Annotated in this window: 52 protein-coding genes; 37 read left to right on the plus strand and 15 right to left on the minus strand. The window is 45.7% G+C overall.

All coding sequences use genetic code 11. The features are described 5' to 3' along the window. Positions 1-69 precede the first annotated feature (69 nt). Both pepF and UB32_RS10580 read right to left on the minus strand, forming a co-directional pair. Positions 70-1887 carry an oligoendopeptidase F gene (gene pepF / locus UB32_RS10575; protein WP_044393617.1) on the minus strand — a complete coding sequence of 606 codons (1818 nt, stop codon included), beginning with the start codon at positions 1885-1887 and terminating at the stop codon, positions 70-72. A 130-nt stretch (positions 1888-2017) separates the two neighbouring features. Then, the gene (locus UB32_RS10580; RefSeq protein ID WP_044393619.1) at positions 2018-3181 is read right to left on the minus strand and encodes a tetracycline resistance MFS efflux pump; all 1164 of its coding nucleotides are present in this window, start codon (positions 3179-3181) and stop codon (positions 2018-2020) included. Between the two features lie 161 nt (positions 3182-3342). On the opposite strand from UB32_RS10580, the gene UB32_RS10585 reads away from it, so the two are divergent. From UB32_RS10585 to UB32_RS10595, 3 genes are all read left to right on the plus strand, one after another. Beyond that, on the plus strand, positions 3343-4470 hold the full coding sequence (locus UB32_RS10585; protein ID WP_044393621.1) for an NAD(P)/FAD-dependent oxidoreductase: 1128 nt from the start codon (positions 3343-3345) through the stop codon (positions 4468-4470). A gap of 351 nt (positions 4471-4821) precedes the next feature. Continuing rightward, on the plus strand, positions 4822-5169 hold the full coding sequence (locus tag UB32_RS10590) for a DsrE/DsrF/DrsH-like family protein (RefSeq protein WP_044393623.1): 348 nt from the start codon (positions 4822-4824) through the stop codon (positions 5167-5169). A gap of 15 nt (positions 5170-5184) precedes the next feature. Next, the gene (locus tag UB32_RS10595; protein ID WP_044393625.1) at positions 5185-5565 is read left to right on the plus strand and encodes a peroxiredoxin family protein; all 381 of its coding nucleotides are present in this window, start codon (positions 5185-5187) and stop codon (positions 5563-5565) included. 193 nt (positions 5566-5758) lie between these two features. Here the strand turns inward: UB32_RS10595 and UB32_RS10600 are convergent, their stop codons facing one another. After that, positions 5759-7006, minus strand: a complete 1248-nt coding sequence (locus tag UB32_RS10600; RefSeq protein WP_044393626.1) for a GGDEF domain-containing protein — start codon at positions 7004-7006, stop codon at positions 5759-5761. Positions 7007-7232: 226 nt separating this feature from the next. Between UB32_RS10600 and UB32_RS10605 the strand changes: the two genes are divergently transcribed. The 4 genes from UB32_RS10605 to UB32_RS10620 all read left to right on the plus strand — a co-directional run bounded on the left by UB32_RS10605 (position 7233) and on the right by UB32_RS10620 (position 11852). Continuing rightward, entirely contained in the window at positions 7233-8135 is a 903-nt protein-coding gene (locus UB32_RS10605) for an SGNH/GDSL hydrolase family protein (protein ID WP_044393628.1), read from the plus strand. A gap of 23 nt (positions 8136-8158) precedes the next feature. Continuing rightward, positions 8159-8623, plus strand: coding sequence for an HAD family hydrolase (locus UB32_RS10610; protein WP_044393630.1), 465 nt, complete (start codon positions 8159-8161; stop codon positions 8621-8623). A gap of 336 nt (positions 8624-8959) precedes the next feature. Next, the gene (locus UB32_RS10615) at positions 8960-9652 is read left to right on the plus strand and encodes a response regulator transcription factor (protein WP_044393631.1); all 693 of its coding nucleotides are present in this window, start codon (positions 8960-8962) and stop codon (positions 9650-9652) included. After that, positions 9630-11852 (plus strand): sensor histidine kinase, encoded by a 2223-nt coding sequence (locus UB32_RS10620; RefSeq protein WP_128721530.1) that lies wholly within the window; start codon positions 9630-9632, stop codon positions 11850-11852. Before UB32_RS10615 ends, UB32_RS10620 begins: the two co-directional genes overlap by 23 nt. A gap of 33 nt (positions 11853-11885) precedes the next feature. Here UB32_RS10620 and UB32_RS10625 read toward each other — a convergent pair whose 3' ends face one another. Continuing rightward, positions 11886-12332, minus strand: a complete 447-nt coding sequence (locus UB32_RS10625) for a hypothetical protein (protein WP_044393633.1) — start codon at positions 12330-12332, stop codon at positions 11886-11888. A 162-nt stretch (positions 12333-12494) separates the two neighbouring features. Beyond that, the gene (locus UB32_RS10630; protein ID WP_044393635.1) at positions 12495-12707 is read right to left on the minus strand and encodes a hypothetical protein; all 213 of its coding nucleotides are present in this window, start codon (positions 12705-12707) and stop codon (positions 12495-12497) included. 188 nt (positions 12708-12895) lie between these two features. Between UB32_RS10630 and UB32_RS10635 the strand changes: the two genes are divergently transcribed. Continuing rightward, entirely contained in the window at positions 12896-14107 is a 1212-nt protein-coding gene (locus UB32_RS10635; protein WP_044393637.1) for an MFS transporter, read from the plus strand. 229 nt (positions 14108-14336) lie between these two features. Here the strand turns inward: UB32_RS10635 and UB32_RS10640 are convergent, their stop codons facing one another. Beyond that, positions 14337-15074 (minus strand): helix-turn-helix transcriptional regulator, encoded by a 738-nt coding sequence (locus UB32_RS10640; protein WP_044393639.1) that lies wholly within the window; start codon positions 15072-15074, stop codon positions 14337-14339. 116 nt (positions 15075-15190) lie between these two features. Here UB32_RS10640 and UB32_RS10645 point away from each other — a divergent pair, with 116 nt between their 5' ends. The 6 genes from UB32_RS10645 (at position 15191) to pgmB (ending at position 24043) form a co-directional block, all read left to right on the plus strand. Next, on the plus strand, positions 15191-16456 hold the full coding sequence (locus tag UB32_RS10645) for an extracellular solute-binding protein (RefSeq protein ID WP_044393641.1): 1266 nt from the start codon (positions 15191-15193) through the stop codon (positions 16454-16456). 96 nt (positions 16457-16552) lie between these two features. Continuing rightward, complete coding sequence (locus UB32_RS10650) at positions 16553-17767, plus strand: carbohydrate ABC transporter permease (protein ID WP_044393643.1); 1215 nt, start codon at positions 16553-16555, stop codon at positions 17765-17767. Positions 17768-17805: 38 nt separating this feature from the next. Further along, the gene (locus UB32_RS10655; RefSeq protein ID WP_044393706.1) at positions 17806-18618 is read left to right on the plus strand and encodes a carbohydrate ABC transporter permease; all 813 of its coding nucleotides are present in this window, start codon (positions 17806-17808) and stop codon (positions 18616-18618) included. Between the two features lie 20 nt (positions 18619-18638). Beyond that, positions 18639-20915 (plus strand): glycoside hydrolase family 65 protein, encoded by a 2277-nt coding sequence (locus UB32_RS10660; RefSeq protein WP_044393645.1) that lies wholly within the window; start codon positions 18639-18641, stop codon positions 20913-20915. 97 nt (positions 20916-21012) lie between these two features. Beyond that, entirely contained in the window at positions 21013-23304 is a 2292-nt protein-coding gene (locus UB32_RS10665) for a glycoside hydrolase family 65 protein (protein ID WP_044393647.1), read from the plus strand. A 70-nt stretch (positions 23305-23374) separates the two neighbouring features. After that, positions 23375-24043 carry a beta-phosphoglucomutase gene (gene pgmB, locus UB32_RS10670; protein WP_044393649.1) on the plus strand — a complete coding sequence of 223 codons (669 nt, stop codon included), beginning with the start codon at positions 23375-23377 and terminating at the stop codon, positions 24041-24043. Between the two features lie 340 nt (positions 24044-24383). Here the strand turns inward: pgmB and UB32_RS10675 are convergent, their stop codons facing one another. Beyond that, positions 24384-25913: an FAD-dependent oxidoreductase gene (locus UB32_RS10675; RefSeq protein ID WP_044393651.1), complete on the minus strand. Its 1530-nt coding sequence runs from the start codon at positions 25911-25913 to the stop codon at positions 24384-24386. 180 nt (positions 25914-26093) lie between these two features. Here UB32_RS10675 and UB32_RS10680 point away from each other — a divergent pair, with 180 nt between their 5' ends. The 3 genes from UB32_RS10680 to UB32_RS10690 all read left to right on the plus strand — a co-directional run bounded on the left by UB32_RS10680 (position 26094) and on the right by UB32_RS10690 (position 28783). Then, entirely contained in the window at positions 26094-27419 is a 1326-nt protein-coding gene (locus UB32_RS10680) for a UDP-glucose dehydrogenase family protein (RefSeq protein ID WP_044393653.1), read from the plus strand. 34 nt (positions 27420-27453) lie between these two features. After that, the gene (gene ybaK, locus UB32_RS10685; RefSeq protein ID WP_044393655.1) at positions 27454-27930 is read left to right on the plus strand and encodes a Cys-tRNA(Pro) deacylase; all 477 of its coding nucleotides are present in this window, start codon (positions 27454-27456) and stop codon (positions 27928-27930) included. A 184-nt stretch (positions 27931-28114) separates the two neighbouring features. Next, complete coding sequence (locus tag UB32_RS10690) at positions 28115-28783, plus strand: hypothetical protein (RefSeq protein WP_347230911.1); 669 nt, start codon at positions 28115-28117, stop codon at positions 28781-28783. Positions 28784-28865: 82 nt separating this feature from the next. On the opposite strand, the gene UB32_RS10695 is transcribed toward UB32_RS10690, so the two are convergent. Beyond that, the gene (locus tag UB32_RS10695; protein ID WP_084221797.1) at positions 28866-30524 is read right to left on the minus strand and encodes a glycoside hydrolase family 13 protein; all 1659 of its coding nucleotides are present in this window, start codon (positions 30522-30524) and stop codon (positions 28866-28868) included. Positions 30525-30752: 228 nt separating this feature from the next. Here UB32_RS10695 and UB32_RS10700 point away from each other — a divergent pair, with 228 nt between their 5' ends. Next, on the plus strand, positions 30753-31613 hold the full coding sequence (locus UB32_RS10700) for a Cof-type HAD-IIB family hydrolase (protein ID WP_044393657.1): 861 nt from the start codon (positions 30753-30755) through the stop codon (positions 31611-31613). Between the two features lie 402 nt (positions 31614-32015). Here UB32_RS10700 and bshB2 read toward each other — a convergent pair whose 3' ends face one another. The 3 genes from bshB2 to pdxK form a co-directional block, all read right to left on the minus strand. Next, positions 32016-32681 carry a bacillithiol biosynthesis deacetylase BshB2 gene (gene bshB2 / locus UB32_RS10705; protein ID WP_044393659.1) on the minus strand — a complete coding sequence of 222 codons (666 nt, stop codon included), beginning with the start codon at positions 32679-32681 and terminating at the stop codon, positions 32016-32018. Between the two features lie 27 nt (positions 32682-32708). Continuing rightward, the gene (locus tag UB32_RS10710) at positions 32709-33056 is read right to left on the minus strand and encodes a YojF family protein (RefSeq protein WP_044393661.1); all 348 of its coding nucleotides are present in this window, start codon (positions 33054-33056) and stop codon (positions 32709-32711) included. A 205-nt stretch (positions 33057-33261) separates the two neighbouring features. Next, positions 33262-34086, minus strand: a complete 825-nt coding sequence (gene pdxK, locus UB32_RS10715; RefSeq protein ID WP_044393662.1) for a pyridoxine/pyridoxal/pyridoxamine kinase — start codon at positions 34084-34086, stop codon at positions 33262-33264. A gap of 503 nt (positions 34087-34589) precedes the next feature. Between pdxK and fdhD the strand changes: the two genes are divergently transcribed. The 11 genes from fdhD to UB32_RS10775 all read left to right on the plus strand — a co-directional run bounded on the left by fdhD (position 34590) and on the right by UB32_RS10775 (position 46525). After that, positions 34590-35390 carry a formate dehydrogenase accessory sulfurtransferase FdhD gene (gene fdhD, locus UB32_RS10720; RefSeq protein ID WP_044393663.1) on the plus strand — a complete coding sequence of 267 codons (801 nt, stop codon included), beginning with the start codon at positions 34590-34592 and terminating at the stop codon, positions 35388-35390. Between the two features lie 65 nt (positions 35391-35455). Next, positions 35456-38428, plus strand: a complete 2973-nt coding sequence (fdnG, locus tag UB32_RS10730) for a formate dehydrogenase-N subunit alpha (RefSeq protein WP_277813883.1) — start codon at positions 35456-35458, stop codon at positions 38426-38428. Further along, positions 38428-39261, plus strand: coding sequence for a 4Fe-4S dicluster domain-containing protein (locus tag UB32_RS10735; protein WP_044393669.1), 834 nt, complete (start codon positions 38428-38430; stop codon positions 39259-39261). Before fdnG ends, UB32_RS10735 begins: the two co-directional genes overlap by 1 nt. Further along, on the plus strand, positions 39254-39961 hold the full coding sequence (locus UB32_RS10740; RefSeq protein WP_044393671.1) for a formate dehydrogenase subunit gamma: 708 nt from the start codon (positions 39254-39256) through the stop codon (positions 39959-39961). Before UB32_RS10735 ends, UB32_RS10740 begins: the two co-directional genes overlap by 8 nt. Positions 39962-40048: 87 nt before the next feature. Continuing rightward, positions 40049-40858, plus strand: coding sequence for a formate dehydrogenase accessory protein FdhE (locus tag UB32_RS10745; protein WP_044393673.1), 810 nt, complete (start codon positions 40049-40051; stop codon positions 40856-40858). 15 nt (positions 40859-40873) lie between these two features. After that, positions 40874-41473, plus strand: coding sequence for a molybdenum cofactor guanylyltransferase (gene mobA / locus UB32_RS10750; RefSeq protein ID WP_044393675.1), 600 nt, complete (start codon positions 40874-40876; stop codon positions 41471-41473). Between the two features lie 30 nt (positions 41474-41503). Next, positions 41504-42736 (plus strand): molybdopterin molybdotransferase MoeA, encoded by a 1233-nt coding sequence (locus UB32_RS10755; RefSeq protein WP_044393677.1) that lies wholly within the window; start codon positions 41504-41506, stop codon positions 42734-42736. 13 nt (positions 42737-42749) lie between these two features. Next, on the plus strand, positions 42750-44669 hold the full coding sequence (locus UB32_RS10760; RefSeq protein ID WP_044393678.1) for a molybdopterin biosynthesis protein: 1920 nt from the start codon (positions 42750-42752) through the stop codon (positions 44667-44669). A gap of 70 nt (positions 44670-44739) precedes the next feature. Beyond that, the gene (locus tag UB32_RS10765) at positions 44740-45204 is read left to right on the plus strand and encodes a molybdenum cofactor biosynthesis protein MoaE (RefSeq protein ID WP_044393679.1); all 465 of its coding nucleotides are present in this window, start codon (positions 44740-44742) and stop codon (positions 45202-45204) included. Beyond that, a complete protein-coding gene (gene moaD, locus UB32_RS10770) occupies positions 45197-45430 on the plus strand; it encodes a molybdopterin converting factor subunit 1 (RefSeq protein ID WP_044393680.1) in 234 nt (77 codons plus the stop codon). Before UB32_RS10765 ends, moaD begins: the two co-directional genes overlap by 8 nt. A gap of 75 nt (positions 45431-45505) precedes the next feature. After that, a complete protein-coding gene (locus UB32_RS10775) occupies positions 45506-46525 on the plus strand; it encodes a thiazole biosynthesis adenylyltransferase ThiF (RefSeq protein ID WP_044393682.1) in 1020 nt (339 codons plus the stop codon). Positions 46526-46587: 62 nt separating this feature from the next. On the opposite strand, the gene UB32_RS10780 is transcribed toward UB32_RS10775, so the two are convergent. Next, on the minus strand, positions 46588-46917 hold the full coding sequence (locus tag UB32_RS10780) for a general stress protein (RefSeq protein WP_044393683.1): 330 nt from the start codon (positions 46915-46917) through the stop codon (positions 46588-46590). A 157-nt stretch (positions 46918-47074) separates the two neighbouring features. Between UB32_RS10780 and UB32_RS10785 the strand changes: the two genes are divergently transcribed. The 3 genes from UB32_RS10785 to UB32_RS10795 all read left to right on the plus strand — a co-directional run bounded on the left by UB32_RS10785 (position 47075) and on the right by UB32_RS10795 (position 48596). Beyond that, entirely contained in the window at positions 47075-47749 is a 675-nt protein-coding gene (locus UB32_RS10785) for a uracil-DNA glycosylase (RefSeq protein WP_044393686.1), read from the plus strand. A 150-nt stretch (positions 47750-47899) separates the two neighbouring features. After that, positions 47900-48202 (plus strand): YwdI family protein, encoded by a 303-nt coding sequence (locus UB32_RS10790; RefSeq protein WP_044393688.1) that lies wholly within the window; start codon positions 47900-47902, stop codon positions 48200-48202. Positions 48203-48224: 22 nt separating this feature from the next. Next, entirely contained in the window at positions 48225-48596 is a 372-nt protein-coding gene (locus UB32_RS10795; protein WP_044393690.1) for a DUF423 domain-containing protein, read from the plus strand. Positions 48597-48697: 101 nt separating this feature from the next. Here the strand turns inward: UB32_RS10795 and gerQ are convergent, their stop codons facing one another. Together gerQ and hemQ are read right to left on the minus strand one after the other, a co-directional pair. Next, positions 48698-49225, minus strand: coding sequence for a spore coat protein GerQ (gene gerQ, locus UB32_RS10800; protein ID WP_044393692.1), 528 nt, complete (start codon positions 49223-49225; stop codon positions 48698-48700). 173 nt (positions 49226-49398) lie between these two features. Further along, positions 49399-50142, minus strand: a complete 744-nt coding sequence (gene hemQ / locus UB32_RS10805; protein WP_044393694.1) for a hydrogen peroxide-dependent heme synthase — start codon at positions 50140-50142, stop codon at positions 49399-49401. A 251-nt stretch (positions 50143-50393) separates the two neighbouring features. On the opposite strand from hemQ, the gene pta reads away from it, so the two are divergent. Together pta and UB32_RS10815 are read left to right on the plus strand one after the other, a co-directional pair. Then, positions 50394-51374 carry a phosphate acetyltransferase gene (pta, locus tag UB32_RS10810; protein WP_044393696.1) on the plus strand — a complete coding sequence of 327 codons (981 nt, stop codon included), beginning with the start codon at positions 50394-50396 and terminating at the stop codon, positions 51372-51374. 95 nt (positions 51375-51469) lie between these two features. Continuing rightward, on the plus strand, positions 51470-52306 hold the full coding sequence (locus tag UB32_RS10815) for a lipoate--protein ligase family protein (protein ID WP_044393698.1): 837 nt from the start codon (positions 51470-51472) through the stop codon (positions 52304-52306). Between the two features lie 102 nt (positions 52307-52408). Here the strand turns inward: UB32_RS10815 and UB32_RS10820 are convergent, their stop codons facing one another. Beyond that, entirely contained in the window at positions 52409-53260 is an 852-nt protein-coding gene (locus UB32_RS10820; RefSeq protein ID WP_044393710.1) for an RsfA family transcriptional regulator, read from the minus strand. Positions 53261-53548: 288 nt separating this feature from the next. Between UB32_RS10820 and UB32_RS10825 the strand changes: the two genes are divergently transcribed. From UB32_RS10825 to UB32_RS10835, 3 genes are all read left to right on the plus strand, one after another. Continuing rightward, positions 53549-53770, plus strand: a complete 222-nt coding sequence (locus UB32_RS10825) for a DUF1450 domain-containing protein (protein WP_044393700.1) — start codon at positions 53549-53551, stop codon at positions 53768-53770. Positions 53771-53924: 154 nt separating this feature from the next. Then, the gene (locus tag UB32_RS10830) at positions 53925-55241 is read left to right on the plus strand and encodes an HD domain-containing protein (RefSeq protein ID WP_044393702.1); all 1317 of its coding nucleotides are present in this window, start codon (positions 53925-53927) and stop codon (positions 55239-55241) included. Positions 55242-55259: 18 nt separating this feature from the next. After that, positions 55260-55766, plus strand: coding sequence for a YwgA family protein (locus UB32_RS10835; RefSeq protein WP_044393704.1), 507 nt, complete (start codon positions 55260-55262; stop codon positions 55764-55766). Positions 55767-55934: the final 168 nt, after the last annotated feature.

A 55934-nucleotide genomic window follows, 5' to 3' on the forward strand; every position in this document is an offset into this window, starting at 1 on the left:
AGCCCCGCCAGCCACAGGACGTGGCGTTATCGGCGGGCAGCGCTTGTCGGGGCTGAACAAAGCGCTTTTTTATTGATAGGATGCTTCTAGTTGGTCAATTAGAGATCCTACATAACTGACGGCTTTTCGTACAGGTTCGGGAGTCGACATATCGATGCCGGCATGCTTCAGTAATTCTAGCGGCTTCATCGTTCCGCCTGCGCGGAGCACCTCAAGCCAGCGGTCGACAGCTGGCTGGCCTTGCTCCTGAATCAACTGCGAAACAGCAGTCGATGCAGTCAGACCGGCAGAATAGGTGTATGGATACAAGCCCATATAGTAATGAGGCTGACGCATCCATGTGAGTCCCGCTCCTTCATCGATTTCGACTGTATCGCCCCAGAAACCGGTCAGGACCTCTGTTTTCATTTCAGTAAGGGTTGTCGCCGTAAGCGCATTGCCTGCTTCTGCATGGGCATAAACACGACGCTGGAATTCAGCCTCAAGTAGGTGGGTCACAAAATTATGATAATAGGTTCCTAGCAGCTGCAGGACGACCCAGCGAATCATCTGCGGGTTATCCTTATTTTTTTCAAGAAGGTATTGGGCCAAAAGCATTTCGTTCATTGTCGAAGGCGCCTCTATGAAGTACATGGATGGGCGCACGTTCATGATACGCTGATTTTTATTCGCTAGGAAGAAATGGCCTGCATGGCCGAACTCATGGGCCAGCGTGAAGCAGCCGCGCATATTGTCCGCCCAGGTGATCAAGATATATGGGTGCGATCCATATGGGCTTGAGCAAAATGCCCCGGTAGATTTCCCGACATTATCAGCAAGGTCGACCCATCTTTCTGCAAAGCCTTTTTCAATCATTGCGGTATAATCAGGTCCCATAATCTTCAAAGAATCAGTAATCAACTGCTGTGCCTCATCAAAACTAATTTCAGGGTCAAAGTCAGGATCGAATGGAGCCTTCAAGTCACAAAACATCATTTTATCCAAACCAAGTACCTTCTGCTTTAATTGAGCAAACCGGCGCATATGCGGGGCCAGTTCCTTGTAAATGATATCAATTTGATTGTTGTACATTTCCTTTGTAACCTGCTGTGGTTCCAAAAGCATTGCAGTAACGGATTCATACTTCCTCAGCCTTGCAAGAGTCACCTGTTTTTTTACTTCAGTTGCATAGGTGGCAGCGATGGTGTTCTTATACTGTTTAAGGGTGGAAACAAAAGATTCATAGGCTTTTCTACGGATATAAGGATTCGGTGAAAATTCATATCGGCTCTCAAATAGCGCAAAGGAGACTGGCAAATCGTTGTTTTCTTCGTCCATGATGGACGAAAACTCCATATCCGCTAGTTTTGCCATATTGTAAATGTGGTAAGGCGCTGAATGAACTTCCCCTAAAGCAGCGAGGACTTGCTCCGTTTCGGGTGATAATTTATGCTTTTTCGTGTCGAGAAGCTCCAGGAGCGTCTTTTTGAAAGGCAGGAGTCCTTCCTCTGCTTGAATGAATTCTTCCACTTTGCCTTCCTCAAACTCGAGAATTTCTGATGAAATAAAGGATAGGGCAGCCATCGCTTTCGTGACGATCGATCCAACCTTTGCGGAGTTAGCCTGATTAGCTGGGTCAGTGCCGTCTGCGGACTGCTTCAGACTTGCATATGTATGGGCCTTGACCAATTTCTGAGTTAACTCTTCCTGGGCAGACAGGCATTCCAGTAATGCTTTCGGCCTTGTATGTAAGGTTCCCCTGTAGTCGTCGAATTTTTTTACTTCGGACTCAATCTCCTCTAATGCCTCGATCCATTTTTGCTCCGAACGGAAAAGATCAGTAAGATCCCATGTCAATGATTCAGCAATTTCTGAGCGAACAAGACGTTTTTCCACCGTTTGATTCATTTTTATCTCCTCCTTTGTCCTTCCATAATACTACGAATATCGAAACAATGTTAGAGAGAAAATGAAATATTTTGAAAAATCAATATAAAAAGACGGCTGTTGAGCCGTCTTTATTACCATTTTGCATGAATTATGCTTCCTGTTTAACGGTACGAACACTGTAAAAATGGTATAAAAGGAAAGCGATAGCAGAAAGAATAATTCCTGAAATATACGGCAATCCAATTGCAATCGAGAACAGCCATCCGCCTAATGGCGGTCCGATAATTCTGCCGAGCGAGTCAAAGGACGACAGGAGCCCAGTTGTTCCACCATGGCCTGTCGTAGATTTCTTGGTTAAAAGGGAAGAAACGCTTGGCCGAATCAATCCATTGCCAATTCCAAAAATGGTCAGGTAAAGAGCGGCCGTGCCAAAACTCTCCGTCAGAAGAATCAAGCCAAACCCGATCGCCGATACAACAATGCCAAGCTGAATGACCTTCCCTTCGCCGAGTGTTTTCGTCAATCTTCCGACTAAACCACCTTGGACAACCGCACCGGCAAGTCCCATGATCATGAATATATAGCCCAATTGAACCGAACCGAGAGCAGCTTTTTCCGCGGCAAAATAGGCAAAAGTAGCTTCGAGACCAGATAAAGAAAGGGAAACAAATAACTGAAGCAAAAACAAAAACGACAAAGGTTCTCCGACGGCTTTCACTAGTGAACTCCGCTCTCGTTGCTGACTAGTGCGCTGATCTGCTGAAAGCGACTCCTTTAAAACAAAAGTGACAACTAGGAATGTGACTAGGGATGTGGCACCTGCAATGTAAAAAGGGGTGCTCAAACTTGTTTTTGAAAATACGCCACCGATCGCTGGTCCAAAGATGAAGCCAAGTCCAACAGCAGCTCCGATGATTCCCATCCCTTTTCCGCGGTCCTCTTCTGAGGTGATATCTGCGACATAGGCCATCACCGTTGGCATATTGGCTGATGACAAAAATCCGCCGATAATCCGCGCTGCAAACAGCATCCAAAGCTGAGTAGACAGAGCCATCAGAAAAAAGGAGAGAGCCAAGCCAAGAATGCCAATCATGATGACTGGTTTTCTCCCTACCCTGTCCGAAATGCGACCCCACATCGGTGCGAATAAAAATTGCATCAGCGAGTAAACCGCCATCAACAGTCCAAGTTGTGTAGGGGATGCCCCGATTTCCTCCGCATAAAAAGGGATGACGGGAATGATGATCCCAAACCCGACCATCACAAGAAACATAACTAAAAATAAAATAGGCAGAGCCTTCTTTGTATTCATTCGCATATTCACTCCATTAAGTTAACGATATTGAAAATTATATCAGAAGAGCAGGGGTATAGCGAAAAGTTGACCTGATATTTTCATTTATTGGTTTTGAGTCTGAAACAGATTTTCTGTAATATGGGTAATAAGAAATTTTTACAGAAAAAGGTGTAGGGATGGAAAAATATGTGGTGATCGGAGCAGGGATTCTCGGTGCCTCAACTGCTTTTCATTTAGCAAAGGACGGAAAGAGCGTAACAATTATTGACCGAGAGGAGCCAGGACAGGCAACAAATGCAGCAGCCGGAATTATCTGTCCGTGGCTGAGTCAGCGGCGGAACAAGGCTTGGTATTTTTTGGCGATAAATGGTGCGGCTTATTATCACTCGCTGATCCAGCAGCTAGAAAACGACGGGGAACAGGAAACCGGGTATCAGCAAACTGGAGCGATAAGCGTAGATATCGCTTCAGATAAAATTCGAAAAATAGTAGAAAGAGCGATACAAAGACGGGAAATGGCACCCGAAATAGGCGATATCCGCCAGCTAAGCGAAAAGGAAACAAAGGCGTTATTTCCGCCGTTAGCGACGAAATATGCTTCTGTCCATGTAAGCGGGGCCGCGCGCGTGGATGGCCGTCTTCTGCGGCTGGCATTATTAGCTGCTGCCAAAAAACACGGTGCCAAATGGATAGCAGGTAATGCTGCTCTTGATTTTAGCGATGGCCAGGTAACAGCGGTTACGATCAACGGAACGAGGCTAGAGGCGGACAAGTTCATAATCACAGCAGGTGCATGGGCGCCTGAGCTAGTAAAGCCACTTGGAATGGAGCTAAAGATCACTCCGCAAAAAGCCCAAATCATCCATTTGCAGCTTGAAAACGAGGATACAGGAGAATGGCCTGTTGTAATGCCGCCAAATGCTGCGTATATTGTGACATTCGCAGACGGAAAGGTAGTGATGGGCGCCACCCATGAAAACGATATGGGATTTGACTTGCGGCCGACGTTAGGCGGGATGCAGGAAATCATCGATAAAGGTCTGGAGCTGGCACCTGGCCTAGCTGATGCAACCTTTCTTGAAACCAAGGTTGGTTTTCGGCCAGTCGCTCCGAACTTTCTCCCGATTATCGGCGCCGTTCCAGGATTCGAGAATCTTTACTTGGCAAATGGACTCGGGTCTTCCGGCCTGACAGTCGGTCCTTATCTTGGTTACCAGCTTGCAAAATTAGCAACAGGAAAAGAACTTGATATCGATCTCGCCTTATACAATCTATCAGAAGCAATCACCAAGGATATTTCCTAGGCAATGAAATATAGGAATTGAAACGCATATAAATCCCTGCATAGCGGGTATAACACTTAATCAGTGTTTACTAGAAAGCAGGGAGAACCATTTGTATGCAATGGAAGGGCGGAAAAAGCACAGCTGATAAACTGAATTCCCTCCACGACAGTTTGATCAGACGGAATTCAATAAATAGCAAGTCCGGTTCTCGAAAGGCTATCAAGCTGGCAATCTTGGACAAGGAGATACATTTAACACCAGAGATTTTAAGTTTCTAAAATACCACATTAGGTATATAATAATAGTGCAAACAGTTTATATTTTCTAGAAATGAAAGCGTAAGCAAATTAAGCGGAAGAAGGGTCGCTGATGGCCAAAAAGAAATTTGTTTATTTCGTTTCGTTGAGCTCCAATGTTCCTTTTGTTTTGAAAAAAGCGCTGAAAAAAGCAGAGGAAGAAAATGAGGTAGCGCTTTTCTTTGATTTGGATGGTGCAAGGGTATTGGATAAACGGTATTTGAAAATGGTGGAGAGAACCCATAATATCGATTTGCAAAAACTGATGAAGCAGGCGATGGATTTAGGAATCAAGTTTTATGGCTGCCAGATGAATGTGCTGATCGCCGATGGGCTGGAACTTGTGGAAGGAGCAGAATTGGCAGGAGTGGTAACTTTTTTGGAAGCCGCTTACCAGGCGGATGCAGTGCTAAGTTACTGATGGGGGGAAGAACTGATGGAGAAAAAGAAAGTAGTAGTAATGGCGTTGCATGATGAACTGGAGTCTGCTTATCCACCCTTGAATGTTGCAGTTGGCGCTGCTTCCTCAGGTGCGGATGTCATCCTTGCCTTTTCCCGGAAAGGGGTCAACATCCTTGATAAACGGTATGTTTCGGTCCCGTCCGAGGAGCTGAAGTATCTTTCAAACGCATTGAATGACTTTGGCGTAGCATCCGTCCATGAACTCCTGGGAATTGCTGTCAAAATGGGTGCCCAGCTGTATGTCGTTGATCTGGATGTAAAAGACAATTTTGAATTCATCCATCCAGCCGAACAAGTACCAATTAAATGGCTATTAAATGAAGCAGCATCCGCAGATTTATTCATGCATTTTTAAGATGAATTAGCAGCTATCCGAGTAGAAAACGATGGAATCATGACAGGTTCAGGGTGCAGGGAGGCGAAGTTGTCAAGAAAACGATGGAATCTTGACAGGTTTAGGTTGCAGAGAGGCAAAGTTGTCAAGAAAACCACGGAATCATGACAGGTTCGGGCTGCAGGGCACCAAAGTTGCCAAAAAACCTGCAGCGTTAAACAGAGATCTTCTCGGAAAATCCGTTTTTGAAGGTGACTCTATTTTTGCCGAGCTCCTTCGATTTCAGCAAAAGCTGGTCGGCGTGTATATAGCCTTTTTCCATGGAAGTATACTGATTCACTTGAAAGTAATATAGCCCGAAAGAAGAGGTGATTGTAATTTGATGCTTCTCCGATTGGTATTCGACCTCGACGGAGCTTGTTTCGACTCCATGGCGAATTTTTTCGACGAGATCGATGGTTTGGCTAAGCGATTTCTTTCTCAGAATTATGGTGAACTCTTCGCCACCGCTGCGGAATAGGTAGTCTTCCGTGGACAAATAGGATTTTAGCGTATTGGCAAAATGCAGGATGACCCGGTCCCCTACTGCGTGATTATAAGAGTCATTGACCAGCTTGAACTTATCGATATCAGCAACGACGATGGCTATTGTTTCATCCGTATCGTTTAATTCGCACATTGTTTTATCCATCCATGCTCTGTTCGGAATCCTGGTCAGAAAGTCTGTATAGGCCATTTGTTTAAACTTGTCCCGTTCAATCTTGTTTTTGATACTTTGTGACTTCGAATGGAACGAGCGGCTTACCAGATAGTTGAGAATGAACAGGCCGACAACCATTTCCCATTCCTGTTTCATCAATAGCAACAGCAGCAGGCCATTCGTGAACGCTGTTTTACCGAGATCAAGCCAATTATTGCTCTCCCGGAAAAATCGGATAGCCTGCTTGAAATCCTTCATTTCGCCCATCATAAAAAAAGCGGTCGACAAAAAAGTATAGGAAATCAAAGTAGTGATCACTGTCAGCATCAACATCAAAATCCAAAAACCAAATGGGATGTTGGTGAACGCTTCGTGTCCCCATTGATACAAAAAGAAACCAATCGAGTAGTTCAGCGCATGTGCACCAATATTGTAAAATGTGTCCCAAAATTCATCTTTATCAGCGGTGTTGGAACGTTTCCTTGTAAAATAAACGGTGAACCGGTAGATTGTCTCAAAAATGAATAATCCGATTGGTCCTGCAAAAATTCCAAAGGATAGACTGTAGCTGATGCCATAGTCGAATTTTATTGTTCCGTTTTGCGCAGTAATCCGCAAATGATTATAAAGGCTAGAAAACAACCAATAAATAAACAATGCAATGAAAAATACATTTTTATCTAAGGTAAAGACACCCAGCCCAAAAGCAGCAGCAATGGCAGCAAAAAATAATGTAAAATCATATAACCTAGCTTTCAGCATAGGAAAAAAGTCCCCTCTCCAAACGTACACCCTAATTTTATCCTAATCATAATTACAGTTGCAAAATAATTTTTTGATTTGTGCAAATTTTGTGGGCGTTTCCCTTTCTGTAGTCGATCATAAAAGTCTATAATATCTTTATAAGCATAAAAAGTCACCGGTTATCAAAAAAATATAAGAAACATTTTCAGAATATTTAATTAATTATTGTTGGAGAGGGATGGAAATGAAGCTGCTATTTGGCGGGATTTTGCTGCTTTTGGTGTTCGCTGTGACGGGTATATCCAAGTACCATCAGCGGAAGAGCAGGTTGATGCAATTGCCTGCCAACAATCCGCAGGCTTTTATCGAAAAAGGCTCGCGCCAGGAAGGAAAAAAACTGGTTGCTGTCATCGGCGGTGATATAGTTCACGGTACGATTAGCTACAATTTTGTTGATGATGCAGCCAGGAGACGAAGCTGCAAGGATTATCAATTTATCAATGCTGGCGTGAATGGGAGTACAGCTTATGATGTCCTCCAGCGCCTGGAAGACGTAATTGCCTGCCAGCCAGATTTTGTAGTCGTCCTAGTTGGGTTAAACGACGCTGCGGTTAAAATAGCACCGGAGTTTGCCAGGAAGAACACCAAGTTAGCAAAGCAAAGCGAGAAACCGTCTTTACTGGTATACGAAAAGAATCTTTCCCTGATTGTTTCTAGATTGAAAGTGGAGACTTCTGCGAAAATCGGACTTATGTCGCTGCCGGTAGCCGGTGAAAATCTCTTTTCAAAAGAGAATATGGAATTGGACCAATACAATGAGGGGATAAAAAACATTGCCGCTATGCATCATGTTTCCTATCTTCCTTTTAACGAAAAGTTAAAAGCTTATTTAAAGGGAAAAAACGAGACGAGAGGAGGATCGCTTAAAAATAGTTGGAAGCTCTACAAGAAATTGGTCATCGACCATCTTGTATTTGGGCACAGTCTTGACCGCATCTCGTATGCAAATGGATACTTGCTGCTAACGGACGGCATCCATTTAAACAGTACAGCGGGGATGATCGCCGCTCATCAACTCGAGCTATTCCTTAAACAGAATGAACACAACGGGTTTGCGAATGGAACGAAAGGAAGCTATACTAGCTAATACAAAAATGAGGGGGAATCTGCATGCTTGCTTGGAACATACCAGGGAGAGGACAGTACCAATTGCATCATCTGGTCTTGGATTTTAACGGAACCATTGCTTTTGGCGGGGAGCTGATCCCAGGCGTTGGGGATAGAATTCAGCTGCTTAGTAGGGAAGTGGAGATTCATGTTATTACTGCCGATACAAATGGAAGTGTGGCTCGACAGTGTGAGGGATTGCCTGTCACGGTACAAATTCTACAATCAGAGAATCATACAGGTGAAAAGGGAGAATTTGTCCGGAGTCTAACTGGCGTCCTCTCCATGGGCAATGGTGCAAATGATGAAGCGATGTTCGCCGAATCCGATCTTGCTGTGGCGATAACCGGAAGAGAAGGCTGCGCAACAGCAACGCTTCTGAAAAGCGACCTAGTGATTGAAAATATCAATGACGCGTTGGACTTGTTGCTGAATCCTAAGCGGTTGATCGCAACGCTTCGAAAGTAGAAATGAAAAAAATGCAGGAACACTAATTGGTAGCTATTTTCGCCAATAAGTAGCGCGGAATCGCCAATAAATTTATTTTTCGCCAATAAAACGCAAAAATCGCCAATAAAATTGTGAAAACCGCCAATAAAAAGATTCAGGGGAATTCATCACAGGCGCGAAACTCACCCAATCGGCTCAATATCCAGGATATTGAGCCGATTTTTTTTGTAAAAAAAATATATAATAGATTCACACACCACTTTTTCCATTATTAAGAAAATCTTAAGATTTATGCTCAGTGTATATTAAGGTTCATCGCCTAGAATAAACAAGAAGGGAAGGGGGTTATTCCACTTGGAGCAATACAATGTGCTTGTCGTAGATGATGAAAAGGAGATACGGGATGCGATTGAGATTTATTTAAAGAACGAGGGAATCAAAGTTATCAAGGCAGCGGATGGGATCGAGGCGATCGAGAAGCTGAACGAGCAGCCGGTGCATTTGATCCTGCTCGATGTGATGATGCCGCGTCAGGATGGGATTACGACGACGTTCCGAATTCGGGAAGACAAGAATATCCCGATCATCATTTTGAGCGCGAAAGCAGAGGATACCGATAAAATCCTCGGGCTACAAGTCGGAGCGGATGATTATGTGACGAAGCCGTTCAACCCGCTCGAATTGATCGCAAGAGTAAAATCGCAGCTCAGGAGATATGTCTCGCTCGGTACATACGAAGGGAAGACGAAGGTGATCGATCTAAAGGGCTTGACACTTGACCAGTCCTCGAAGGAGGTCACCGCACATGGAGAACCGGTAAGACTGACGCCAATCGAGTACAAGATGCTCGAGCTATTGATGACAAATGCCGGCAGAGTGTTCTCCATTCATGATATTTATGAGCGAGTATGGAAAGAGCCGAGTTACAATGCCGAAAATACGGTAGCCGTTCATATTCGCAAGATCCGCGAAAAAATAGAGATCGATCCAAAGAATCCGAGATTTTTGAAGGTGGTGTGGGGGATTGGATACAAAATTGAAAAGTAAGTATGTATTTGCGGCATGGGTGCTCTTGATGGCATTTGGTTTGAGCGGGATTTTTTCCTTGCTGACAAACAGCAGCCGATATGTGCAGGGGAATTATTTTCAGTCGCAGGAATTCAACTCACAAATGGATCAGTTTATCGCGATGTTGAATGTCTACGAGCTTTATGGAATGCCAAAAGCAGAAATGAAAAAGCAGATTACCGTTACTGATGAGGAAATAGAAGAACATCGAACAAGATATGGAAACCTTGCAGAGCAAATTTCCAATATCAGAATGCAATATGAAGATCAAATTCAGGTTGCAAATGATACAGGAAACAAGGCGGTCGAAGCGGTCCTTAAGAAGGAAAGAGACGCAAAAGTCGCGGACATAACAGAGAATTTCAAGAGCGATGAATATGTCCGCGCTAAAGTTGTGAAAGAAAAAGAAAAGAAGATTGATGAATTTTACAAGGGGCTGCAAAGTTACCAACGTGAATTCAATAATCTAGAGGGTGCCTTCAAATATTACCTGAAAGACAATGCAACAGGCGAAGTCTATACGAATCTTACCATTTCGAAGGGAAAAACGGCCTCTGACTATCTGAATAAAAAGGAAATGTATTATTTACAGGATTACGAGAACCTGCAAAATATCTACATGTATGAAATATTTATGCCTTTTAATGAAGTGGCTGAAGAAATTTTAAGAAATCATAAAGACCGGGAGGTGACCGGCCAAATCGGACTTTCCAAGCATGCGTCAGAAAAAAACAGCGTGATCATGAATTATCGAGACTACCAAAAGGGTCAAACACTCTTTTTCGGTTATCTCCTAACTAGCATCGCTACCTTGATTGCGAGCTATTTCCTCGGAAAAAGAAAACTGGCAACCGTAGTTGGTTCTTTTGATCAGTGGAAGCCCCTTTATAGGAAAATCCCGCTGGACGTTAGAGCAGGAATACTTTTAACAACCTTGTTTTTCCTGTTGCTGTCAATGTCTCTGATTAATCAACAATTTGTGTATTATCATGAAAATTTCTTTGCGAATGTTATCGACTTGATTGTCAGCCTGATTGTAGCAGCTTCCTTGCTGGCATTCGCCTGGATCCAGCTGAGCTTTCTTTCTGAGTATCGCAACGATTGGCCAAAGTTTGAGGAGGAAATGAAAAAAACGATAGTAGCAAAAAGCTATCATGCCATTGTAAATGCGTTTTTCATCAAGAGCATTGGTTTCCAGCTGCTCATTCTTCTCGGGATTGTATTTGCAATGGGCATGCTGTTCGTAGCGGTCCTTGTAGCGGGCGGAGGGCATGTAATCGTAATAGCTTTCGCATTTGGAGTGGTCAATTTGCCACTTTTCATCCTAATCATGAGCAAGGCTGGCTATCTGAATAAAGTATTGACGCATACAGAGGAACTGGCTGCAGGAAATTTAGGCGCGAACATACCGGTGAAAGGCAAGTCGGCAATCGCTAGGCATGCTGCCAATATTAATGACCTGCGAACGGCTGTGAATGTCTCCAACAAGGAACAGGCAAAAAGTGAACGGCTGAAAACGGAGTTGATTACCAATGTAAGCCATGATCTCAGGACGCCGCTTACTTCGATTATCACCTATACAGAGCTTCTCAAAACGCCTGACCTAGACCAGGAGGATCAGGCCTCCTATATCGAAATCCTCGACCGTAAATCGAAACGGCTGAAAGTGTTGATCGACGACCTGTTCGAGGCAACAAAAATGGCGAGCGGAAATATTGACCTTCACAAGGAAAAGGTGGACATTAATCAGCTGCTGCAGCAAGCTTTAGCCGAGCATAATGAAGCGCTGAGTCAGTCCTCTCTACAGCTGCGCGTAACACAGCCAGATCATTCGATTTATGTTTATGTAGACGGGCAAAAGCTCTGGAGAGTTTTCGATAATCTGATTGGCAATATTCTGAAGTATGCACTGGAAAATACGAGAGTGTATATTTCGGTAAAAGCAGACCAAAACCAGGTAGTGCTCCTCTTTAAAAATATTACCAAATACGAGCTGGGCGATGACCAGGGTGAACTGTTCGAGCGCTTCAAACGCGGTGATCAGTCGCGTCATACAGAGGGATCCGGACTAGGGCTCGCAATCGCTAAATCCATCATCGACCTGCACGGAGGCTCACTTGAGATCGACGTCGATGGCGACCTGTTCAAGGTGACGATCACGCTGGACCAATACGCTTAATCAACAACCCCCTTTGCCAGGCAGAGGGGGTGTTTACTGTTTTTGGCGGATTTTTATATACAGAATCCTTGATAGCACGATCATCCCTGCATGAAAAAAGCTATTCCAGAGCTTGTTCGTCCCCATTTTTAATAGGCGCGCCTGCTTCATAATCCAATCCATTCCAGTTAATCCTATAAACATGTTCAGCCTTGGAAGCACTCCCTGCTTCGAAGAGTTGCTGACAAAGAAAACAGCGCAAACCAAACTATAGAGTGGAGCAAGAACGAAATGCTCATGCCATGAATGATACCTTCTCGGCCAAAAGCGTACCTTTCTTCCGACTGAAGATAGATAGATCCAAGTAAGCCCAATGACCTCAGTCGTCAAGTATTGGGCAAGCACCAACACTGATTTTTTTTCGCAATCAGGGCGCGGTAAAACCAATCGCCGATCGAAAAATAAACCATTAGAAAGAATACCGTATAGGATGGCTTCCACCAGTATACTTTATAGATTTTCAAGCGCAGGAATAATCGTTCAATCGCATAATAAATCAGCGTGATGGAAAGCTTCCAGTACCGATTTTTCCGGTACAAGGGTAGCAAGGTAGCAGTAATGGGAACATAGAATCCCTGCGATAAAATTGCCCCGAGAAATTGGTCAGGCGCCGTTTTTATGAATATTTGGCTTATAGGAGTAGCCTTTTAATAAAATAAGGACTAGGTACTCAAAAAAATAGGCCAATCCAATATTTGAGAACAGCAGCGTCCAAATCTGCTTTTGCCGTCTGTTGATCGTTAATAGGAAAAAAAGCAAGACATGAACAGCAGCCAGCAGCAGAAAGGGAGGAGCGTTCGTTCGAGTTTTTATCATATCAACACCCCGGTTTTCGTATCTAGCTATACTATTTGCTAATTCCAAAAAAATATTTACCGGGACAAGCGTTAGATCATGACTAGTGTAAAGACACATGGTAAGATAGAGAAGCAACAGATTCATGGTGGTAAAACAATTTTTTTTAGGGAAACTAGTTTTACACGCTAATGCGGCAGGAGGTTTTTATGAAAAAGTCACAGGAAATATCAGAAAAGAAGCTGTTAGGAATTGCCGGACTAGGCTGGATGTTTGATGCGATGGATGTGGGAATTTTGTCCTTTGTCATCGCAGCCTTGCAGGTAGATTGGGGATTAACAGGCAAGGAGATGGGCTGGATCGGCAGCGTGAACTCGATTGGAATGGCAGTCGGTGCCTTAGTGTTTGGATTGCTTGCTGACAGGATTGGCCGGAAAAACGTCTTTATCATTACCTTATTGCTTTTCTCTGTCGGAAGTGGAATCTCTGCGCTGGCAACGAGCTTATCCTTCTTTTTGTTGTTACGATTTGTGATTGGGCTAGGATTGGGCGGTGAACTGCCAGTTGCTTCCACACTTGTTGCCGAAAGTGTCCCTGCTGAAAAACGCGGACGCGTCGTGGTCCTGCTCGAAAGCTTCTGGGCTGCAGGCTGGCTTGTTGCTGCGTTAATCTCTTACTTCATCATTCCGAATTTCGGCTGGCAAATGGCATTGATTCTGAGTGCATTGCCGGGATTATATGCGCTGTATCTGCGCATCAACCTGCCTGATTCACCAAGGTTCCTGGCGGTTGCCAAAAAAGAACGGCTGACGATTTGGGAAAGCATTTCAGAGGTATGGTCAAGAGAACATTTCAAGAGAACGGCGATGCTTTGGATTCTCTGGTTTACTGTCGTATTTTCTTATTATGGCATGTTTCTCTGGCTGCCAAGCGTGATGGTGATGAAGGGCTTCACCTTGATCAAGAGCTTCCAGTATGTCTTGATCATGACGCTTGCTCAATTGCCGGGATATTTCACCGCCGCATGGCTGATTGAAAAAGCAGGCCGGAAGTTCGTGCTGGTAGGGTATTTAATTGGAACAGCCGTCAGCGCCTACTTCTTTGGAACGGCAGATTCTCTGGCATTGCTGATTATCACCGGCATTCTGCTGTCGTTTTTCAACTTAGGTGCCTGGGGTGCACTTTATGCTTATACACCTGAACAGTACCCAACAACCATCCGCGGCTCCGGGGCGGGAATGGCTGCATCCTTTGGCCGGGTCGGCGGCATAGCCGGTCCGCTGATGGTACCATATTTATCAGCACAAAACCTATCCATCACCGCCATTTTTACGATTTTTTGCATCGCCATCCTGATCGGTGCCGCAGCCGTATTTTTCTGGGGCACAGAAACAAAGCAGAAAGAGCTTGCCCAAACTTAAAAGGAAAAGCCCGCTCTTTTTGAAAGAAAGATGCCCTTATAGAGCTGAAATTGCTCGTATAAGGGTATCATTCTGTTTGGAAGATGCCCTTATTGCAGTAGTTTTAGTGAAAATCATGACAAATATAAAATTTGGGGAGAGATGATTTCCAAGTCGCTATAAAAATCGAAAACTCGCTATTATTTTGAAACAGGCTAGGGCTTGCGCTAGTATTATGTTTCTGTTGGCATTACTGGCTTATTTCCTTGAATTCCCTAGGTGTGATGCTGTTATATTTTTTAAAAAGCACTGTATAGTAGCTTTGGTTGCAGAATTTGAACAACAAGGCTATATCCGATATCGAGGTGTCTGTATGGAGGATGAAGTATTTTGATTCCTCAATTCGTCTTTTGTTGATGAACTCCGTGATGGAAATGCCTACCTCCCGTTTGAATTTTCCCGATAGGTAATTAGGGTGGACAAACACATTTGCTGCAACAATCTCGAGGGAAAGGTCCTTTAAGATGTTTTCATAAATGTAAGAGATTGCCTGATTGACGGTGCGGCTATAGTTATGATTGGAGCTTTCATCTTTCAGTGTTTTTAAAAAGTGCTGTAGCATATCGTATTCGAGCATTTCGATGGGATCCAATGTCTGGTATTTTTCCAATTCTAAAATATAAGTATCGCTGAGATGGAAAGCGGTCTCTGGGTGGACGCCTCCCTTAATGATCGCACGGGTGAAAAGAGTACACATTGCAATAAGACTATTTTTGCGGGATCTGACCGGATCGTTCGCCAGTTTTGCACCTTTTAGCTTGTTGATTCGCTTGAGGATATCGAAGGCAAGTTCTTCTTTTCCTTTTGAAAGAGCCTCCATTAGCTGTTCCTCTAGATTGTATGGAGGATGCAAATAATTTTCCTGTTGGTTTCTCACTCTTGATAATAGAAACTGTTTTATGATGGAGGGGCTGATGGAAGTGGTCATTTTTCACCTCGATACATTATGAATTTATTAAAAATATGAATTATTTAATATAATTGTAAGCGCTTGCGGCTTATAATTCAAGTGAATCAATATCTTTTATATAAGGGGGCATTACAGTGAAAAAATGGTGGTCCATATTCGTAACGGTTGCACTTGTTGCTGGAATCATTGCAGGCTGCAGCGGAAACTCTGGTACAACAACAAAAGAAGGGGACAACGGTGCAGCTGTAGACAAAGAAAAAACAGCGGAAACAGTTACCTTGAAATTCGCTGCCCAGAATGATAATACACCAGCGACAAAACAGCTGATCGATGAGTTTAACAAAAGCCAGGATCAGTACAAAGTGGAATGGGTTGAAATGACGAACGATTCAGCGCAGATGCACGATCAGCTTTTAACTTCTTTATCGAGCGGTTCAGATGAATACGACATCCTGTCACTCGATGTTGTATGGGCTGGTGAATTTGCAGGGGCAGGTTATTTGGAACCGATCGATGCCCGCATGAAAGAAGAAGGAATAAGCAAGGATGATTTCAACAGTGGATCGATGGCTTCAGGGAACTATCAAGGCAAGCAATTCACCCTGCCATTCTTTCCTGACCTCGGTCTGCTATACTACCGCAAGGATATTGTCAGCCAAGAGGATGCAGCCAAGCTTGATAGCGGGAAGTATACGTATGCGGACCTAGGTGCCATGGCTGAAAAATACACCGGCCAAGGCGGAACGAAATTTGGTTTCCTATACCAGTCCAAACAGTATGAAGGCTTGACGGTCAATGTGAATGAATTTTCGAAGTCATTTGAAGATGTGAAAGGCGGACTAGAACAGATGTATGCCTTCACTAATGCTGCCTGGGCTCCGCAAGACCTTCTTAACTTTACGGAAGGGGAAACACATACAACGTTCGAACAAGGAAATGCCGTTTTTGCACGTAACTGGCCGTATCAATTTGGCCGTATCAAAGGGCAGGAAGATGGTGTTAAAGTTACCGTTGACCAAGTAGGCATTGCTCCGCTGCCAAATGGCGGATCGGTCGGCGGCTGGCTGCTAAGCATCAATAAGTCCTCCAAGAATGTAGATGGTGCATGGGAATTTGTTAAGTTTGTCTCAGGCAAGGAAGGCCAGAAAACCATGTCCACTGTCGGAGGCTATCTGCCAGGCTTCAATGAACTATTAGAGGATCAGGAAGTCATTTCTTCCAATGATATGCTTTCTTACGAAGGATTCAAAAATGCATTGTCGAATACGATTGCTCGTCCAGTTTCTCCTGAGTACTCCAAGGTGTCTGATACAATCCAGATAAATGCCCATAAATATTTGAGCACTGGTGAAGGACTGGAAGAAGCAGTAAAAGCAATCGAAGAAGCAACAAAAAAATAGATTCATTGATTGTAAGGGAGGCTCTATTTTGACTAGAGCCTTTTTTCCATCAAGCTCCTTGTTGGAGGATTTAGCGGAAAAGAGGTGTCCAACTAGATGAAAAAAATTGGTCTGAGAGAATTTTTGTTCCTTGCTCCTGTTATCGTGCTGATCTCGATCTTCTCATTGGTGCCGGTGATTCAGTCATTTACTTATACCTTCTTTGACTACAGGCTTAATGACCAACAGAACGCAGGTCTCTATCTGAACGAGCGGTTCAATTATGAATTATTTGATGAGACACAGCTTTACTTGACGATGTTTTTAGAAGAAGACAAGCAGCAGGTAACCGATCCTGTGCTTTTGGGAAAAATTGATACAGTCATTGCCAAGGTAGAGGATAAAGCAAAGGCTTTTGCGGGCAAAGAAGGTGTCCAAAAGATTACCAAAGAAGAGAAAACGGAGCTGATAGTTCTCTCAAAAGAGACGCAGGAAGTGGTCCAACAACTTGCTGAGCAATATGACACTGCAAATGAAGAAAACCTGCCGCTAATTGCGAAAGATATTGAAAACAGCATTATACCTGCCAATTTCATCGGCCTCAAGGGGTATAAACAGGCACTAGGCGATGCCAGACTGGGCGCTGCACTTGTCAACACTACTATTTTCACCTTTGTTTCTGTCGCGTTTGAATTGGTGTTGGGCCTGGCCCTAGCGATGATCATGAACAAAGCAATGAGAGGAAAGGGACTCATTCGGACGACATCCTTGATTCCGTGGGCAATTCCTACAGCTGTAGCTGCTTTGATGTGGAGTTATTTATATGACGGAAGCAGTGGGATTGTTGCTCACTTGTTTCAAATGGTCGGCCTTGTCGATAACTCCAGGGAATTGCTGCTATCAGCAGGCGGTGCGATGGTTTCGACCATTCTTGCTGATGTTTGGAAGACGACGCCATATATGGCGTTGCTGCTATTAGCTGGGCTGCAGAATATTTCAAAAGACACCTATGAAGCGGCTGATATTGATGGAGCCAGCTCCATTCAGAAGTTCTTTACGATTACGATCCCGTTGCTCAAACCATCGATCCTTGTTGCATTGCTGTTCCGTACCCTCGATGCTTTCCGGGTATTTGACCTGATCTATGTATTGACAGGCGGCGGACCTGGCGGAGCGACAGAAACTTTATCAATCTATGGATATAAAGCAATGTTTGCCCAGACAAACTTTGGCTATGGTTCCGTCATCGTCATGATCATGTTCGTCTGCGTTGCCGTAATTGCAACCATTTATGTTAAGTTCCTTGGCGCTAATTTGATGGATAAAAACTAAAGGGGGCGTACTGAAAAGTGGACACAACAAGCAAAAAAATGAAATGGATTGTTGGCTTTTTGATTGCGATCTATCTGTTCGCAATGTTCTTCCCCTTTCTCTGGATTTTGATTACATCTTTTAAAACGTCAGGGGAAATATATGGGGATGGGGCCTTTCGATTCATACCGGATAATCCAACTCTGCAAAACTTCATTACGGTAATCGTTGACAAAGGCATTCTTGGAGCAATTAAGACGAGCTTGATTGTCTCTTTCACAACGACTATCTATATTGTCCTTGTCGCGACATTTGCGGCGTACGCGATCTCCCGCTTTGATTTCAAAGGGAAAAATGTCCTGCTAGGAATCATTCTTGCGGTATCGATGTTTCCCCAAATGATTGTTGTTGGGCCAGTCTATAATTTATTCCAGGATCTAGGATGGACGAACAGCTACGCCATTATTCTTCCTTATTCAACAATTACATTGCCGATGGCTGTCTGGATCCTTGTGACCCATTTTAATCAAATTCCGCTGGCGCTGGAGGAATCAGCAAAGATGGATGGAGCAACACCAGTACAGACCTTGTTTAAAATCGTCTTTCCGCTGGCAGCTCCCGGTGTATTTACGACGGCGATTATCGTTTTTATCGCGGCCTGGAACGAGTTCCTGCTGACGATTACAATCAATTCAAACAAAAGCTATCACACTGTTCCGGTTGCGATTTCCTTCTTGCGCACCCAATTTGAAATTCTTTGGGGTGAGGTTGCCGCGGCTACGACAATTGTTACGATTCCAACGCTGTTAATTGTTCTCTTTTTCCAGAAGCAGATTGTTTCAGGATTGACTTCAGGCGGCGTAAAAGAATGATTTAGGAGTGAGTGAAGAGTATGACTTGGACCTTAACTAGCAATGAACGGACACAGGATTCTCTGCTTCTGGAGGAAAGCTTATATTCGCTTGGGAACGGATACCTGGGCATTCGAGGAAACTTTGAAGAAGGCTACGGGGAAGGCATGGAATCCATTCGAGGTGCATACCAGAATGCTTTTCATGACATCATTGAAATTCCTTATGGGGAAAAGCTGTTTGCCTTTCCAGAAACACAGCAAAAATTGGTCAATGTAATCGACTCACAGACCATCCAAATTTTCTTTGGCGAGGAGGAGGAACGTTTTTCCTTATTCGAAGGGAAAGTTCTTTCCTATAACCGCCAGCTTCATCTGGATAAAGGTTATGCAGATCGGGTGATCCACTGGCAATCTCCTGCAGGGAAGGAAGTCAAATTGACCTTCCGTCGGCTTGTATCGTTTTTCTACCGTGAATTATTCGTGATAGAGACAATGATCGAACCGGTAAATTTTTTTGGCAAAGTCAAAATCCTTTCTTCTATTAATGGAAATATAGCCAATTACGTCAATCCAAATGATCCGAGGGTTGGATCCGGACATGCAAAAATGCTGTCGGTAAAGGAAACGGGTATCTCACAGGAAATTCTCTACACCTTGAATGAAACGTTTGTTTCAAAGCTGCAAACTTCCTGTGTGTCCACCCACCATCTCTCTGGTGCGGAAGGCGTTCCCGAGTTTGTAAAAAAAGATTCAGGGGTAGAGATGGTCATTGATTTCCAATTGTCTGGCCCTGTTAAGCTGACGAAATGGAATGTGTATACGGACAATCTTCGGCATGAAGGGAATATAGTGGAACAAGGAATGGGAATCATTCAAAACTTACGGGAAAAAACCTTTGATCAAATTTTGGAATTGCAAACAGAATATATGGAAGGCTTCTGGGAAGGCTCCGATATTATCATTCGCGGCGATGACAACCTCCAGGAAGGAATCCGCTTTAATCTGTTCCAGCTGCTGCAGTCTACAGGCAGGGACAAATACAGCAATATTTCAGCCAAAGGGCTCTCCGGTGAAGGCTATGAAGGACATTACTTCTGGGACACGGAAATTTATATTCTTCCTGTGTTCATGCTAAGTCATCCTGACCTTGCGAAGCAGCTTTTACGATACCGCTACTCCATTTTGGATCATGCTCGTGCCCGCGCAAAGGAAATGGGCCATAAACAGGGGGCTTTGTTTCCGTGGCGGACCATTTCAGGGGGAGAATCGTCCTCGTATTTTCCCGCAGGTACGGCGCAGTATCATATTAGTGCGGACATTGCCTATAGTTATGTCCAGTATTACCTCGCTACGGAAGATAGGGATTTTATCATGGAATATGGGGCAGAAGTATTGTTTGAAACTGCCCGGCTATGGCTGGAAGTTGGTCATTATCACGAAGGTTTATTCAAGATTGATGCGGTTACCGGCCCGGATGAATACACGTGCATCATTAACAACAATTACTACACGAATGTGATGGCAAAATATAATCTTCAATGGGCAGCAAAGGTTTACCAGATGATGCTGGACAAAGAGCCGGAGCAACTGGCACAGCTCGCTGACAGACTGAAGTTATCAACAGCGGAGGTCAACAGCTGGGAAAAAGCCGGCCAGAACATTTATCTGCCTTATGACAAAGAACTCAAAATAAATCCACAGGATGACTCCTTCCTGAAAAAAGCGGTATGGGATTTTGATCATACGCCGAAGGATCACTATCCTCTGCTGCTGCACTACCATCCGCTTACCTTATACCGATACCAGGTATGCAAGCAGGCGGACACCGTTCTCGCCCATTTTTTACTTGAGGAGGAGCAAGATTTCGAGACGATTAAAAATTCATTCAGTTATTATGAGCGAATTACGACACATGACTCATCCTTGTCTTCCTGCATATTCAGCATCATGGCCGCTAAAATAGGAGACTATAAAAAAGCGTATGAATACTTTATTGAAACCGCTCGGCTTGACCTTGATAATACCCATGGAAACACGAAGGATGGGCTTCATATGGCAAATATGGGCGGGACATGGATGTCGATTGTTTATGGTTTTGCAGGTCTGCGGCTTAAGGAAAACGGAATCGTCTTGAATCCTTCTATTCCAGAAAACTGGAGCCAATATGGATTTAAAGTCAAGTATAAAGGAATGCGATTGGATATTTTGATTAGCCAGGCTGGCGTGAAACTTGAACTCGTTGCCGGAGAGGAACTTACTTTGTATTTGAACGGTGAAAAAATCACCTTGCGAAGCGGCAAGGAATATGTCTCCTGATTTATCCAATTCGATTTATCATGATTTTCCCTTTTGCAGGGGAAATCATGGTATAATAGTGCAAACGTTTGTTCAACTGTAAAGGGAGATAAAAGCTATGAAAAGATTATTTGAGATTGATAGCTGGAAGATCATTGAAACGGAATTACATCGAGAGGATTTCCGCCTGGCTGAAAGCATTATGAGCCTTGGGAATGGACATATGGGCATGCGCGGGAATTTTGAAGAAACATACACAGGAGATTTTCACCGCGGTTCCTATATTGCTGGTGTCTGGTTTCCTGATAAAACCCGTGTCGGCTGGTGGAAGAACGGGTATCCGGATTATTTTGGGAAGGTGATCAACTCTACGAACTTTATCGGGATCAAAGTTCTTATCGATGGCGAAGAAGTGGATTTGAATAAGGCCGAAGTAAGCAAGTACTATCGCGAGCTTGATATGCAGCATGGTGTTATGACACGTACATTCACCATCAATCAAAACGGCAAGGAAACAGAAGTGGAAGTCGTGCGCTTCCTGTCAGTAGCTGACAAGGAGCTGGCAGCGATTCGCTACGCCGTCACAGCCAAGAACTACGATGGAATCGTAACCTTTGTTCCTTATCTCGATGGCGATGTTCGCAATGAAGACTCCAATTATGAAGAAGATTTCTGGTATGAAATCAGCAGGGATGCAGCAGCTTATCGCGGCAGCCTGGTGATGAAGACGAAAGACAATCCATTCGGCACACCGACTTTCCAAGTTGCGGCTACTATGCAAACGGTTGTGGAAGGGGAAGTAGTCAAACAGAAAGTCAGCCAAAAGGAAGAATATGTCGAAAATGTGATCGAAGTGAAAGCGGACAAGGGGCAGACAGTGACCCTTTATAAATATGTTGCTGTTACGACGGACCGTGATTATGAAGCGTTTGAGCTGGTTGCAAAAGGCCGTGACGTCCTTGATCGATCTGTTGCACAAGGCTTTGAACAGCTTTTGGAAAAGCACAGCAAGGGCTGGGAGAGCCGCTGGGAAATCGCAGATATCGAAATTGCCGGGGACGATTCGGCTCAGCAAGGAATCCGTTTCAACCTGTTTCAGCTGTTTTCCACTTATTATGGGGAAGATTCACGCTTGAACATCGGACCTAAAGGCTTCACGGGGGAAAAATATGGCGGTGCGACATACTGGGATACGGAGGCTTATGCAATCCCGCTCTATTTGTCGACTGCAGAGTCAACGGTTGCCCGAAATCTGTTGATCTATCGCCACAACCAGCTTGACGGCGCCTTCCATAATGCAAAGCAGCAAGGATCAAAGGGTGCGCTTTTTCCAATGGTGACGTTCACAGGTGTGGAGAGCCATAACGAGTGGGAAATCACATTCGAAGAGATTCACCGTAATGGAGCCATCGCCTATGCGATCTACAACTATGTCAACTATACGGGCGATAAAAATTATCTCCATGAATACGGAATCGATGTACTCGTCGGCATTTCCCGTTTCTGGGCAGACCGCGTCCACTACAACAAACCGAAGAATGTGTATATGATTCATGGCGTTACCGGACCGAATGAATACGAAAATAATGTGAACAACAACTGGTACACGAACCGCATCGCGGTCTGGACATTGCGCTACACGCTTGACGTCATTGATTTCCTAAACCAAAATGGCCATGAGGCGCGCCTCGTCGGCCATGCGATAACAGAGGAAGAGCTGACAAAGTGGCAGGAAATCATCGAAAAAATGTACTTCCCATATGATGAAGAAAAGGGCGTATTCATTCAGCACGATACATTCCTTGATAAAGATCTGATGACGGTGGAGGAGCTTGCCGCTGAGGAACGCCCGATCAATCAAAATTGGTCATGGGACAGAATTTTGCGCAGCTGCTTTATCAAGCAGGCGGACGTCCTTCAAGGCCTATACTTCTTCAATCACGAGTTCACAAAGGAAGAGAAGCGCCGCAACTTTGAATTTTATGAGCCAATGACCGTTCATGAATCTTCTCTATCTCCAAGCGTTCATGCGGTGCTTGCTGCAGAGCTTGGCATGGAAGAGAAGGCATATGAAATGTACAACCGCACGGCCCGCCTCGACCTTGACAATTACAACAACGATACAGAAGACGGCCTGCACATCACAAGTATGACCGGTGCATGGCTGGCGATCGTCCAGGGCTTCGCAGGTATGCGCACAGCAGAAGGCGTATTGTCATTCGCGCCATTCATCCCGAAAGCATGGAATCAATACAGCTTCCACATCATCTACCGCGACCACTATATCAAGGTAGAAGTAAACCAAGAAAGCGTCGTCCTCACACAGCAAGGACCTGAACTCGCGATAAAACTTTACGGCAAGGCAGCAACCATCCCTGCAGAAGGCGAGCTTTCTATAAAATATCGATAACAGTCTCTGTTGCTAAATGGGGAAGACAGGATAATGACAGTCTGAATGTTTTCAAAAAGGAGATTTACTCATGGTTAGATCACTTAAAGCATTTATTTTTGACCTTGATGGGGTCATCACTGATACAGCGGAATACCATTTTTTAGCGTGGAAAGCGCTGGCGGAGGAGTTAGGGATTTCGTTTACTCGCGAGGATAACGAGCAATTGAAGGGCGTTTCCCGGATGGATTCGCTCGAAAAGATTCTCGAGCTTGGCAGCCGGACAGGCGATTTTTCAGCGGACGAAAAACAAGCTTTAGCTGAAAAGAAAAATGAGCACTACCTAACCTTGATCCAGAACATCACTCCTGATGACCTGTTGCCGGCGATCAAGGAATTGATTGCCGACATTAAAACAAGCGGGCTAAAACTAGGCCTTGCGTCCGCTAGCAAGAATGCATTTACTGTGATGGAATCGCTCGGGTTAAAAGCCGAATTTGATGGGATAGTAGATGCAAAAACAGTCGCACACGGCAAACCGCATCCGGAAGTGTTCCTTCGCGCAGCAGAAATGCTAGGGGTTGAGCCGGAGGCCTGCATCAGTATCGAGGATGCAGCAGCAGGCATACAGGCTATCAAAGCTGCCGGCATGTTCGCTGTTGCAGTCGGTCCTAAGGAAAGCTTTGAAAATGCTGATATTGTCTATGCCAGCACTGCAGAGCTGTCTTTGGAGAAGATAATAGAAGTGTATAATGGCTAATATTTCAGAACCCAGAAGCAGATGTACAGCTGGGTTTTATAAATTTTAAAAAAGCGATCACCCATGGAGTGATCGCTTCATTTCCTATAAAAGCTGGGCATCTTGTTGATCTTTGTTCTAATGACATATCTGATTTATGTCATCTGGATTCATAAAACACTTTTAGCGGAAAAGGGATAATCTTATCTGTCAGGTGACTTTCCATTTTTGAAAGGCCTTTATCCTGGTTGGGGCACTTTATTAACCGGTTGTGAACCATATAATCCCGGTCGGGGAATGCGTTTCCTGCTGGACAAAACCAAAAAAAGCCGCCACTCAAACATGAATGGCGGCTTTTGCTTTATTCTAGATCGACTTTTTCCAGCGGCAGTTCGGCGGGACCGTCGATGACATCGCCTTTATAAGAGAAGCGTGATCCGTGGCAAGGGCAGTCCCAGGTGCGATCGCCATTGTTCCAGTTAAGCTCGCAGCCCATGTGAGTACAGGTGGTATCCACGACATGCAGCTGGCCGTTTTCATCACGATAAGCTCCAGCTCGTTTGCCGTTCACTGTAACGACGGCGCCTTCCTCCTGACCGAGGCCCTCTGGATTTGTCGATGGCCGATCCAGTTTTCCTTTCATCAGCTCCTTTGCAACGAGGGCATTATCAGCAACAAATGCTGCGACATCGGGTTTTGAATGGAATCTTTGTGGTTCGAAAACGTCCTCGTAAGGATTTTCCTTCCGTAAGACAAGGTCGGTCATGAGCAGCGCGGCCTGTATGCCATTGCTCATTCCCCATTTCCGGTAGCCAGTGGCAACAAAAATGTTATCCGTGCTCGAGGAGTATTTTCCAACATAAGGTATTTTATCAAGTGTAGTCGGATCCTGGGCGCTCCAACGGAATGGGATGTCTTTTACGCCGAACGTCTCGGCAGCAAACGCCTCGAGGGCTTCATAATACTGGTGTGTATTGTCATCCTGTCCGGTAATATGACTGTCTCCGCCAAACAGCACAAGCTTCTCGCCGTTCCAGTCCGTAGAGCGCAGGGAGCGAGTCGGTGTTTCGGCATTGATGTACATCCCGCCTGGGAATTCCTTTTCAGTCTTGACAGCAAGCACATAGGAGCGATGGACCTGCATCCTGGCAAAATAAAAGCCTTTTAGATCATAAAATGGAAAATGAGTGCTGATGATCAGCTGATTGCAGTGCACCTTATGCCCGTCCCTTGTTGTAACAACGGGCTCAGAGCCTTCCTCCAAATCGACAGCGGTTGTATGTTCATAAATCTGGCCGCCCATTTCTGTAAAACGGTCCACTAAATGCTTCAAAAATTTCAGCGGGTGAAATTGCGCCTGGTTTCTCATGACAATTGCCGCCATTGCATCGACAGGAACTGGCAGCTTGGAAACATACTCACTGCCCTCCACACCCAGCTTCTCATAAGCCTTAAATTCCGACAGCAGCTTCGCCATTTCCTTGTCAGAATTGGTATATAAATAGGCATCTTCTTCAGAAAAATCGCAATCAATCTGTTGTTCTTTTACGAGCTGTTTGACAAATTGCATGGCAGCGAAATTGGCTTGATAGTAAAGGCGCGCATGGTCCTCACCAAAATGGCTGATGAGCTCATCATAAATCAGTCCATGCTGGGCAGTCACCTTTGCGGTCGTATGTCCGGTTGTTCCATTTAAAATGCTCCCAGCTTCGATTACAGATACTTTCGCACCAGCCTTTGCCAGCAAATAGGCAGAGGTCAAGCCGGTGATTCCACCTCCAATAATCGCAACGTCTGTCCTTAGATCTTCCTGCAGCTTCGAGAAAGCAGGCAGCTCAGCTGTCGTGCGCCAATAAGGTTCAGGGAAACGAGGTAGCTTTGAATCGTTCATCAACAATCCTCCTTAAAAGTCTTCATAGTCTTTAATTTTTCCTGTTTTCGTGAGAATCATGCTAGTTTTCCTTTTACCCCGTAAAAATGGCAATAGACAAGTTTTTCCCAAATGAAGCGAATTGACCAGGATTCGAAGTACTGCATGTTAAAATAAAGATAAAAAGCTACGGAGGCCAATATGAAAATTGCAGTTTTTGGGACAGGCTATGTTGGTCTTGTCACCGGTGTTTGTTTTGCCGAAATAGGCTACAATGTTACTTGTTTTGATATAGAGGAAACGAAAATCGACACTCTTTCCCAGGGGAAGTGTCCGATTTTTGAGCCGGGTCTTGAGGAGATGCTGAGAAGAAATCTTGCTAATGGAAGGCTTTCTTTTACAAACGATGGAAAAGCCGCTTGCAGGAACGCTGATTATTTTTTCATCGCAGTCGGAACGCCTGAAAAGGAAGATGGATCAGCAAATCTTGAGTACCTGGAGGGCGCAATTGCCGAGATCGGCAACAATCTGAACAAGGATGCCATCCTTGTCATTAAAAGTACGGTGCCTGTTGGGACTAATGAGCTGGTCAAGGACAAACTGAAAGCCATCATTCCGAGAGAACTGCGGGTATGCGTCGTGTCAAATCCTGAGTTTCTCCGCGAGGGATCGGGCATTCTTGATACCTTTCACGCAGACCGGATTGTCATCGGGGCAGATGATCAGGAGACCGGCCGCGCGGTGGCTAGGCTCTATGAACCATTTGACCGGCCGATTTTACAGACAGATGTCCGCAGTGCCGAGCTAATCAAGTATGCGGCCAATGCGTTTTTGGCGACGAAAATTAGTTTTATCAATGAAATCGCAAATTTATGTGAGTATATGGGTGCTGATATCGGCGACGTGGCAAAAGGAATCGGCATGGACCACAGAATTGGCAGCCAGTTTTTAAATGCGGGAATTGGCTATGGAGGATCCTGTTTTCCGAAGGATACAAAGGCGCTGGAAAAACTGACAGAGTCCTGCAATTATGACTTTAAAATTCTTCGTTCCGTCATCGAGGTGAACAGCAGGCAGAAACAGCAGCTTTTTTATAAAGCAAAGGAGCTGTTTGGCAGTCTTCACGGAAAAAGGGTGGCTGTGCTGGGCCTTGCGTTCAAGCCGCATACCGATGACATCCGCGAGGCGCCCGCTATGGAGCTGATTGCTAGGCTGCTGGACGAACAAGCGGATATCTCTGTCTATGACCCGGCTGCTTCGGGCAAAGTATCACAAGTTTTTGGCAGCAGGCTTTATTATGCTGAAAATGCCGATGCTGCCATCAAAGGAGCGGATGCAGTGTTCATCATGACCGAATGGCCGGAAATCACCGAGTATGACTTAGCGCGGTATCGATTACTGATGCGGCAGCCAATTATTTTTGACGGGCGAAACTGCTATGACGTTGCCGAGGCAGAAGCAGCGGGAATAGCGTATGTTTCTGTCGGCAGGAAGGCAGTGAATGTTCAAGTCAGTCTGAAGCGGTGATGGCATGCAAAACCTCAGGTCGGGAGGGACCAGGATGGCAAAGGGCAAAACGAATGCAATGCGAATTTTAGATAAACAGAAAGTATCGTATGAAATTTTCGCTTATGATGCGAAGGACGGAAAGATTGACGGAGTGACGGTTGCCGGCAAAATCGGCCGCGACCCCGCACAGGTGTATAAAACGCTTGTAGTAGTTGGGGCAAGCAAGAATTTATATGTCTTCGTTCTTCCCGTCGCAGCCGAGCTGGACCTGAAAAAGGCGGCAAAGGAAGCTGGCGAGAAGAAGGTGGAAATGCTGCCGGTCAAGGATATCCAGAAATTTACCGGCTATATCCGCGGCGGCTGCTCACCGATTGGCATGAAAAAGAACTATCCAACGTTCTTAGACGAGAGCGCACGAGCACGAAATACGATCATCGTCAGTGCCGGGAAAATCGGCTTCCAAGTCGAGCTCGCACCGGATCAGTTGATTCAGGCAACTGACGCGAAATATGCCAATTTGAGAATCTGAATAGCTTTCCTAAAAAACAGTCTCTGGATGCGGAGACTGTTTTTTATGAGCTTTTCTATTGAATTTCCGCTAAAAAAGACTAAGCAATTTGCTTCGAAAAATAGGAAAACTTTCGTGCCAGCTAGCACCAAACTAGGCGTTTTGCATAGATTACATGGAATACATCAAGAGAGGGGATATGAGATTGCATAGCAATAACTTCTACCCATACGGACCGAATCAGCAATTGGAAGCTGAATATGATTATGATGGAAATGAATACGAACAACAGGTGTACCCTAGAATGTATGGTGGCTTCCCAGGAGGACCGGGCGGCTTCCCAGGGATTCCAGGTGGATTTCCAGGAGGGCCGGGCGGCTTCCCAGGCAGTCCAGGCGGCTTCCCGGGAGGACCGGGTGGATTTCCGGGTAATCCAGGCGGATTTCCAGGAGGACCGGGTGGGTTTCCAGGCAGTCCAGGTGGTTTCCCAGGAGGACCGGGTGGGTTTCCAGGCAATCCAGGTGGCTTCCCAGGAGGACCGGGTGGCTACCCAGGCAGTCCAGGTGGCTACCCAGGTAACCCCGGAGGACCAGGGGGATCACCTAGCGGAGGCCAGGCAGGAGGTCCGCCATCATCTCCGCCGCCAACCTATGTACCGCAGGAGCAAGCAACGGCCTTTGCAGTCGATCCAGGCGGAATCCGCAGATGCTTGTACCGATTTACTTATATTTGGTTGATGAACGGCAGAAGCTTTTGGTACTACCCGGTATTCCTTGGACGCAATTCAATAGCCGGCTGGAGATGGAGCCGCCGCCGCGGTTGGGTATATTACGGCGTAGATTTAAGTCAGATCCGTTCATTTCAGTGTCAATAAGTAAAAAAAGAGAAGCATGCTGCTTCTCTTTTCTGCTTCACAAAGTTGCAGGAGCGTTCTAATTTTGTTCAGCAGTGGTGAATTATTTTGTATAAACCCTTGTTTCATAAGGTTTGAAGGTGAACGCTGCTGCTGGTCCATGGTCTTCCACTTGATAATTGTGGAGCAAAAGCCTGCTTGTTTCGAGCGGGAAACCGTCAAATGCGAAGCTTGCCGGTTCACCGGACAAATTTGAAATCACGATCGCCTGCTTGTCATCCAATGTACGCGTGTATGCATAGATCTGCTCATGTCCTTCCAGAACCAAGTCGTATGTGCCGTAAGTGAACACTTGATTGGCCTTCTTCATCTGAATCATCTTTTTGTAAAAATGAAGGATGGAATCTTGGTCCATGAGCTGAGCTTCTACATGAACAGCTTGGTAATTTGGGTTTATCCCTAACCATGGACTTCCGGTTGTGAACCCGGCATTTACAGCATTGGACCACTGCATAGGTGTTCTAGAGTTGTCGCGGCTTGTTGCCCAGATGAAGTTCATGATTTCTTCATGGGAGACGCCATTTTCACGACGAATAGTGTACAGGTTTTTAGTGGCAACATCATCGTAATCATCGATGGAAGGAAATTGAACATTCGTCATGCCAATTTCTTGGCCCTGATAGATGAAGGGCGTACCCTGCATTAGGAAGTACATTGCGGCAAGCGCAGTCGCACTTTCGCGCCAGTAGGACTGATCATCTCCCCAGGTGGAAACAATTCGAGCCTTATCATGGTTTTCGATGAATAACGCATTCCAGCCTTTTCCTTCGAGGCCTTTTTGCCAGCGGGTAAAGGTGTTTTTCAATTTTGCCAAGTCCAGTGCTTTTTTTTCAGAATCCCACAAGTCAAGATGTTCAAACTGAAAGACCATATTGAACTTCCCCTGCTCCTCGCCGACCCAGAGATCCGCTTCCTCGATGCTGACACCATTTGCTTCCCCAACTGTCATGATATCGTACTTAGCGAAGGTCTCCTGTTTCAGTTCCTCAAGGAATGTCTGGATTCCATCGACATTCATATGCTTTTCAAAAGAAGACACATAGGGCAGTCCTTCAGGGTTTGGCATATCCTTCAGACCTTCCTCTTTTTTGATATGACTGATGGCGTCCACTCGGAAGCCGTCGATTCCCTTATCCAGCCACCAGTTAATCATCTCATACAATGCCGTACGGACTTGTTTATTTTCCCAGTTTAGGTCTGGCTGTTTGCGAGAGAAGATGTGCAAAAAGTACTGATTTGTCAGCTCATCGTACTCCCAGGCAGAGCCGCCAAAAATGCTCTCCCAGTTGTTTGGTTCTGCGCCGTCCTTGCCATCGCGCCAAATATACCAATCGCGTTTCGGACTGTGCTTGGATGCGCGGGATTCGATGAACCATTGGTGCTCATCGCTCGTATGGTTGATCACAAGGTCAATAATCAATTTCATGCCGCGCCTGTGCGTTTCAGCGAGCAGCTGGTCAAAATCTGCCATCGACCCAAATTCATCCATGATATCCTGATAATCACTAATATCATATCCGTTATCGTCATTAGGGGACTTGTACATTGGGCAGATCCAGATGACATCGATCCCCAAATCCTGTAAATAATCAAGCTTTGAAATGATTCCTTGCAAATCGCCGATGCCATCGCCGTTGGAATCCATGAAGCTCCTAGGATATATCTGATAGGCAACAGCCTCTTTCCACCACGTATGTTTCAATGGGAACCCTCCTCGAGTATAGTAGGGATAGTCTTGCGCGTGCAAACGATTGCATCATTACCGCGTATTATAGCATAGGGATGATTAACTGACAATATGGAATAATGTTAAAGGTGTTTGTAATTCGTCTGTTGTCTGACAACAACTTCTCCATAATATTTGCCTGTTGCAGCTTTTAGGGTCTATCATGAATAGTATTACAGAAAAATATAAGCAGAAGGTGAAGAGATGATTAAGTGCATAGCAACTGATATGGATGGAACATTATTGACGGCGACCCAAAAGATCCCACTTGAAAACCGCAAAGCGATTATCAGCGCCAAGGAGCAGGGCGTGGAGGTTGTGGTTGCGACCGGGCGCTCTTACCACGAGGCTAAATTCGTGGTGGAGGAAGCAGGTTTAAAGCTGCCAATGATTTGTGTGAATGGCGCCGAGGTCCGTTCGGAAGCAGGCGAGGTTATTGCCTCCAGTCCGCTGGATAAGGCGATCGCCAGTCAGGCTGCATTACGGCTTGTGGAGAGCGGTGTCTATTTTGAGGTATATACAAACGAAGGCACATTCACGGAAGACATAGATAAAGCAGTCTCCACAATTGTGGATATTTTTTCAACCGCCAATCCAGAAGTACCAATCGAACAGATTGCTGCGTCAGCCGAAGAAAGGCTGCACAAAGGGTTGATTACAAAAGTAGATCATTATGACGAGTTATTCGAAGACGATCAATATGAAATTTACAAATTGTTGGCTTTCTCTCTCGATGATGCCAAGCTTGATGCCGCCAGGATTGGGTTGAAGGAAATTGCCGGATTAGCGGTAAGTTCATCTGGGCGGGAGAATATCGAGATCTCAAGCCTAGAAGCACAAAAAGGCATCGCGCTTGGAAAATTCGTTCAATCAAGAGGGATTACCCTGGAGGAAACGATGGCTATCGGAGATCATTTTAATGACGTATCTATGCTGGAAAGAGTCGGAAAATCGGTTGCAATGGGCAATGCAGTCGAAGAAATCAAAGCATTATGCGATGAAGTGACAATGACGAATGAAGAGTGCGGAGTCGCGAAGGCCATTAGGAAGGTATTGACAGACTGATTTTCGAAAAGATTGGTAGAATCTTGTAGGTTTTGCTGTCGATTAGCGATAATACCACCGCCGAGTGAGGAAGATGACGTAAAATTGTACAGGAAGGAGAGTTTAACTTCCTATTATAAAGACGCTAACCATTTTATTGGCGAAAATCGAGTTTTATTGGCGGAGTTCACAATTTTATTGGCGAAAATCGAATTTTATTGGCGATTTTCACAGGTTTATTGGCGAAAATCAAAATATATTGGCGAACTGGAAATTTTCCTTGATTTTTTCCAATTCAAAAAAACCGGGCACCACGCCCGGTTCAATTCTTACTGTTCGGTCCTGCCAATCCATGCAGAATCGTCCGTTCTGTTTCTGCATCATCATCCCACTAAAATGAAAAATCCACCTGTACTAGGTGGATTAAAATGGATACGTCCAAAAGCGTTCATTATGAAGCCAAGCCATCGTTTGTGGATCCTTCGCTTTCAGCTTGTCAGCCATATTTGCAAGCATCAGCTCGGTTTGCGAGCGGTGGGCGCGAATGGCATCGAGCTTGATGTCGGCAACGGCACTGATATTATAGACGATGTCCGGTTCGCCAAGCTCTTCAACACAATTGCGCGAAAATGCGACACAATGCAGTTTTGGCCTGCTTGTTTCGGGCATTTTTTCTACTGCCCGCACCACTGCCGCCCCTGTTGCTTCATGGTCGGGGTGGACGGAGTAGCCAGGGTAGAAGGTGATAATAAGCGACGGGTTCAATTCAGTGATCAGAGAGGACATGAGGTTTGTGAGTCTGTTTTCATCCTCAAACTCAATCGTCTTGTCACGGAAGCCAAGCTTTCGCAAATCATTGATTCCCATTGCTCTAGCAGCGTTGTCTAATTCTTGTTCGCGAATCGCCGGTAAGGTTTCCCTATTTGCAAACGGCGGGTTTCCCATATTTCGACCCATCTGTCCAAGTGTCAGACAGGCATATGTGACAGGCGTCCCCATATTGACATGGGATGCAATTGTCCCTGAAACACCGAATGCCTCATCATCAGGATGAGGGAACACGACAAGAACCTGCCTTTCTTTTTCCATGTAAAATCTCTCCTTTCTCAGCAATCGTTAGTCGAACGGCGTTTCGCTTATTTCAAGGGCAACGGCTAATTTCCCATTGAAATCATGGCCAGCAAGCAGCAGCCTGCCCTTTTGATCAATCTCAAAATGAGTAATTCCTTCTGCGTACACCCAGCCGAATGGGATCTTTAAACCTACTCGATACGGGCCTTCCCCAGTAATTTTCCCGCGTTCATAAGTGACCTTTGCATTGCGGATATAGGCGCCTGATGAAAAGAACGACTCATCGTTATGGGAAGCGTATGCCCCATTGGTTGTTTCCAAATGAATGTAGACTTCCTTGTCTTTCAAACGGTCCAATGCGTCCTGGACAGTTGACAAAATCACCGGATCCATCGTTGTTCCTCCTTCCCCGGATTTCGACGTGTTCAAGTTTATACAAGCAGAAGGGACACCTTGTTAGTGAAAAGCCCACTCCTTCTGCTTTTTTAGTTTAGGAAAAGCGATGCTATGTCTATTTTACTAAAAAATTCTACTGAAAGCGAAATGTACGCTTTGGCCGTATAAAAAAGGATGGCAGCTGCCACCCCTTTTTTTCAATTTACTCTCCGCGGTTGCCGCCTGCATATTGATTGTAGGCAAGATGTGCGGTTGGTCCTACGTATTCGTTTAGTCGGAAGCCGTGCTTGATTGCCTCTGTGATAAATTTTTTCGCGACTCCGACTGCTTCTGGGACTGTATGGCCTTTTGCGAGCTGAGCGGTGATGGCGGCTGCAAATGTGCAGCCTGCTCCATGAATGAAGCCCGAAACTACTTTTTCCGATTCGAACAGAGTGAAGTCTTTGCCATCATAGAGAAGGTCAACTGCTTTATCGTGGTTGAGCTTGCTGCCGCCTTTAATCAACACGTTTTTTGCGCCAAGCTCATGGATTTTCCCCGCAGCTTCTTTCATATCATCAATCGTGCGGATTGGACCAGTCTGAGCCAGCTGCCATGCTTCGAAAATATTAGGTGTGACGATCGTCGCCCTTGACAGAAGAAATTCCCTCATTGCGTCGGTATTTTCAGGCATCAACACCTCATCTTCTCCCTTGCAGACCATAACGGGGTCAATAACGACTTTATCCAAGTGATATTCGTCGATTTTCCGGGCGGAGAGCTCGATGATATCAACCGTTCCCAGCATCCCTGTCTTCATTGCATCGATTCCGACGGATAGAATCGTTTCCAGCTGTTTCTCGACCAGTTCCACTTGATGAGTAAATACTTCATGATGCCAATGATTCTTGGGATCCATCGTCACGACCGTGGTAAGTGCGGTCATTCCGTAAACGCCAAGTTCCTGGAATGTTTTTAAGTCAGCCTGGATACCTGCGCCGCCGCTAGTATCGGATCCTGCGATGGTCAACACCTTTTTCAAACTCATGTGAACTACCTCCATTTATAGAATGGCGGCTGCCTGAATAGACAGGACCGCCGCCGCAACACTTTCTTATGATTATACCAATTCTACCAGATTAGACAAAAGAATTGGTTTTAAAGCAAGCAGGATAGGTAAAAATTAACTTTTGACAATTATGTGTCATTCATATCTTGACGTGAGGAAAGTTACTGAGTAGAAAAATGAATTAAGATAGGATGGGTTATAGGAAAATTTTCTAAAAAAAACTTTGTTAAAGAAATAGACAATTTTCATCTATATTATTGTAACAATTACATTGGTTATCCCTAGTCATTTTCCAGTAGATTATAGGTAGAGGGGTATTAACCATTTTGGCATAGTGAAATGTTTCTTTTTATGCAGGTATGTCAAGCTCGGGTAGGATAGAGATTGCCAGTTTATAAGAAATCATCATTTCTATTAACCTAAAAGGTTGCCAATTGCTGAACGAGACCAACGGATGACCGAACAAATAAGGGGTGAAGAACATGACAAAGAAAGGCCTTCCTGAGGAATATCCAATCAGCCTGATTTTGAATGGATATGAAATTGCTGTTTTTCAGCTGACAAATCTGGATCTGGAAGATTGGGTTTACGGCTACCTTTTTTCAGAAGGGTTGATCGATGGCCCAGAGGATGTTGTTAGCGTTGATATTAGGGAAAAGGCTGGCATATTGAATGTGACGTTATGCAATTCCTTCGATCCAGAACAGATGTTTTCGAAAAAGAAACACTATACAGCTGGCTGCGGCCGCGGAGTGACCTTCTTTTCAATGACGGATGTCAAAAATTTCAATAAAGTGAATTCCAATGACACCTATTCGTTGACGTATTTATTGAAAAAACGAGCGGAATTTGCGCAAAATTCCCCATTGTACCTGGAAACGGGTGGAATGCATGGAGCCTGCCTCATTCTGGAGGATGGCAGCATCGAAGTCCGGGAAGACATCGGCAGGCATAATGCTGTTGATAAGATTATCGGACACGCAATTCGAAAGCGTTTGCAGCCAGATCGGCTCATCTTGCTTACGACCGGCAGAGTTTCTTATGAGATGCTCTCAAAAGCCGCAAAATTTGGTTTTGCCGTCATCGGTTCGCGCACAGCCGCGACTAAGCAGGCGGTTCAGCTGGCGCGATTCCTCAATATAGAAGTTGTCGGCTATCTTCGCGGCAAAATGGCGACGATTTACACATCGGCCGGGAGGATTCATGATGATTTAACTCCCCGCGCCGCTGCGGAAGACCTGCTTGAAAGGGGGGAAGCCCAGGCCCAGCAACTATTAAATTAACACTAATTTGGGGATTAAGGATGTTCAAGCAACTATTGGGAAGGAGAGAGAGAGAGATGGTTGAAATCAACCTGAATCGCAGGCAGTTTCTTAAGCTGTCAGGTGCCACTGCGGCAACCCTGGCAATTGTCGAGCTCGGATTCAATGAAAAAGAAGTCCATGCGAAAACAAAAGAACTCAAGATTGCCAAAGCTACTGTAACACCAACCATTTGTCCATACTGCGCTGTGGGCTGCGGGATTTTAGTCCATACGAAAAACAATGATGTGGTATATACGGAAGGGGATCCGGATCATCCCATCAATGAAGGAAGCCTGTGCAGCAAAGGGACAACGATCAGACAATTATTCACCTCAGAAAAGCGCGTCCTGAAGCCGCGTTACCGCGCTCCAGGCAGCGATAAGTGGGAAGAAAAAGATTGGGGATGGATGCTAGATACTATCGCCAAACGAGTGAAAGAAACACGGGACAAAACATTCGTTGAAAAATCAAACGGAATTTTTGTCAATAAAACAGAAGCGATTGCCAGTCTTGGCGGCGCAGCTCTGGATAACGAAGAAACGTATTTGCTTGCGAAAATGATGAGAGGGCTTGGTGTCACCTATTTAGAGCACCAGGCACGAATATGACACAGTTCAACGGTTGCCGGTCTGGCACCATCATTTGGTCGTGGAGCAATGACAAATCACTGGACTGATCTGCAGCATACCGATTGTGCGCTGATCATTGGTGCGAACCCTGCTGAAAACCATCCAATCAGCTTCAGATGGCTTTTAAAAGCAAGGGAAAACGGAGGGAAAATACTGTCAGTCGACCCGCGTTTCACAAGAACGTCATCTCAGGCTGATATTTATGCACCGCTTCGTTCTGGAACGGATATTCCTTTTATCGGCGGATTGATCAATTATGCGATTGAACACGATCTTGTTCACAAAGAGTATGTTGCTAAATATACAAATGCTTCCTTTATCGTCAAAGAAGGCTTCACATTCAAGGACGGCTTGTTCAGCGGATATGATCCAAAAACCCGTTCCTATGACATGGCGAGCTGGTCTTTTGAAACACAAGAAGATGGAACTCCGGTCAAGGATGAAACACTGCAGCATCCTCGCAGCGTGTTTCAGTTGCTGAAAAAGCATTATTCCCGTTATGATGTCGACTCTGTGTCAACAGTGACAGGAACACCGAAGGAAGAATACCTCAAGGTGGCAGAGGCTTACTGTGCAACAGGAAAGCCTGGAAAATCCGGTACGATCCTTTATGCGATGGGTACAACCCAGCATACGGTCGGCACCCAAAACGTTCGCTCTTATGCAATGCTGCAGCTGCTTCTTGGCAATATCGGTATGCCTGGCGGCGGAGTGAATGCACTTCGCGGCGAATCAAACGTACAGGGCTCCACCGACTTCGGTCTGTTGTTCGGGGACCTTCCAGGATATCTGGGAGCGCCGAAAGAGCAGCCAGTACACGCAACCCTTAAAGCTTATCTCGAAAAAGAAACACCTGCTGCTGGTTATTGGAGCAATAAGCCGAAATTTGTCGTCAGCCTTCTCAAGGCATGGTATGGCCCGAACGCGACGAAAGACAATGAATTCTGCTATCAGTATCTTCCAAAAGGAAACAAGAATTACTCTCATATCGCCCTGTTCAATGCCATGTATAAAGGCGAGTTGACTGGTGCATTCCTGTTTGGAACCAATCCTGTCGTCGGCGGTCCGAACGCTGGCAAGGAAAAAGAAGCACTCAGCAAGCTCGACTGGCTCGTTGCAATGGACCTTTGGGAGACAGAAACATCCGCATTCTGGCAAAAAGAAGCTGGCAGTGATCCTTCAAAAATCAACACAGAAGTGTTCCTGCTTCCGGCCGCGTCCTCCTATGAAAAAGAAGGAACGGTATCAAACAGCGGACGCTGGATGCAGTACCGCTGGAAGGCGATCGAACCTAAAGGCGAATCAAAGGCAGATATGGAAATCATCCATATGCTGATGCAAAGAATCAAAGGCCTGTATAAAAATGAAAGCTCGCCTGCTGCAAAATCGATTAATGCACTGTACTGGAATTACGGGGAACATGATCACCCAGAATTTGATCTTGTCGCCCGTGAAATCAACGGCTATTACACGAAGACAGGCAAGCAGGTCGAGAACTTCGGCATGCTCGCAGATGACGGCTCGACATGTTCGGGAAACTGGATTTATTCAGGCTTTTATCCGGAAGAAGGCAATCTGTCCAAGCGCCGTGACAACAAGGATAATGGCATGGGCAACTTCCTGAACTGGTCTTATGCATGGCCGATGAACCGCCGGATTCTATACAACCGAGCATCGGCAGATCCAGCTGGAAAGCCTTGGAATAAGGATAAGGCAGTCATCTGGTGGGATGCTGCTGCGAAAAAATGGACGGGACATGATATTCCAGACTTTAAAGCGGTTGTCGCCCCAACTGATAAGGGGGGTATGAACCCATTCATCATGCTAAAGGATGGCGTCGGCGGCATGTATGCTCCAACGCTCAACGACGGACCATTCCCAGAGCATTACGAACCGTTTGAAAGTCCGGTGCCAAATGCTTTCTCTAGCCAGGAATACAATCCGACCATCAAAGTCTGGGGTGGCGACTTCAACTTAAAAGGCACGAAGAAGCAGTATCCGATCGTGGCGACAACGTACCGTGTAAGTGAACACTGGCAATCCGGTTCGATGACGCGTAACCAGGAGTGGCTGTCAGAGCTTGCCGGACATATGTACATCGAAATGAGTGAAGAACTTGCGAAGGAAAAAGGCATCAAGAATAAGGATCAAGTCATCGTGACATCCGCACGCGGCGAGGTTAAAGCCTATGCGATGGTAACGAAACGCTTCAAGCCGCACATGATTAATGGCAAGAAGGTGCACCAGATCGGCATGCCTTGGCACTTCGGTTTTAAAGGATATGCAACAGGGGATACAGCAAACCGCTTAACACCTCATATCGGGGACGCTAATACCATGATTCCTGAATATAAGGCATTCCTCTGCGACGTAAGGAGGGCTGACTAATGGCAACGGCTGAATATGTAAAATTTGTCGATGTGACCAAATGTGACGGCTGTCGCGCCTGTATGGTCGCCTGCAAAAACTGGAATGACCTTCCGGCTGAGCCGGAAGCGTTCCAGGGCAGCGTCCAATCACATGCGAATGTGACAGCGAACACTTGGAATGTGCTGTCATTCATTGAACACGAGAACGGACAAGGCAATCTTGAATACCTTTTCCGCCACTCCTCCTGTTTCCATTGTACGGATGCCGCCTGCGTCAAGGTGTGTCCAGAGGATGCGATGCACTACACAGAATTTGGCACTGTCGATGTGGACAGCGATAAATGCGTCGGCTGTGGTTACTGTGTGCAGAACTGCCCATTTGATGTGGTTCAGCTGGCAACCTACAAAGATACAAACGGCAAAGAGTACAAAAAAGCACAGAAATGCACGATGTGCGTTGACCGTCTGGAAGAAGGGATGCAGCCTGCTTGTGTCACTACTTGTCATACAGACGCCATGGAGTTTGGAACAAAAGAAGAAATGCTCAAGAAAGCCGAAAAGCGCCTGAGCGAAATTAAAGAGAGATTTCCTAACGCAATGATTTACAACCCAGAAGGAGTCGGCGGTACTCATACGATTTACGTCCTTGCCGAAAAACCTTCTGTATACGGCTTGCCTGAGCAGCCGAAAGTTCCGACATCAGCGATCGTCTGGAAGGATTATGCTCAGCCAATCGGCAAAATGATGCTTGGAGCAACAAGCATGGCGCTTGTTGGTGCATTCGTCAGCAACAAGCTGTTCAATAAAGAGGGCAAAGACCATGAAGAGGATGGAGGTGGCGGCCATGAGTAAAACCCAGTATTCAGGTGTAAAAGTCAAACGCTTTTCGAAAGGCTTTGTTGTTGCGCATGCAGTGAACGCCATTTCCTTCTTCGCCCTTTATATCACGGCCTTGCCGATGTATACGGAATGGTTTGACTGGCTCTACCCTGTGCTTGGCGGTCCAGAAGGCGCCAGAAGGCTTCACAGGATTTTCGCTGTCGCGTTTATAACGCCGACTTTTATCTGGCTGATCTTGGAACCGAAAGGCCTGCTTCGCTGGGGCAAGGAACTTGTTACCTGGAAAAAGCGGGATTTACAGTTTTTCACCGAGTTCGTCAAAGAACTGTTCGGCTTTAATTTCAAACATGTGAAGCAGACTTTCTTCAATGCTGGGGAAAAAATCAACTCCATCATCCAGATTTTTACGGCGATACTGATCATCGGCTCTGGATTTCCGATGTGGTTCCCGGACTTGTTCCCGGCAGCAATCGTTCAATGGGCATATGTGGCTCATAATGTTGGCTTCGGTTTGGCGATTGCAGTCGTAGTCGGTCATATCTACCTGAGCGTCATTCACAAAAACTCTCGTCCAGGATACACTGGTGTCCTTACAGGCGAGGTTCCGGCAGAATGGGCAAAAGAACACTATACAGAATGGTATGAAGAAGAAGTCAAGAAAGGCAACTTTCCCGATCTTGACAAAGGAAAAAACAAGAAAAAAGGCGCTTAAAACCTTTGACAGAGGGAATGGGTCCATCAAATGGGTCCATTCCCTAAAAATTTTTTTACTAAAATCTAATGAAAAGAGGCTACTGCCATGAAAAAGTCCGTTGTCTCAAAAGAGTACCAGAAGCTGCAGAAGGAAATTATTTCCTTGCAGGAACAATGGAAAACGTCCCTTGACCCTGACCGAATTCTTCCAAGGATAGATAAAGCAGCCATGGAATCAGGGGTGCCAGTCGTTGCATGGACGGCGATTGACTTTGACATACCACTATTCTTACAGTGGATAGAGGATATAGGCAAGTTATTAGCGAATTATCAACCAGAGCTAGAAAAAACAATCGAAACAATCAAGGGGCTTTTAGATGAAGAGACAGCAAAACGCTGGATTGATGAAGCCTTTGCTTTTAACCATATTTATTTCGCCAGCTTTGCAGAGGAGCAAGAAATCGATGGATGGATTCCGCAATTTATCGCGGAAACGGTACTACGGCCTTATTTGCAGCTGACCGCGGAAAAAGTCCAGGGGGAAATTCAGTACGCCGTTCATGGCGCCGGATGCCCTGTCTGCGGAGAACCGGTCCGGCTTGCACAGCTGGAAGACGGTGGAAAAAAGGTATTGCACTGTCCGCGCTGCCTAGCCCACTGGCATGATAAACGGATTACATGCTCCCATTGTGGCAATGAGGACCATGAAACAGTCCATTTCTTGACGATCGAAGGAGAGTCCGCCGCGCAAATCCAGGTTTGTGAAGAATGCAAAGGCTATACGAAAATAATTGATACAAGACAATATATTGTAAAGCCGACACCGGCAATGCTAGACTTGAATACAATCCACCTCGATTTTGTAGCACAGGAAAATGGCTACAAATCCGCTGGGGAAACCAAACAGACAAATTAAAAGAGGTGCTGTCGGATGAAAGCCGGAGCGATTATTTTGGCAGGCGGCAAATCTAGCAGGATGGGAACGAACAAGGCTCTCCTGAAATTTCATGAAAAATCGAATATTGAGAGAATGAAGGATGAGTTACAACAAGTATTTGATGATATAATTCTAGTAACGAATGATCCTGAAAGCTATCAGTTTTTACAATTGAAAAGTGTAACAGACCAGTATCCGGGTTCCGGGCCGCTTGCGGGCATCCATGCAGGGCTGGAAGCATCAGATTACGAAGAGAATTTCATCGTAGCCTGTGATATGCCGTTTGTATCTGCAGAGCTTGCCGGAAATCTTGTAAAAGCGCTCAAGCACCACGATGCCGTTGTGCCCGTCAGTGATGGCAGGGAGCATCCGCTTTTTGCGGCGTACCAAAAACGGGTTGCCCGCGATGCGGTGAAATGCATCGAGGACGGCAACTTAAGGATCAGGCATATGCTTGCAAAACTGGATGTTCGCTACCTCGAGGACTCAGACTTGCAGCTGTATGGCGGCAGCAATCTGGAACGCATTTTTTTTAATATGAACCATCCCGATGAATATGAAGCTGCGAAGAAATGGATGGAATCCGGGGAATAGTTTCAGGTGCCAGAAAGGAAGATAGCCAGCATGCAATTTTTCAAAGTGAAAACGGTTGAAGAGACATTTGCGTTAATCGATGAAAAAATTAGCAAAATCAAAGAAACCGAAGTTCGTGCGCTTGATGAATCCCTTCATTCTATCCTGGCCGAGGACATCAAGGCCGATGAGAATGTACCGGGCTTTGACCGCTCTACCGTCGATGGGTATGCGGTCATCGCCAGAGACACCTATGGTTCATCAGAATCGATGCCTGGATTTCTGAATGTTACCGGAGAGATTCATATGGGCGAAGTGGCGGTCAAACCAGTGGGCAGGGGAGAAGCCATTAATGTACCGACGGGCGGAATGCTTCCACCGGGCAGCGACAGCGTGCTAATGATCGAGCATTGCGAGGAAATCGGCGGGCTATTGAATACGTACAAGCAGATCGCTCCTGGCGAAAACGTTATCCGTTCAGGCGAGGATATTCGCATCGGCGAGGTGCTGTTAACCGCAGGGACGAAATTGCGGCCGCAGGAGCTGGGAGCCTTGGCGGCACTTGGTATTTCCGAGGTGAAGGTCTATCGCAAATTGAAAGCTGCTTACCTATCTTCAGGCGACGAAATCGTTCCTTTTGAAACCAAAACACTTGAAACTGGGCAAATCCGTGACATTAACTACCTGACTGTCAAAGGCTTGGCCAATGAATGGGACATCGAGCTGATGTATGGCGGCATCACCGGCGATGATTATCAGGAGTTTGCTAGCAAGGCACGTGAACTATATCAACAGGTGGACTGCCTTATTTTATCAGGGGGAAGTTCCGTTGGCACGAAGGACTACACAACGGAGGTCATCCAGTCCCTTGGAGCTCCAGGCGTGTTTGTCCATGGAATCTCAATCAAGCCAGGCAAGCCGACGATTTTGGCGGTAGCAGATGGAAAGCCGGTGATTGGATTGCCGGGGCATCCGGCATCGGCAATGATCATCTTCAAGTTGTTTGGCGAACAGATCTTCCGCAGGCTAAAAGGGGAAAAAAAGGAACAGAAGCCCGAGCGGATTTTCGCTCGGATTGTTAAAAACATCGCATCCTCAGCAGGAAGATCCGATTATATCCGGGTCAGGCTGGAAAAAAAGGATGGGGAATGGTGGGCCGAGCCAATCATCGGCAAATCAGGGCTAATCACAACTTTGGTAAAAAGCGATGGAATCGTTGAGATTATTTCCGAAAAAGAGGGAATTTCTCAAGGCGATTACGTTCCAGTCATTTTGACGAGATAGGGGGAGCCGCATCATGGATAAAATCCGCTATAACCGAAAGATTTATCTAGAAGACAAGCCGCGCGCGCAAGCAAGGGAGGAAGTCCTGTCTGCATTTGACTTGCCCCAGAAAAAGGAATGGATTCCGGCTGCTGCTGCCCTTGGCCGTATTACTGCTGAACCTGTTTTCGCCAAGGTTTCGATGCCTTTTTACCATGCATCCGCGATGGATGGAGTTGCTGTCAACGCCGAGGATACGTATGAAGCCCATGAGCAGCGCCCGCTCCAGTTAAAAAAGGATGAGCAATTCACCTATGTTGACACCGGAAATGCCATCCCTCAGGAATTTAATGCCGTCATTATGGTCGAAAACATTCATGTTATCGACGATGAGACGATCGAAATCATCGAGCCGGCAACGCCATGGCAGCATATCCGCCCGATTGGCGAGGATATCGTTCAGGAGGAAATGCTGTTCACACAGGGGCATCAGCTGCGTCCTGCCGATCTTGGCGCACTGCTTGCCGCACAGGCCACCGAGGTGTGCGTAGTGAAAAAGCCGCTTGTAACAATCATTCCAACAGGAAATGAACTGGTCAGCGCAGATGCATCGCTGTCGTCAGGCCGAATCATCGAGTTCAATGGCACCGTTTTTAGCGCTTATGTAGAAGATTGGGGCGGCCAGCCTTTGTTGCATCCGATCGTTAAGGATGAACCGGAAAAAATTAGAGAAGCATTGCTGAACGCGGCTGACACATCTGAAATCGTTGTGATCAACGCAGGTTCTTCTGCAGGTTCAAAGGATTATACGGTACACATTCTGGAGGAGCTTGGCACTGTTTTTACCCATGGTGTTGCGACAAGGCCGGGCAAGCCTGTCATTTTGGGAAAAATAAAAGAGAAAGTGGTCGTAGGGGTTCCGGGTTATCCGGTTTCGGCCTATATGGCATTAGAGTGGTTTGTCAGGCCGCTCATTTGCAAGTATCTAGGGGTCCAAGAGCCAGAACGGGCAAAGCTGAAAGTCAAGCTTGGCCGCAGGATTGTCTCCACGATGGGGGCAGAGGACTTTGTCCGAATGAATATCGGCTATGTGAATGGACAATTTGTCGCCAATCCGCTGACGCGTGCGGCGGGCGTTACGATGTCGCTCGTGCGCGCAGACGGCTTGCTCGTCGTGCCGCCGGAAGAGTTGGGATACGAACAGGGAGATACTGTCGAGGTTGAGCTTTACAGACCGGTGGAAGAGATAAAAAATGCAATCGTCTTCAGCGGCAGCCATGACATGACAATAGACCTGCTATCCTCCCAGCTCAAAAATCAGCGCACCGACATGAAAATTGTTTCTTCCCATGTTGGCAGCATGGCCGGTTTGATGGCAATCAGAAAAGGGGAAGCCCATGTAGCGGGCATTCATTTGCTTGACCCAGAGACAAAGGAATATAATATTACCTATGTAAGGAAATTACTTGCTGGGCAAGACGCAGTCCTTTACCCCTTCTTGAAGAGAACGCAAGGCTGGATGCTTCCAAAAGGCAATCCGCTCGGAATTGAACATGTCAGCGACATCGCCGCGAAGAATGCCGATTATGCCAACAGGCAAAAAGGTGCCGGTACTCGTATATTGTTCGATTTATTGTTACGAGAAGCTGGCCTCGACGCAGACCAGATCAATGGGTATGACCGTGAAATGTTCTCCCATTTAAGCGTCGCTGCTGAAGTAAAGGGAAACGACAATGCCGCCGGACTCGGGATCTACCCGGCTGCCCGGGCAATGGGACTCGACTTCATCCCGGTTGCAGACGAAAGCTATGATTTGCTGATGACAAAAGCATTTTTCGAAAGTGAAAAGGGAAGATGGTTAACATCGGTGATTCAATCACACGCCTTCCAATTAGAAGTCGACAAAATCGGCGGATACGCTGTCGTCGAAAATCCTCAACCTATATATTTTTAAAAGGCGTGGGGAAAGGGAAAAATCCAAAACATACATCCTGATCTGGATCAGTTTTATAGAGGTGATTTTGATGAATTTTGAAATAGCGAAAGATCCAATCAACGTTCAAGCGGTGATTGATAAAGTAATCCAGCGCGAAGCAGGGGCAATCACAACATTCATTGGCACTGTCCGTGAATGGACAAAGGGAAAGAAAACCGTTTACCTTGTATATGAAGCCTATGAGCCAATGGCTGTCAAAAAACTGGAGCAAATTGGCACGGAAATTCAGGAACGCTGGAGTGGCGCACAGGTCGCAATCACGCATCGGGTAGGCAAACTCGATATCACGGATATTGCGGTCGTGATCGCCGTTTCCACCCCTCACCGCAACGATGCCTATGAAGCCAATCGTTACGCGATAGAGCGCATCAAGGAAATCGTCCCAATCTGGAAGAAAGAGCATTGGGAGGATGGCGAAGAATGGATTGGCAACCAACTAGAAACTGTCCCATATCCGACAGGGAAACCGGAGGAGAAGGATTTCCATGAATAAACTATTATTTTTTGCCCACCTGCGAGACGAAGCTGGCCATGAATCAGTCGAAATCGATGCTGCAGGCAAGACGGTTGCTGAACTGAAGCGAATGGTTGCAGAAAAATATGGTGTCCAAAAGCTTGATAGTTCCATGACAGCGATCAATGAAGAATTTGCATCCAATGAGGAAGTCATTAAAGAAGGGGATACCATCGCCTTCATCCCGCCAGTTTCCGGCGGTTGATCGATAGCAAATACCCGTTCCGTTGACAGACTTTTCGATGGAATCTGGGCGTTTGTTTTACAGGAGGTAACACCTATGTCAGAAAGGTATTCACGCCAGACGCTGTTTCCTCCAATAGGAAAATCTGGACAGGAAAAAATTCGCAGCAAGCATGTGCTGATGATTGGTGCAGGTGCTTTAGGATCAGGAAACGCCGAGCTGCTAGTGAGAGCTGGGATCGGCCGTCTGACGATAGTCGACCGTGATTATATCGAAGCAAGCAATCTGCAAAGACAGCAATTATACACCGAAGAGGATGTCGCTCAGAAGCTTCCCAAGGCTGCCGCAGCTGAAAAAAGACTGAAAGCCATCAATTCTGATGTGGAGATCCGTGCCTTGATCGCAGATGCCACTCCTGAAAAACTGGAGGAGCTAGTCGATGGTGTCGATTTAATCATCGATGCGACGGATAATTTTGAAACAAGAATGGCGATTAATGATATTTCGCAAAAGTACCAGATTCCGTGGATTTATGGTGCCTGTGTCGCCAGCTTTGGCATGAGTTTCTCGATCATTCCTGGAAAAACGCCATGTCTAAACTGCTTGCTGAAGACGATGCCGCTGCAAGGGATGACTTGCGACACAGGTGGCATCATTGGGCCTGCCGTACAAATGGTCATCGCCCATCAAGGCAGCGAAGCACTGAAAATTCTTGTCGAAGACTGGGATGCGCTCAGAACTTCTTTTGTCAGCTTTGATCTGTGGCGAAATCAGTATGCAAGCATGAAAATGTCAAAAGCGAAGGATTCTGGCTGCCTCTCCTGCGGCGAAAATCCGACCTACCCTTATTTGGATGCGGAAAATAGGACGAAAACGACGGTTCTGTGCGGACGGGATACAGTCCAGGTTAGACCGCCGAAGCAGCAGCAGCTGAACCTTCAGGAAACGGCTGAAAAAATGAGGGATTTGGGTTATCAAGTAAAAGCGAACCCCTATCTAGTATCGGTCGAAATAGACGAAAACAGGATGGTCATTTTCCAAGACGGCCGAGCATTAATCCACGGGACGAAGGATTTGGCACAGGCACGCAGCATCTATCAGCGGTTTTTAGGCTAGAGAAATGCAAAAACCCCCTGCCGGCTTCCGGAGGGGGTTTTTGAAAAAACTTTTTGCTTGGTTTATTTTCCTTCATTGTTTGCAACAAGGACTAAGCGTCCCTTATCCAATTCGACTTCATACTGCTCGGCTTCTTGCTTTGTGAGTCCGAGTGATTCGAATTTGCTGCGCAGTTCGTCTCCGCGTGATTTGAACATATTGCCGATGGAATCAAAGAAGCCCTGTTCCTTGAAGCCGAGATCGCCTGTTTCGGTTGCCTCTGTCAAGTGTTCACTGCGGTTTTCCTCATGAGCGAATATATAAATATTTTCTTTCCCAAAACCTGCAGCCTCGAGCGAGCTGATTTTTTCCGTTGCCTGTACGCCGTTTTCAACGACTTCGATTTTTACCATGCTATCTTCCTCCTTAGTGATTTTTCATCTATACTAGTTTGGGAAGCTGTTATAGCCTTCCACGTCTACACTCTATATATAACCGATATACGCTCGTCTAAACTTGTTGGGAAAAATGTTCACATATCGTTATGGAAAGAAAGGAGCGACTTTCAGGATGCAATTGCTGAAAAACGGGTGGGCATCCTTGCTGGCGGAGGAATTTGAAAAAGCCTATTACCTTGAATTAAGAGAATACTTGATGGAAGAATACGAGAAGGAAACGGTCTATCCCGAGAAGGAAGACATCTTCAATGCATTGCTGTTTACCGACTATGATAAGGTGAAAGTAGTCATTCTTGGTCAGGATCCCTATCATCGACCAGGGCAGGCCCATGGTCTTAGTTTTTCGGTTAAACCAGGGGTTGCCGTCCCGCCATCCCTGCGAAATATTTTCAAGGAGCTGAAAGAGGACCTTGGCTGCAAAATTCCCAATCATGGCTATTTAAAAAACTGGGCAGACCAAGGTGTCCTGCTGTTAAATACGGTACTAACAGTCAGAAAGGGAGAAGCGCATTCCCACAAGGGGAAGGGATGGGAAATCTTCACCGATAAAGTTATCAAACTGTTGAATGAGCGTGAAGCACCAGTGATTTTCATCCTTTGGGGCAAACCAGCCGAAACGAAAAGGAAGTTAATTGATGAAAGCAAGCATAAAATCATCCAGTCTGCCCATCCAAGCCCTTTGTCTGCCAGCAGAGGCTTCTTTGGAAGCAAACCTTTCTCTAAAGTGAATGAGATTTTGCGACAATCGGACAGACAGGAAATCGATTGGCAAATCGAAGATAGGTAATTGTTTCTTAAAAATTCGACATGTTCCACGTGAAACCGACAGCAAATTCTTCTACAGTCGAAAATAGTGCGGATATAAGGTAAAATGAAACCATACGACAACATAGAATCTGATCTTACCTTATCAGCTAGCGTCCGTGGAGGTGAATGCATGAATATTTCTCTGCAAAAATTGCTTTTAAAAATGGAAGAAGAAATAAGGATAGCCAAATCAGCACGATCAGAAGCTGCACAGCGAGAACGTATCCAGTCCATTAAAACGCTTTGTGAACTTGTTCTTGATGAACCAGGAGGATCCGGGCAAGGCCCAATCGTCCAACAGCCAGCTCAACCATTTATTCCTGCCCAACCACAGCAGCAACTGCCGGCGAGCCAGCCATCTCCAATCGCTCTGCAACCGAAAAAACTGGAAATGGATGATAACTCAAACGGAGATTCGCTATTCGATTTCTAAATTAAAAATAGAGGTGAAAACGATGAAAATATTTATCATAATTGGAGCGATCAATGCCTTTCTTGCAGTCGCGCTAGGAGCTTTTGGTGCGCATGGACTGGAAGGCAAGGTGGAGCCGAAATATATTGAAATCTGGAAAACGGGTGTTACCTATCAGATGTTCCACGCAATCGGAATTTTATTCATTGGCGTGCTGCTAGGAAAACTCCCGGCAACTTCACTGCTAAACTGGTCAGGCTGGCTGATGCTGATCGGAATCATCCTATTTTCCGGAAGCCTGTATACGCTGACGCTTACAAAAATCAGCATCCTCGGTGCCATCACCCCACTTGGCGGAGTATCATTCCTCGCCGCTTGGGTATTATTAATCATTGCCGCAGGAAAATATCTATAATAAAATGGGTTGTTTTTTCAGAGCCATTCGGCAATTTTCGGACTTTGAACGCTTTAAGTAACAAAAAAACGGCCGAAGCCGCTTTGTAGGGTTGAGGATCTTTATCTAGGCGGGTAAGCTGTTAATCCAGGACCGCCTCCGTAGGGGTAATCATATTCGATTTCTTCATCAAACGTTACGTAATCCACGTAAATCATTGGCAATAGATAGCGTTTGCCCGTCTGTGGGTCACTGAGGATGAGATGATCCCTTCCAGCTGCTTCAATGATTCCTTGGAAAATTTTTGCATTCCACTCGGTGTTATTTTCGAAAGTCGCATACACCGTTGCAAGCTTTCCTTTGTTCAAGCGAAGGATATTTTCGATATAGGATGCTTCGATTGGAAGCATTCCTGGTACCTGGACGCCTCCAACAGCACCTCCACCAACACCAGGCATGAAACCGCCGGACTGGGCAGGGGGGAAGGGAGTACCTCCTTGCCCCATTTGCCCCATCTGCCCCATCTGTCCCATTTGAGCCATTTGCGGCATCTGTCCTGGCGCAGCCGATTTTTCTTCATTGCCGCTATAAGGCTGATACATCTGTGGAAACGCTCGGTAATTATAGTAGGGATTATTGTATTGAGTCATTGCGTAGCCTCCTCAAAAATGATTTCTTTCTCAACTAAGCTTTAATAGGATAGAGTACAAGTAACCGATCCTCACTAGTTCATCATATGAGGGAAGCTGCGTTTTATGACTCAAACATTTTAAACGAACGGACAAAAAACCCCCAAGCATTTGCTTGGGGGTTTTCTTATCTTTTAAACATTCAGGAATGCAGGGATGCGGTCTTCTTCTAGCAGAGTTCCTACGAAGAAGGATCCGAATTCGCCATAGCGGGCGCTGACTTCATCAAAGCGCATTTCATAAACAAGCTTCTTGAATTGCAGGACATCGTCAGCGAACAAAGTGACGCCCCATTCATAGTCGTCGAAGCCAACGGAGCCGGTGATGATCTGCTTTACTTTGCCTGCATACTGGCGGCCGATCATGCTGTGGCTGCGCATCATATTGCGGCGATCTTCCATTGGGAGCATATACCAGTTGTCTGCACCTTGGCGCCGCTTGTCCATTGGATAGAAGCAAACATACTTAGCCTTTGGAAGTTCAGGGTAAAGGCGGGCAAGGATTTGCGGGTTCTGATATGGATCTTCGCCAGCCGGCAAATAGTTGCTCAGCTCGACAACTGAAACATAAGAATGAGCAGGAAGCGTGAATTCAGCAAGTCTCGATTTGTTGAATTCTGTTTCGATCTCATTTAATTCTTCCATCGTTGGGCGCAGGATCATCATCATGAAGTCTGCTTTTTGGCCGACAATCGTATACAGGGCATGACTTCCTTGTTTATCAGTCTGAGTCTTGTCCCATTTTTCCACAAGGCCTAGAAATTCTTGAATGATTTCTTGGCGTTCTTCAGCTGGAATCATCTTCCAGGTTATCCAATCAACCGTGCGGAAATCATGTAGGGAATACCAGCCATCTAAAGTCTGTGCTGCATCAGTCATTTCTATCACTCCTAAAAATAAATTATATCAATATCATAGCATAGTTTCTCCTTTCGCCATGTTAATATTACCCGGGATTGTTTATCCTGTTTAGAAAAAGGATATTTTGTTAAGGATTACAAATAGTAAAAGAAGCACGGAACAGGTAGGAAAATTTTTAATAAAAAGATTTCAATGGTGAAAGCGGTATCACTCTTGTATTTTAATGGCGGTAAAGTATGCTAATAGTATAGATTAAAGGAGGAGTCAGCATGAGTGATTTATTTGAAGGCTTGAAAGCCAAATTAACCGGTCAAAATTTACGGATCGTGTTTCCGGAAGGACTCGACGAACGGATTTTGACAGCAGCCGGAAAACTAGCTGCAGACGGCGTATTAACCCCGATTTTAATAGGAGATATTGAACAAATCCAGGCGAAGGCATCAGACTTGGATGTATCGCTTGACGCAGCAGAAATATATGATCCTGCCAACTTCGCGATGATGGACGAGCTTGTCGCAGCCTTTGTGGAGAGACGGAAGGGGAAAGCCACAGAGGAGCAAGCGCGCAAAATTCTGCTTGATGAAAACTATTTTGGCACAATGCTAGTGTACTCAAACAAAGCAGACGGCCTTGTCAGCGGGGCAGCCCACTCGACTGCGGACACGGTAAGACCGGCATTGCAAATCATCAAAACAAAGGAAGGCGTACGCAAGACATCCGGAGTTTTCATTATGGTTCGTGAAGAGGAGAAGTATGTATTCGCCGACTGTGCGATCAATATTGCTCCCGACAGCCAGGACCTTGCTGAAATTGCGGTTGAAAGTGCGAAGACAGCCAGAATGTTCGATGTGGAACCGCCGCGCGTGGCAATGCTTAGCTTCTCCACAAAAGGCTCAGCTGTCTCCCCAGAAACGGAAAGGGTATCAGCAGCAGTAGCCGAAGCCAAGCTCCGTGATCCGCTGCTAATTGTTGATGGAGAGTTCCAATTCGACGCCGCCTTCGTTCCATCGGTTGCAGAGAAGAAAGCTCCAGATTCAGTGATCATGGGCAACGCCAATGTGTTCGTATTCCCAAACCTTGAGGCAGGGAATATCGGCTATAAAATCGCACAGCGCCTTGGCGGATTTGATGCAATCGGACCGATTTTGCAAGGGCTGAACCGCCCGGTAAACGATTTATCGCGCGGCTGCAGTGAAGAAGATGTGTACAAGCTGGCACTGATCACAGCAGCACAGGCGTTAACTAAGTAAAAAGAATAGATTCTCGGCTGGTCGGAATTTTTCGATCGGCTTTTTTTCAGCAGCTTCAACGAAAAAAAGCTAAAGGTAGAAAAGAGGAAATTGCGATGGATGAGGCGCTTAGTTTACTGCGTCAGGATAAATGGAGAGTGATCGACCAGTCAGCTCTTGGCCCTGAATTTCATGCCCTGCAGTCATTCGGGACGGACGATACATTATGTGAATCGGTCGGAAAAGGCGAGTCACCGGCAACAGCGAGAGCATGGGTTCATCATGACACAGTCGTCCTTGGAATCCAGGATACAAGGCTTCCCTATCTCGAGGGCGGACTCGACTACCTGGAAAGGCAAGGGTACAAGTATATTGTTCGCAACTCGGGTGGTCTTGCCGTCGTGCTGGATGAAGGAGTCCTCAATCTTTCGCTCGTTCTCCCTGAAAAGGAAAAAGCGATCGACATCAATCGCGGCTATGATGCCATGTGGTTATTGGTCAAGGAGTTGTTCGCTGATTTTAACAAAAGCATAGAGGCTAAGGAAATTGCTGCATCCTATTGTCCTGGAAGCTATGATCTGAGCATCGGCGGGAAAAAATTCGCCGGAATCTCGCAGCGCCGTCTGAAAAAGGGGGTCGCTGTGCAAATCTATCTTTGTGTCTCAGGGAAGGGCAGCCAGAGGGCTGAATTGATCCGTGGGTTTTATGAACGCGCCATTAACGGAGAAAGGACGAAATTTACCTATCCAAAAGTCCAGCCAGAGGTGATGGCCTCCTTGTCCGAATTATTCGGAGTGGATCTCACCATTCAAGAGGTGATGCTGCGGCTGTTAACATTCCTACAAGCAAACAGCAACGAACTCACCTCAGGATTTTTGAACGGAGACGAGCTGGAGCTTTTTGACCATTATTACCAGCGAGTGATCGAACGGAATGAAAAATTTTTGGAATAGTCGACAAGAAAAGCTGGAATCGAATGATCCCAGCTTTTTTAAAAACATAGAGGCAGTTGTTGCCATCTTCTCCTTCTCCATCTTCGGGTCATGATTGGAGCGTTATTCGGCTACTTTTTCGAGATTGCCATTGCGGTCCATCTTAAACTTGGTTGCTGATCGCTCTTCCTCATCAAACAGGGCGAGTTTGCGGGCCCGGTTCATGATTTTCATGAGTGTTTCGTAATCTTCCTGCATGGTGTTCGTATTTTCCTCGAGACTGGTGATTTTGTTCTGCAAGTCTTCATTTTGTTTTCTTAAACTATTGATTTCTCGTTTCAATCTTTCATTCTCGCTCTTATAAATGTCAATCTGGAGCGATGAACCGCTCAGGCTTTGCAGATAGGCGATGACATGTCCCATCGTTAATCCGGTTGGCGGAACGGTGTAGCGGACAGGCGCTGTACGAGATACAGGTGTTTCGACCGTTTTCGCAGGTATTTCGGCTAGCTCTTCGGCTGTTTCTACTGAATAATCCTTCGGGGTCTTGTCCTTGTTTACAAACGCTTGCATTTCGGCCATCAGTGCAGCGTCGATCTGCTTGTCGTCCTGTTCCAGTATCGATAGATCGAAGCTGGGCTGGTCACCATTTCCTGCTGCTGGCGATCCTGTTAAACTGTCATCTAAAGTTGGAACCGGCGGATTGTAGAGCAGTTTCTTTTTACCGCTCTGATCTTTTCCTAGGATTCTCTGTCTCTGTTTCCGCTGCTTTTTGGCAATCTGCAATGCTTTTTCATAGCTATGCCGCACGACGGCGTTCCAGCGAAATCCGCAGGCGGCGGAAGTGCGGTCCAGCTTGTCGCCTACCTCTTCAAAAGCGTTCAATTGGGTGCTTCCTTCCCTTACATGGCGGAGCACGGTTTCAGCCAGCAGTAAATCATTTTCCTCTGTCCAGGCATCTTGACGTGTTTTCATCATTTTTCAACTCCCTTTTAAAACTTATAATTCAAGCTTGTCCGGAAATTGGAAACCTTATACATCGTATAATGGAAGGATAGTAGATTTTTTGCGGGAAATACGTGTTTTCCATATAGCTAGATAAGCAAATAGGCCTGTTCAACAGCTTGCAATCAAGTACAATTAGAGGTAAAATACGCTTTAGTCTTAAAGAAAAGCGCGGCCGCCTTGCACAGCTACAAGCAAACGATGGATCAGGTTAGGCTGGTAAAGAACGGCGAGTTTGTAAAGAAAGGATTGTCTTAAATGGCAAACGAATTTCGTGTTTGCGACGATTGTCAGGCCGTAAACCTTAAAACATTAATTCCGAAGCTCAAGCAGCTCGATCCTCAAGCAACGATTGAAATCGGCTGCCAGTCCTACTGTGGACCAGGCAGGAAAAAGACATTCGCATTCGTCAACAATCGTCCCGTCGCTGCACTAACCGAGGAAGAATTGATAGAAAAAGTACAGAAGAAGCTTAAATAAACTTTTTCAAAAAAAAAGCAAATCACCTTTATAATGAGGTGATTTTTTTAAACATATTTGCTACATTTTTTGTAAAAATTTGCAGAAAACCGTGATGATTTGACGAAGGAAACAAGCTATAATGGAAACAAGCTAATCAGGGAGAAGGAGAACGATGGAATATTCGGAAGAAAAATTATTTGAAGAAAAAGTATTCAAAGATCCAGTACACCGGTATGTCCATGTCCGTGACCGAGTGATCTGGGATCTGATCGGGACGAAGGAGTTCCAGCGTTTGAGAAGGATCAAGCAGCTCGGCACAACGTATTTGACCTTCCACGGAGCTGAGCACAGCCGTTTCAACCATTCACTCGGTGTCTATGAAATCACCCGGCGGATCGTGGATAATGTGTTTGCTTCCCGTCCTGAATGGAATGAGGGGGAGCGCCTGCTTTCTTTATGTGCCGCCCTGTTACATGATTTAGGCCATGGACCGTTCTCCCACTCGTTCGAGAAAGTTTTCGACCTCGATCACGAAGATTTTACAAGGAAAATCATTCTTGGCGATACAGAAGTGAACCAAGTTCTTTCAAGGGTGGCGGTAGATTTTCCGAGAAAGGTAGCCGAAGTAATCGAAAAAACGTATGAAAATAAGTTGATCATCAGCTTGATTTCGAGTCAGATTGACGCAGACCGGATGGACTACCTGCAGAGAGATGCCTATTTTACAGGAGTCAGCTACGGACATTTTGATATGGAACGAATTTTGCGTGTCATGCGACCGCGGGAAGATCAGGTCGTCATCAAGCAGAGCGGGATGCATGCTGTCGAGGACTATATAATGAGCCGCTACCAGATGTACTGGCAAGTCTACTTCCATCCTGTGACAAGAAGTGCGGAGGTCATCCTGTCGAAGATCCTGCACCGTGCCAAACACCTTCATGAACAAAACTATACATTTAAACATAAACCGCACCATTTTTACTCGATTTTTGAGGATCGAATCTCCTTGCAAGACTATTTAAAATTAGACGAGGCAGTCTTTCTCTATTATTTTCAAATATGGGAAGAAGAGGAGGACCAGATTCTCAGCGATTTGTGCCGCCGCTTTAATAATCGCAATCTGTTTAAATATGTCGAGTTCGACCCTGCAAAAGAATACAAGAAGCTGGCAAAGCTTTCGGTGCTGTTCGAGCAGGCAGGGATTGACCCGGAATACTATCTGGTAGTCGATTCTTCCTCAGACCTTCCATATGATTTTTACCGTCCTGGCGAGGAGGAAGAACGCCTGCCAATCCACCTGCTGAAAAAGAATGGGGAGATCCGCGAACTGTCTCGTGAGTCTGAGATTGTCGACGCCATTTCTGGTAAAAGGCGGACAGATCATAAATTATACTATCCAGCCGATTTTTTGGAAAAGGAAAAAGCACGACCTGAAATGATGCAGATTGCACAGATTCTTGAGCTGAACTTAGACAATGGGACCATTTGATACAGGAGTTGACGCGTTTTGTTAAAAGACCACGCTAAAATCATACATGCCATTTCCGTTTCTGGAGAGGTCACCGGCAGGAAAAAACTGCAGAAAATGATCTATATCGCCAAAAAGTTGGACTTTCCGTTCCAAGAACGCTTTCAGTTTCATTTTTATGGACCGTATTCGGAAGAGCTGACTTTACGAGTGGAAGAGCTTTGCAATATGGGCTTTTTGGAAGAAGTGAAAGAAAAGAAAGGCGGCTATTACCAGTACCGCTACACCCTTACAGAAGCTGGCCAGGAATTCCTCGGAGAGAACAGCGTCGAGATGCCACGGCTACATGATTGTCTGACCGATATCAACGGACAAAATGCCAGATTCCTTGAACTCGTTTCCACTGTTTTGTATTTTGATAACTTGTCAGAAGCCGAGGTCCGGGAAAAAATCCAAACCGTGAAAAAAAGCCAGAAATACAGCAACGAAGAAATAGACGAAGCTTACTCATATATAGCGAGTTTAAAAAATAAGTCCAGGCAATAGTTTTTAATGAATCGAGTATGGAACCTAATCTAAGGTTTTGTGCTCGATTTTTTTATAAAAAAGAGATATATGCCCGGAATACAGAAATAGAAGGAAACTAGTCACACATGTACCCGTGAAAAGAGGAAACAGCGGTTCACGGTCACATACAAGGGAAACATGTGCCCG

Source organism: Mesobacillus subterraneus, from assembly GCF_000934845.1.
Classification (GTDB): domain Bacteria; phylum Bacillota; class Bacilli; order Bacillales; family Cytobacillaceae; genus Mesobacillus; species Mesobacillus stamsii.

What these genes read in the sequence shown, in the direction of transcription:
- UB32_RS10650 (WP_044393643.1), top strand. Translation starts at nt 16,553, where the DNA reads ATGAAAAAAATTGGTCTGAGAGAATTTTTGTTCCTTGCTCCTGTTATC.
- UB32_RS10830 (WP_044393702.1), top strand. Translation starts at nt 53,925, where the DNA reads ATGGAATATTCGGAAGAAAAATTATTTGAAGAAAAAGTATTCAAAGAT.
- bshB2 (WP_044393659.1), bottom strand. Translation starts at nt 32,681, where the DNA reads ATGGAAAAAGAAAGGCAGGTTCTTGTCGTGTTCCCTCATCCTGATGAT.
- UB32_RS10700 (WP_044393657.1), top strand. Translation starts at nt 30,753, where the DNA reads ATGATTAAGTGCATAGCAACTGATATGGATGGAACATTATTGACGGCG.
- UB32_RS10825 (WP_044393700.1), top strand. Translation starts at nt 53,549, where the DNA reads ATGGCAAACGAATTTCGTGTTTGCGACGATTGTCAGGCCGTAAACCTT.
- UB32_RS10660 (WP_044393645.1), top strand. Translation starts at nt 18,639, where the DNA reads ATGACTTGGACCTTAACTAGCAATGAACGGACACAGGATTCTCTGCTT.
- pdxK (WP_044393662.1), bottom strand. Translation starts at nt 34,086, where the DNA reads ATGAGTTTGAAAAAGGTGTTGACCATCGCAGGATCCGATACTAGCGGC.
- UB32_RS10655 (WP_044393706.1), top strand. Translation starts at nt 17,806, where the DNA reads ATGAAATGGATTGTTGGCTTTTTGATTGCGATCTATCTGTTCGCAATG.
- UB32_RS10780 (WP_044393683.1), bottom strand. Translation starts at nt 46,917, where the DNA reads ATGGTAAAAATCGAAGTCGTTGAAAACGGCGTACAGGCAACGGAAAAA.
- UB32_RS10600 (WP_044393626.1), bottom strand. Translation starts at nt 7,006, where the DNA reads ATGCTGAAAGCTAGGTTATATGATTTTACATTATTTTTTGCTGCCATT.
- UB32_RS10635 (WP_044393637.1), top strand. Translation starts at nt 12,896, where the DNA reads ATGAAAAAGTCACAGGAAATATCAGAAAAGAAGCTGTTAGGAATTGCC.
- UB32_RS10580 (WP_044393619.1), bottom strand. Translation starts at nt 3,181, where the DNA reads ATGAATACAAAGAAGGCTCTGCCTATTTTATTTTTAGTTATGTTTCTT.
- hemQ (WP_044393694.1), bottom strand. Translation starts at nt 50,142, where the DNA reads ATGACTGATGCAGCACAGACTTTAGATGGCTGGTATTCCCTACATGAT.
- UB32_RS10765 (WP_044393679.1), top strand. Translation starts at nt 44,740, where the DNA reads ATGAATTTTGAAATAGCGAAAGATCCAATCAACGTTCAAGCGGTGATT.
- UB32_RS10630 (WP_044393635.1), bottom strand. Translation starts at nt 12,707, where the DNA reads ATGATAAAAACTCGAACGAACGCTCCTCCCTTTCTGCTGCTGGCTGCT.
- pta (WP_044393696.1), top strand. Translation starts at nt 50,394, where the DNA reads ATGAGTGATTTATTTGAAGGCTTGAAAGCCAAATTAACCGGTCAAAAT.
- fdhD (WP_044393663.1), top strand. Translation starts at nt 34,590, where the DNA reads ATGACAAAGAAAGGCCTTCCTGAGGAATATCCAATCAGCCTGATTTTG.
- UB32_RS10790 (WP_044393688.1), top strand. Translation starts at nt 47,900, where the DNA reads ATGAATATTTCTCTGCAAAAATTGCTTTTAAAAATGGAAGAAGAAATA.
- UB32_RS10745 (WP_044393673.1), top strand. Translation starts at nt 40,049, where the DNA reads ATGAAAAAGTCCGTTGTCTCAAAAGAGTACCAGAAGCTGCAGAAGGAA.
- UB32_RS10610 (WP_044393630.1), top strand. Translation starts at nt 8,159, where the DNA reads ATGCTTGCTTGGAACATACCAGGGAGAGGACAGTACCAATTGCATCAT.
- UB32_RS10605 (WP_044393628.1), top strand. Translation starts at nt 7,233, where the DNA reads ATGAAGCTGCTATTTGGCGGGATTTTGCTGCTTTTGGTGTTCGCTGTG.
- UB32_RS10785 (WP_044393686.1), top strand. Translation starts at nt 47,075, where the DNA reads ATGCAATTGCTGAAAAACGGGTGGGCATCCTTGCTGGCGGAGGAATTT.
- pgmB (WP_044393649.1), top strand. Translation starts at nt 23,375, where the DNA reads ATGGTTAGATCACTTAAAGCATTTATTTTTGACCTTGATGGGGTCATC.
- UB32_RS10815 (WP_044393698.1), top strand. Translation starts at nt 51,470, where the DNA reads ATGGATGAGGCGCTTAGTTTACTGCGTCAGGATAAATGGAGAGTGATC.
- ybaK (WP_044393655.1), top strand. Translation starts at nt 27,454, where the DNA reads ATGGCAAAGGGCAAAACGAATGCAATGCGAATTTTAGATAAACAGAAA.
- UB32_RS10585 (WP_044393621.1), top strand. Translation starts at nt 3,343, where the DNA reads ATGGAAAAATATGTGGTGATCGGAGCAGGGATTCTCGGTGCCTCAACT.
- UB32_RS10675 (WP_044393651.1), bottom strand. Translation starts at nt 25,913, where the DNA reads ATGAACGATTCAAAGCTACCTCGTTTCCCTGAACCTTATTGGCGCACG.
- UB32_RS10680 (WP_044393653.1), top strand. Translation starts at nt 26,094, where the DNA reads ATGAAAATTGCAGTTTTTGGGACAGGCTATGTTGGTCTTGTCACCGGT.
- UB32_RS10595 (WP_044393625.1), top strand. Translation starts at nt 5,185, where the DNA reads ATGGAGAAAAAGAAAGTAGTAGTAATGGCGTTGCATGATGAACTGGAG.
- UB32_RS10665 (WP_044393647.1), top strand. Translation starts at nt 21,013, where the DNA reads ATGAAAAGATTATTTGAGATTGATAGCTGGAAGATCATTGAAACGGAA.
- UB32_RS10795 (WP_044393690.1), top strand. Translation starts at nt 48,225, where the DNA reads ATGAAAATATTTATCATAATTGGAGCGATCAATGCCTTTCTTGCAGTC.
- mobA (WP_044393675.1), top strand. Translation starts at nt 40,874, where the DNA reads ATGAAAGCCGGAGCGATTATTTTGGCAGGCGGCAAATCTAGCAGGATG.
- UB32_RS10740 (WP_044393671.1), top strand. Translation starts at nt 39,254, where the DNA reads ATGAGTAAAACCCAGTATTCAGGTGTAAAAGTCAAACGCTTTTCGAAA.
- UB32_RS10820 (WP_044393710.1), bottom strand. Translation starts at nt 53,260, where the DNA reads ATGAAAACACGTCAAGATGCCTGGACAGAGGAAAATGATTTACTGCTG.
- UB32_RS10640 (WP_044393639.1), bottom strand. Translation starts at nt 15,074, where the DNA reads ATGACCACTTCCATCAGCCCCTCCATCATAAAACAGTTTCTATTATCA.
- moaD (WP_044393680.1), top strand. Translation starts at nt 45,197, where the DNA reads ATGAATAAACTATTATTTTTTGCCCACCTGCGAGACGAAGCTGGCCAT.
- UB32_RS10590 (WP_044393623.1), top strand. Translation starts at nt 4,822, where the DNA reads ATGGCCAAAAAGAAATTTGTTTATTTCGTTTCGTTGAGCTCCAATGTT.
- pepF (WP_044393617.1), bottom strand. Translation starts at nt 1,887, where the DNA reads ATGAATCAAACGGTGGAAAAACGTCTTGTTCGCTCAGAAATTGCTGAA.
- UB32_RS10710 (WP_044393661.1), bottom strand. Translation starts at nt 33,056, where the DNA reads ATGGATCCGGTGATTTTGTCAACTGTCCAGGACGCATTGGACCGTTTG.
- UB32_RS10755 (WP_044393677.1), top strand. Translation starts at nt 41,504, where the DNA reads ATGCAATTTTTCAAAGTGAAAACGGTTGAAGAGACATTTGCGTTAATC.
- UB32_RS10775 (WP_044393682.1), top strand. Translation starts at nt 45,506, where the DNA reads ATGTCAGAAAGGTATTCACGCCAGACGCTGTTTCCTCCAATAGGAAAA.
- UB32_RS10760 (WP_044393678.1), top strand. Translation starts at nt 42,750, where the DNA reads ATGGATAAAATCCGCTATAACCGAAAGATTTATCTAGAAGACAAGCCG.
- gerQ (WP_044393692.1), bottom strand. Translation starts at nt 49,225, where the DNA reads ATGACTCAATACAATAATCCCTACTATAATTACCGAGCGTTTCCACAG.
- UB32_RS10735 (WP_044393669.1), top strand. Translation starts at nt 38,428, where the DNA reads ATGGCAACGGCTGAATATGTAAAATTTGTCGATGTGACCAAATGTGAC.